The 55399-nt window shown below is 68.5% G+C and carries 54 protein-coding genes and 1 tRNA gene (2 of these 55 running past the window's edge); 22 read left to right on the top strand and 33 right to left on the bottom strand.

Features of this window, described 5'->3' with window-relative positions:
- Window positions 1–62 carry the 3' portion of a molybdopterin molybdotransferase MoeA gene (locus tag ACOMD9_RS00530; protein WP_421411464.1) on the top strand. The gene continues 1147 nt to the left of window position 1, outside the view, so 62 of the gene's 1209 nt are visible here — the last part of the coding sequence; the start codon falls outside the window, past its left edge; the stop codon is at window positions 60–62.
- Between the two features lie 3 nt (window positions 63–65).
- Here the strand turns inward: ACOMD9_RS00530 and ACOMD9_RS00525 are convergent, their stop codons facing one another.
- The 7 genes from ACOMD9_RS00525 to ACOMD9_RS00495 all read right to left on the bottom strand — a co-directional run bounded on the left by ACOMD9_RS00525 (window position 66) and on the right by ACOMD9_RS00495 (window position 3412).
- Complete coding sequence (locus ACOMD9_RS00525; protein ID WP_421411462.1) at window positions 66–635, bottom strand: acyl carrier protein phosphodiesterase; 570 nt, start codon at window positions 633–635, stop codon at window positions 66–68.
- A 6-nt stretch (window positions 636–641) separates the two neighbouring features.
- On the bottom strand, window positions 642–995 hold the full coding sequence (locus ACOMD9_RS00520; protein ID WP_421411460.1) for a TusE/DsrC/DsvC family sulfur relay protein: 354 nt from the start codon (window positions 993–995) through the stop codon (window positions 642–644).
- Entirely contained in the window at window positions 995–1285 is a 291-nt protein-coding gene (tusB, locus tag ACOMD9_RS00515; RefSeq protein ID WP_421411459.1) for a sulfurtransferase complex subunit TusB, read from the bottom strand. Before tusB ends, ACOMD9_RS00520 begins: the two co-directional genes overlap by 1 nt.
- 47 nt (window positions 1286–1332) lie before the next feature.
- The gene (gene tusC / locus ACOMD9_RS00510) at window positions 1333–1704 is read right to left on the bottom strand and encodes a sulfurtransferase complex subunit TusC (RefSeq protein WP_421411457.1); all 372 of its coding nucleotides are present in this window, start codon (window positions 1702–1704) and stop codon (window positions 1333–1335) included.
- A 26-nt stretch (window positions 1705–1730) separates the two neighbouring features.
- A complete protein-coding gene (gene tusD / locus ACOMD9_RS00505; protein WP_421411455.1) occupies window positions 1731–2123 on the bottom strand; it encodes a sulfurtransferase complex subunit TusD in 393 nt (130 codons plus the stop codon).
- Between the two features lie 67 nt (window positions 2124–2190).
- Window positions 2191–2859, bottom strand: coding sequence for a Bax inhibitor-1/YccA family protein (locus ACOMD9_RS00500; RefSeq protein ID WP_421411453.1), 669 nt, complete (start codon window positions 2857–2859; stop codon window positions 2191–2193).
- A 79-nt stretch (window positions 2860–2938) separates the two neighbouring features.
- Window positions 2939–3412, bottom strand: a complete 474-nt coding sequence (locus tag ACOMD9_RS00495) for an NUDIX hydrolase (protein WP_421411452.1) — start codon at window positions 3410–3412, stop codon at window positions 2939–2941.
- A gap of 120 nt (window positions 3413–3532) precedes the next feature.
- Between ACOMD9_RS00495 and ACOMD9_RS00490 the strand changes: the two genes are divergently transcribed.
- Together ACOMD9_RS00490 and ACOMD9_RS00485 are read left to right on the top strand one after the other, a co-directional pair.
- Window positions 3533–3622, top strand: a tRNA-Ser gene (locus ACOMD9_RS00490).
- Window positions 3623–3771: 149 nt separating this feature from the next.
- Complete coding sequence (locus ACOMD9_RS00485) at window positions 3772–4326, top strand: YaeQ family protein (RefSeq protein ID WP_421411450.1); 555 nt, start codon at window positions 3772–3774, stop codon at window positions 4324–4326.
- A gap of 10 nt (window positions 4327–4336) precedes the next feature.
- Here the strand turns inward: ACOMD9_RS00485 and ACOMD9_RS00480 are convergent, their stop codons facing one another.
- The gene (locus ACOMD9_RS00480) at window positions 4337–6043 is read right to left on the bottom strand and encodes a potassium/proton antiporter (protein ID WP_421411929.1); all 1707 of its coding nucleotides are present in this window, start codon (window positions 6041–6043) and stop codon (window positions 4337–4339) included.
- A gap of 158 nt (window positions 6044–6201) precedes the next feature.
- On the opposite strand from ACOMD9_RS00480, the gene ACOMD9_RS00475 reads away from it, so the two are divergent.
- On the top strand, window positions 6202–7467 hold the full coding sequence (locus tag ACOMD9_RS00475; RefSeq protein ID WP_421411449.1) for an ABC transporter substrate-binding protein: 1266 nt from the start codon (window positions 6202–6204) through the stop codon (window positions 7465–7467).
- A 7-nt stretch (window positions 7468–7474) separates the two neighbouring features.
- Here ACOMD9_RS00475 and ACOMD9_RS00470 read toward each other — a convergent pair whose 3' ends face one another.
- The 3 genes from ACOMD9_RS00470 to ACOMD9_RS00460 form a co-directional block, all read right to left on the bottom strand.
- Window positions 7475–8275, bottom strand: coding sequence for an alpha/beta fold hydrolase (locus tag ACOMD9_RS00470; RefSeq protein ID WP_421411448.1), 801 nt, complete (start codon window positions 8273–8275; stop codon window positions 7475–7477).
- Between the two features lie 25 nt (window positions 8276–8300).
- Window positions 8301–8984 carry a 7-cyano-7-deazaguanine/7-aminomethyl-7-deazaguanine transporter gene (locus ACOMD9_RS00465; protein ID WP_421411446.1) on the bottom strand — a complete coding sequence of 228 codons (684 nt, stop codon included), beginning with the start codon at window positions 8982–8984 and terminating at the stop codon, window positions 8301–8303.
- A gap of 176 nt (window positions 8985–9160) precedes the next feature.
- Entirely contained in the window at window positions 9161–11071 is a 1911-nt protein-coding gene (locus ACOMD9_RS00460; protein WP_421411444.1) for a propionyl-CoA synthetase, read from the bottom strand.
- Between the two features lie 359 nt (window positions 11072–11430).
- Between ACOMD9_RS00460 and ACOMD9_RS00455 the strand changes: the two genes are divergently transcribed.
- A complete protein-coding gene (locus ACOMD9_RS00455) occupies window positions 11431–11760 on the top strand; it encodes an ArsR/SmtB family transcription factor (RefSeq protein ID WP_421411442.1) in 330 nt (109 codons plus the stop codon).
- Between the two features lie 7 nt (window positions 11761–11767).
- On the opposite strand, the gene sohB is transcribed toward ACOMD9_RS00455, so the two are convergent.
- Window positions 11768–12799: a protease SohB gene (gene sohB / locus ACOMD9_RS00450; protein ID WP_421411440.1), complete on the bottom strand. Its 1032-nt coding sequence runs from the start codon at window positions 12797–12799 to the stop codon at window positions 11768–11770.
- A 166-nt stretch (window positions 12800–12965) separates the two neighbouring features.
- Here sohB and ACOMD9_RS00445 point away from each other — a divergent pair, with 166 nt between their 5' ends.
- Window positions 12966–13277 carry an SCP2 sterol-binding domain-containing protein gene (locus tag ACOMD9_RS00445; RefSeq protein WP_421411438.1) on the top strand — a complete coding sequence of 104 codons (312 nt, stop codon included), beginning with the start codon at window positions 12966–12968 and terminating at the stop codon, window positions 13275–13277.
- A 46-nt stretch (window positions 13278–13323) separates the two neighbouring features.
- Here the strand turns inward: ACOMD9_RS00445 and nudC are convergent, their stop codons facing one another.
- The 4 genes from nudC to ACOMD9_RS00425 are packed head-to-tail and all read right to left on the bottom strand — an operon-like array spanning window position 13324 to window position 16145.
- Window positions 13324–14097, bottom strand: a complete 774-nt coding sequence (nudC, locus tag ACOMD9_RS00440; RefSeq protein WP_421411436.1) for an NAD(+) diphosphatase — start codon at window positions 14095–14097, stop codon at window positions 13324–13326.
- Entirely contained in the window at window positions 14097–14849 is a 753-nt protein-coding gene (gene dnaQ / locus ACOMD9_RS00435; RefSeq protein WP_421411434.1) for a DNA polymerase III subunit epsilon, read from the bottom strand. The genes nudC and dnaQ overlap by 1 nt, the downstream gene beginning before the upstream one ends.
- A gap of 44 nt (window positions 14850–14893) precedes the next feature.
- Window positions 14894–15364, bottom strand: coding sequence for a ribonuclease HI (gene rnhA / locus ACOMD9_RS00430; RefSeq protein ID WP_421411432.1), 471 nt, complete (start codon window positions 15362–15364; stop codon window positions 14894–14896).
- Complete coding sequence (locus tag ACOMD9_RS00425; protein WP_421411431.1) at window positions 15357–16145, bottom strand: class I SAM-dependent methyltransferase; 789 nt, start codon at window positions 16143–16145, stop codon at window positions 15357–15359. The genes rnhA and ACOMD9_RS00425 overlap by 8 nt, the downstream gene beginning before the upstream one ends.
- Window positions 16146–16323: 178 nt before the next feature.
- On the opposite strand from ACOMD9_RS00425, the gene gloB reads away from it, so the two are divergent.
- The 7 genes from gloB to ACOMD9_RS00390 all read left to right on the top strand — a co-directional run bounded on the left by gloB (window position 16324) and on the right by ACOMD9_RS00390 (window position 26001).
- Entirely contained in the window at window positions 16324–17091 is a 768-nt protein-coding gene (gene gloB, locus ACOMD9_RS00420) for a hydroxyacylglutathione hydrolase (RefSeq protein WP_421411429.1), read from the top strand.
- 75 nt (window positions 17092–17166) lie between these two features.
- The gene (locus tag ACOMD9_RS00415) at window positions 17167–18342 is read left to right on the top strand and encodes a transglycosylase SLT domain-containing protein (protein ID WP_421411427.1); all 1176 of its coding nucleotides are present in this window, start codon (window positions 17167–17169) and stop codon (window positions 18340–18342) included.
- Window positions 18343–18451: 109 nt separating this feature from the next.
- Entirely contained in the window at window positions 18452–20290 is a 1839-nt protein-coding gene (locus ACOMD9_RS00410) for an extracellular solute-binding protein (protein WP_421411425.1), read from the top strand.
- A 27-nt stretch (window positions 20291–20317) separates the two neighbouring features.
- A complete protein-coding gene (locus ACOMD9_RS00405; RefSeq protein WP_421411423.1) occupies window positions 20318–21391 on the top strand; it encodes a microcin C ABC transporter permease YejB in 1074 nt (357 codons plus the stop codon).
- Between the two features lie 4 nt (window positions 21392–21395).
- Complete coding sequence (locus ACOMD9_RS00400; protein ID WP_421411422.1) at window positions 21396–22475, top strand: ABC transporter permease; 1080 nt, start codon at window positions 21396–21398, stop codon at window positions 22473–22475.
- A complete protein-coding gene (locus ACOMD9_RS00395; protein ID WP_421411420.1) occupies window positions 22468–24072 on the top strand; it encodes an ABC transporter ATP-binding protein in 1605 nt (534 codons plus the stop codon). Before ACOMD9_RS00400 ends, ACOMD9_RS00395 begins: the two co-directional genes overlap by 8 nt.
- A gap of 189 nt (window positions 24073–24261) precedes the next feature.
- Window positions 24262–26001, top strand: a complete 1740-nt coding sequence (locus ACOMD9_RS00390) for a GGDEF domain-containing protein (protein WP_421411418.1) — start codon at window positions 24262–24264, stop codon at window positions 25999–26001.
- Between the two features lie 6 nt (window positions 26002–26007).
- On the opposite strand, the gene ACOMD9_RS00385 is transcribed toward ACOMD9_RS00390, so the two are convergent.
- On the bottom strand, window positions 26008–26706 hold the full coding sequence (locus ACOMD9_RS00385; RefSeq protein ID WP_421411417.1) for a pseudouridine synthase: 699 nt from the start codon (window positions 26704–26706) through the stop codon (window positions 26008–26010).
- A complete protein-coding gene (locus ACOMD9_RS00380) occupies window positions 26706–27521 on the bottom strand; it encodes an amidohydrolase (protein ID WP_421411415.1) in 816 nt (271 codons plus the stop codon). Before ACOMD9_RS00380 ends, ACOMD9_RS00385 begins: the two co-directional genes overlap by 1 nt.
- A 137-nt stretch (window positions 27522–27658) precedes the next feature.
- Between ACOMD9_RS00380 and rarD the strand changes: the two genes are divergently transcribed.
- The gene (gene rarD, locus ACOMD9_RS00375) at window positions 27659–28570 is read left to right on the top strand and encodes an EamA family transporter RarD (RefSeq protein WP_421411414.1); all 912 of its coding nucleotides are present in this window, start codon (window positions 27659–27661) and stop codon (window positions 28568–28570) included.
- A gap of 12 nt (window positions 28571–28582) precedes the next feature.
- Here rarD and ACOMD9_RS00370 read toward each other — a convergent pair whose 3' ends face one another.
- A complete protein-coding gene (locus tag ACOMD9_RS00370) occupies window positions 28583–30967 on the bottom strand; it encodes an EAL domain-containing protein (protein ID WP_421411412.1) in 2385 nt (794 codons plus the stop codon).
- A 222-nt stretch (window positions 30968–31189) separates the two neighbouring features.
- Here ACOMD9_RS00370 and ACOMD9_RS00365 point away from each other — a divergent pair, with 222 nt between their 5' ends.
- Window positions 31190–32347: an NAD(P)/FAD-dependent oxidoreductase gene (locus tag ACOMD9_RS00365; RefSeq protein ID WP_421411410.1), complete on the top strand. Its 1158-nt coding sequence runs from the start codon at window positions 31190–31192 to the stop codon at window positions 32345–32347.
- A 1-nt stretch (window position 32348) separates the two neighbouring features.
- Here the strand turns inward: ACOMD9_RS00365 and ACOMD9_RS00360 are convergent, their stop codons facing one another.
- On the bottom strand, window positions 32349–33947 hold the full coding sequence (locus ACOMD9_RS00360) for a methyl-accepting chemotaxis protein (protein ID WP_421411408.1): 1599 nt from the start codon (window positions 33945–33947) through the stop codon (window positions 32349–32351).
- Window positions 33948–34157: 210 nt separating this feature from the next.
- Window positions 34158–35432 carry an O-acetylhomoserine aminocarboxypropyltransferase/cysteine synthase family protein gene (locus ACOMD9_RS00355; protein ID WP_421411406.1) on the bottom strand — a complete coding sequence of 425 codons (1275 nt, stop codon included), beginning with the start codon at window positions 35430–35432 and terminating at the stop codon, window positions 34158–34160.
- Between the two features lie 168 nt (window positions 35433–35600).
- On the opposite strand from ACOMD9_RS00355, the gene ACOMD9_RS00350 reads away from it, so the two are divergent.
- Window positions 35601–37313 carry a SulP family inorganic anion transporter gene (locus ACOMD9_RS00350; protein WP_421411404.1) on the top strand — a complete coding sequence of 571 codons (1713 nt, stop codon included), beginning with the start codon at window positions 35601–35603 and terminating at the stop codon, window positions 37311–37313.
- 10 nt (window positions 37314–37323) lie between these two features.
- Here the strand turns inward: ACOMD9_RS00350 and lhgO are convergent, their stop codons facing one another.
- Window positions 37324–38520 (bottom strand): L-2-hydroxyglutarate oxidase, encoded by a 1197-nt coding sequence (gene lhgO, locus ACOMD9_RS00345; protein ID WP_421411402.1) that lies wholly within the window; start codon window positions 38518–38520, stop codon window positions 37324–37326.
- A gap of 153 nt (window positions 38521–38673) precedes the next feature.
- Here lhgO and csiR point away from each other — a divergent pair, with 153 nt between their 5' ends.
- Window positions 38674–39360 carry a DNA-binding transcriptional regulator CsiR gene (csiR, locus tag ACOMD9_RS00340; RefSeq protein WP_421411400.1) on the top strand — a complete coding sequence of 229 codons (687 nt, stop codon included), beginning with the start codon at window positions 38674–38676 and terminating at the stop codon, window positions 39358–39360.
- Window positions 39361–39537: 177 nt separating this feature from the next.
- A complete protein-coding gene (locus ACOMD9_RS00335; RefSeq protein ID WP_421411399.1) occupies window positions 39538–39750 on the top strand; it encodes a hypothetical protein in 213 nt (70 codons plus the stop codon).
- Window positions 39751–39784: 34 nt separating this feature from the next.
- On the opposite strand, the gene ACOMD9_RS00330 is transcribed toward ACOMD9_RS00335, so the two are convergent.
- Genes ACOMD9_RS00330 through ACOMD9_RS00320 form a run of 3 tightly spaced genes read right to left on the bottom strand, consistent with a single transcriptional unit; the run spans window position 39785 to window position 42212 of the window.
- A complete protein-coding gene (locus ACOMD9_RS00330) occupies window positions 39785–40729 on the bottom strand; it encodes a 5-oxoprolinase subunit C family protein (protein WP_421411397.1) in 945 nt (314 codons plus the stop codon).
- Window positions 40726–41460, bottom strand: coding sequence for a 5-oxoprolinase subunit PxpB (gene pxpB / locus ACOMD9_RS00325; protein WP_421411396.1), 735 nt, complete (start codon window positions 41458–41460; stop codon window positions 40726–40728). Before pxpB ends, ACOMD9_RS00330 begins: the two co-directional genes overlap by 4 nt.
- The gene (locus tag ACOMD9_RS00320; protein ID WP_421411394.1) at window positions 41457–42212 is read right to left on the bottom strand and encodes a 5-oxoprolinase subunit PxpA; all 756 of its coding nucleotides are present in this window, start codon (window positions 42210–42212) and stop codon (window positions 41457–41459) included. The genes pxpB and ACOMD9_RS00320 overlap by 4 nt, the downstream gene beginning before the upstream one ends.
- A 223-nt stretch (window positions 42213–42435) precedes the next feature.
- Between ACOMD9_RS00320 and ACOMD9_RS00315 the strand changes: the two genes are divergently transcribed.
- The 4 genes from ACOMD9_RS00315 to ACOMD9_RS00300 all read left to right on the top strand — a co-directional run bounded on the left by ACOMD9_RS00315 (window position 42436) and on the right by ACOMD9_RS00300 (window position 45920).
- Window positions 42436–43440 (top strand): TRAP transporter substrate-binding protein, encoded by a 1005-nt coding sequence (locus ACOMD9_RS00315; RefSeq protein WP_421411392.1) that lies wholly within the window; start codon window positions 42436–42438, stop codon window positions 43438–43440.
- Between the two features lie 66 nt (window positions 43441–43506).
- Window positions 43507–44058 (top strand): TRAP transporter small permease, encoded by a 552-nt coding sequence (locus ACOMD9_RS00310; RefSeq protein ID WP_421411390.1) that lies wholly within the window; start codon window positions 43507–43509, stop codon window positions 44056–44058.
- A gap of 16 nt (window positions 44059–44074) precedes the next feature.
- Window positions 44075–45376 (top strand): TRAP transporter large permease, encoded by a 1302-nt coding sequence (locus ACOMD9_RS00305; RefSeq protein ID WP_421411389.1) that lies wholly within the window; start codon window positions 44075–44077, stop codon window positions 45374–45376.
- Window positions 45377–45401: 25 nt separating this feature from the next.
- On the top strand, window positions 45402–45920 hold the full coding sequence (locus tag ACOMD9_RS00300) for a winged helix DNA-binding protein (RefSeq protein WP_421411387.1): 519 nt from the start codon (window positions 45402–45404) through the stop codon (window positions 45918–45920).
- A gap of 1 nt (window position 45921) precedes the next feature.
- Here ACOMD9_RS00300 and ACOMD9_RS00295 read toward each other — a convergent pair whose 3' ends face one another.
- The 8 genes from ACOMD9_RS00295 to osmF all read right to left on the bottom strand — a co-directional run.
- Window positions 45922–47766 carry a protein kinase domain-containing protein gene (locus tag ACOMD9_RS00295; RefSeq protein ID WP_421411385.1) on the bottom strand — a complete coding sequence of 615 codons (1845 nt, stop codon included), beginning with the start codon at window positions 47764–47766 and terminating at the stop codon, window positions 45922–45924.
- A 6-nt stretch (window positions 47767–47772) separates the two neighbouring features.
- A complete protein-coding gene (locus ACOMD9_RS00290; RefSeq protein ID WP_421411384.1) occupies window positions 47773–49389 on the bottom strand; it encodes a dihydrolipoyllysine-residue acetyltransferase in 1617 nt (538 codons plus the stop codon).
- Between the two features lie 45 nt (window positions 49390–49434).
- Window positions 49435–50412: an alpha-ketoacid dehydrogenase subunit beta gene (locus tag ACOMD9_RS00285; protein WP_421411382.1), complete on the bottom strand. Its 978-nt coding sequence runs from the start codon at window positions 50410–50412 to the stop codon at window positions 49435–49437.
- Window position 50413: 1 nt separating this feature from the next.
- On the bottom strand, window positions 50414–51628 hold the full coding sequence (locus tag ACOMD9_RS00280) for a thiamine pyrophosphate-dependent dehydrogenase E1 component subunit alpha (RefSeq protein WP_421411381.1): 1215 nt from the start codon (window positions 51626–51628) through the stop codon (window positions 50414–50416).
- A 189-nt stretch (window positions 51629–51817) separates the two neighbouring features.
- Window positions 51818–52588, bottom strand: a complete 771-nt coding sequence (locus ACOMD9_RS00275) for an ABC transporter permease (RefSeq protein ID WP_421411379.1) — start codon at window positions 52586–52588, stop codon at window positions 51818–51820.
- Window positions 52581–53525, bottom strand: a complete 945-nt coding sequence (locus ACOMD9_RS00270; RefSeq protein ID WP_421411377.1) for an ABC transporter ATP-binding protein — start codon at window positions 53523–53525, stop codon at window positions 52581–52583. The genes ACOMD9_RS00275 and ACOMD9_RS00270 overlap by 8 nt, the downstream gene beginning before the upstream one ends.
- Window positions 53522–54688 carry an ABC transporter permease gene (locus tag ACOMD9_RS00265; protein ID WP_421411375.1) on the bottom strand — a complete coding sequence of 389 codons (1167 nt, stop codon included), beginning with the start codon at window positions 54686–54688 and terminating at the stop codon, window positions 53522–53524. Before ACOMD9_RS00265 ends, ACOMD9_RS00270 begins: the two co-directional genes overlap by 4 nt.
- An 8-nt stretch (window positions 54689–54696) precedes the next feature.
- On the bottom strand, window positions 54697–55399 hold the 3' portion of the coding sequence (gene osmF / locus ACOMD9_RS00260) for a glycine betaine ABC transporter substrate-binding protein OsmF (RefSeq protein ID WP_421411373.1). The gene runs 209 nt beyond the window's last position; 703 of the gene's 912 nt are visible here — the last part of the coding sequence; its start codon lies off the right edge, out of view; its stop codon occupies window positions 54697–54699.

The following is a 55399-nucleotide window of genomic DNA, read 5'->3' as shown; positions in this document are numbered from 1 at the left end:
CGGCCGAGCGTCGCGTCACGCCGGGCGACCCCATCGACTGCCTGTGGCTGCGGGTCGACTGAGCGTCACGCCTCGGGGATCTCCAGCGCCGCCCTGACCTCGGGCCAGAGGCGCTGGAAGTCCCCCTCCAGCCGGAGATAGTCCGTCGCCAGCCAGGGCACCAGCTCGGCCAGGCGATTGGGGCCCGACAGTCGCTGGCCGATCCCGCGGATGGCCCGGCAGGTGAAGGCGAAGTCGGCATAGCGATGGAGCCAGTCCTGCTCCACCAGTACCGGCATCATGGCGGCCAGGCGATCCGGCGCGGGCCGACTGGCCAGCAGCCGGTAGCAGCGCACCACCAGCCGGGATTCCTGCTGGGCGAGCCCCAGTTCGCGGGCCACGAAGTGGTCCCACACCAGATCCAGGGCGATGCCCGCATAGCGTCGCTGGCGCCCCGGCGCCCTCTCCCGTATGGAACGCACGACCGGGTGGCCATCCACGAAGGCATCCACGCGGCGGTGATGGCGAATGCCGGCCGCGACCTCCGCTTCCCAGGCCGTGAGGTCCGCCCCCTTCACCCCGTCGGCGATCAGGTTGCCGTAGAGGAAGTCATCGCTGCCGCCTCGAGCCAGCCAGGCGTGGGCCAGGAAGTTCATGTGGGCCTAGATACAGTTGGCCGGCTTGGGCAGGCCCGCCAGCCGGGCCGCCACCTTGGCCGGGCTGCCGGGGAAGAGACGCATCAGGTGGATGGAACGCCCCTTGTCCGGGCCCAGGGCCTGGCCCACGGCCTTGACCAGGGGGCGCATGGCGGGGGCCTGCTCGAAGCGCGCATAGAAGTCGCGCAGGACCTCGAGCACCTCCCAGTGTTCGGCGCTCAGCGTCAGCCCCTCCTCGGCCGCCAGGCGCTCGGCCACGGCCGGAGACCAGTCGGCCAGCTCGACCAGGTAGCCCTCGGGATCGAGGGCGATGTCACGGCCATCCACCACCAGGTGGCGCGCGATCTCCGTGGTGGCCATCAGTACCAGCTCACCGTGCGGTCGGCTTCTTCGGTCAGGGCCACGAATCCATCCACGTCGACCACCTGCACGGAGGCGTCACAGCGGCCCTCGAGCCCGCGGGCGGCCAGGTCCTCGCGCAGGGCGAACAGCTGGCCCTGGAGCCCGTCGAAGTAGCGCACCAGCTGGGGCAGTGCCCCCTGGACCCCATCCTCGATCAGCAGGAGACGGTCCTCCGGCGCCATGGCCGCGAGGGTCTGCTGGTAGACCCGACTGGTGGCCGGGGAGCGGTTCAGAATATGCAGCAGCATGCAGGGGTCCTCGGTACGGCGGGTGCGGTGACCAGTCGTGCGGCGCCTCAGAACGTCAGCACCAGGCGATGATCTCCCGGCTGGGCGGAGATGGCCTCGGCAGATAGCGGGCGCACGGGGAGCATCAGGTCCGCCTCGGTGAGGCCGAAGCGCGTGAGGGCGGCCTCCTCGACCAGCAGCGTCTCGATATCATACATCGCCAGCATCTCCAGGGTCGCGCTGGAGCCCTTCTGGCCAAGCGGCCCGGCCTGCTGATCACGGAGCAGGGCGGTCACCCCCTCGCCCATGAACAGCAGCGTGACCTGGCGACCGAAGGCGGCCGCCACCAGAGCCGCATCGAGCCCCTCGCGCAGCCAGCTGCTGCCGTGGGGGCCGTGACGCAGGATCACCAGCAGGTCGGATACGGAGGGCTCGGTCATGGTCACTTCCTCGACGCGATGCGGGTTCAGGGCCCGAAGGTGACCAGCCGGTCGCAGCGTAGCCCGAGATCGACCAGCTGCCCCAGCCCGGTCAGCTCGAAGGGCGCCTCGACGCTGTGACCCTGCTTGCCGTGGCGCGCAGATTCACGCTCGTCGAGCAGCCCGCGGCGCAGTGCGGCGGCGATGCAGACCTGCAGCGAGGTCCCGTGCTCCTCGCTCAATGCCACCCAGGCATCGACCAGGTGCGGCTCATCCTGGGGCGGTGCCGCCAGTCGCGCCGCATTCTGCACGCCATCATGATAGAAGAAAACCGTTTCGAGTCGATGCCCCCTCTCGACCACGGCGCGCGCGAACTGCAGCGCCGAGTGAGAGGCCTGACAGCTGTAGGGGGCGCCCAGCAGCAGGATGGCGTAGCGCATGGAGGGTCTCCGGAAACGGGCTGGCCCCGCCGGGAGGCGGGGCCAGCAGGATCCAGCCGAGCGGGTATCAGTCGCTGCTCATGATGCCGAGCAGGGACAGCAGGCTGACGAACAGGTTGTAGATCGACACGTAGAGGGTGATGGTGGCGAGGATGTAGTTGGTCTCGCCGGCCCGGTGCACGATCTCGCTGGTCTGGTAGAGGATCGCCGCCGAGGCGAACAGCACGAAGCCGGCGGAGACCATCAGCATCAGGGTGGGAATCTGGAACACCAGCCCCGCCACCATGGCCAGGATCAGCACGATGGCGCCGGCCAGCAGGAAGTTGCCCAGGAAGCTGAAGTCCTTCTTCGTGACCAGTGCCACGGCCGAGAGGCCGATGAAGGTCAGGCCGGTCATGGCCAGGGCGTTCATGATCAGCGCCGCCCCGTTGGGCAGGGCCAGGTAGGCACTGAGGATCGGCCCCAGGGTGAACCCCATGAAACCGGTGAAGGCGAAGGTGGAAAGCAGCCCCATCGCCGAGTTGGCGGTCTTGTGCACCAGGAACATCAGGCCGTAGGCCCCGATGAAGAACACCAGGATGTTCATCCGCTCGATGCCCATCGCCATGGCGGCCCCGGCTGTCACAGCGGAGAACAGCAGTGTCATTGCCAGCAGGCCGTAGGTGTTGCGCAGCACCTTGTTGGTACTGACCGCCTGTGTCTGCTGCCGCGTCAGCTGAGTGTCTTGGTAAGCCATTGATCCAGAGCTCCCTGATTTGTTGATCTAGGCACTCGACCTAGAATGCCCACTCGGGGTTCCCGGCGCAAGCCCTTGCCTATCCGTCACTCAACGATGATTCTTCCCTGGCCGCCTGCAGCAGGATCCGGCGCGCCACATCGGCGGCCGTCTCGCAGACCCCGCTGCCGGCGGCGTCCAGCGCATCGAGGTCCATCCAGCGCAGTTCGGTGGCATCATCGGCCGCCGCCTCGATACCGCCCTGCCACTCCATGCGGATCACCACGATGACATAGTGGGCCAGCAGCGTGCTGTGGCGGTCATGATCCAGTACGTCGATGGCCGTCAGCACCTCGCGCGGGGTGGCGCGGATGCCCGTCTCCTCGAACAGCTCGCGAACCGCGGCGTCCTGGAGGTTCTCGCCGTGCTCGACCTTGCCGCCGGGCAGGGCAAGGCGTCCGGCATTGGGCGGGTTGCGCCGGCGAACCATCAGGATTCGTCCATCGCGCACCACGGCCGCGGATACCGCGGGTATCGGACGTGCTCCCGGCTGCGCGGTCTGCTGCTGTACCATCTCGTCCTCCTGGGCTGAATCCCCCCATTGTGCCCCAACCCCGTCGTCACGGCTAACGCCTTGATCCCAAGGGGCTCTTGACCCACGGTCGAAAACTGGTAATATGCCCTCCCGTGAGCCGGAGGGATGGCAGAGCGGTTGAATGCACCGGTCTTGAAAACCGGCGAAGGTGAGAGCCTTCCCAGGGTTCGAATCCCTGTCCCTCCGCCACTTCTCTTTCAGAATCAAGCGCCTGCGGGCGCTTTTTTCGTTCCATGGCACCCCGCTCGCCCTCCCGGGGTGATCCCCGCCCCTGCCCAAGTCTCGATTGTGGCATCATGGCAGGCCCCAACCTCCAGCCCAGCGGGTGACCAGCACAGATGGCATTGAAGGCGACGATTCATCGGGTCCAGCTGCAGATCGCCGACATGGACCGGCACTACTACGGCGAGCATGGCCTGACCGTGGCCCGCCACCCGTCGGAAACCGACGAGCGCATGATGGTGCGGCTGCTGGCATTTGCCCGCCACGCCAATGACGCGCTGGCCTTCGGCCGCGGCGTGAGCACCGAGGACGAACCGGATATCTGGCAGAAGGACCTGACCGGCGCCATCGAGCTCTGGATCCAGCTGGGGCAGCCCGACGAGAAGGCGGTTCGCCGTGCATGCAGTCGTGCGGCCCGGGTGGTGATCTACACCTACAGCGGTCATGGCGCCGCGACCTGGTGGGAGCAGATGGCCGGCAAGCTGTCCGCCTTCGACAACCTCGAGGTCGTCGATATCGCCCCGCAGTCGGTGGAGAAACTCGCCGGGTTGGCGGCGAAGACCATGATGCTGAACTGCAACTTCGAGGATGGCGAGGTCCTGGTGGCCAGCCCGGAACAGGCGGTCGAGGTGGCGCTTACGGTGAAGAAGCCCCCGGCAGGGACGCAGTGAGACCGTCGGATCAGTAGAGCCGTAGCCCCACCCGGGTGATCTTGTCTCCCTCGACCTCGCTCACCACCCAGTGGATGCCGTGCCAGTCGACGTCGTCACCCACCACCGGATGGCCACCGACCCTCAGCGAGATGAACTCGTCCAGGGTCATGTCCTGCTCGCCGGGACTGAGGGTCAGGCCGTAGACGTCGGCGATGTCCTGCATCCGGGCATCCCCGTCGAAGGTGAAGGTGCCGAAGAAGGCACGCTCCCGCTTGAGCTTGGCCTCGCCATTGAACAGCCGATTGAGGGCCGGCAGGTCATCGGTGCGACCGATCACGCAGATCACGTCGCCGAGCTGCAGACGGGTACCGCCCTTGGGGTGGAGCATGGCATGCTCGCGAAACAGTGCCGAGATCAGCGCCCCGGATGGGAAGCGCAGCAGGCGGATGGGGACATTCTCGAGGTCGGCGTTCTCCACCACGTAGACGAACATCTCGTAGTCGTTCTCCGGCAGCACGCCGAGGGGGCCTCTGAGGTTCGGGGTCACGCTGCGCGGCACCTCCACCCTCATCCAGCGGGCCATCCAGGGCAGCGTCCCGCCCTGGATCAGCAGCGACATCAGCACCACCGCGAAGGCGACATTGAAGTAGAGAGAGGCATTCTCCACCCCCCCGATCACCGGGAAGATCGCCAGCACGATGGGTACCGCCCCGCGGAGCCCGACCCAGGAGATGAACCCCACCTCACGCCAGCGGAACTTGAAGAACGGCTTGATGGTGATCAGCACGGCCAGCGGACGCGCCACGAAGATCAGTGCCAGGGCCACCAGCGAGGCCGGCAGGGCGTATTCGAGCATCTCGCTCGGCGTGACCAGCAGCCCCAGCACCAGGAACAGGCCGATCTGGCTGAGCCAGGCCAGTCCATCGTGCACCGGCAGGATGAAGTTGAGGTGACGCCCGGGCTGGTTGCCGATCATCAGGCCGGTGAGGTAGATGGCCAGGAAGCCACTCCCGCCCAACACGCTGGTCAGGCCGAAGACGCAGAACCCCAGGGCCAGGGCCAGCAGGGAGTAGAGCCCGGGGGCCAGGTCGACCCAGCGCAGCAGCTTGGCGATCAGCCAGCCTCCGCCCAGCCCGATCGCCAGGCCGAAACCGAACTGCTCGATCAGGAACAGCGTGGTGCTCATCACGCTGCCGATCTCCCCGACCAGCAGCTCGACCAGCAAGATGGTCAGGAAGATCGCCATGGGATCGTTGGTGCCGGACTCGATCTCCAGGGTGGCACCGACGCGCTCGTTGAGGTTGATGCCGCGGCCGCTGAGCATCGAGAACACGGCGGCGGCATCGGTGGAGCCGACGATGGCACCCACCAGCAGCCCCTGCACCAGGCTCAGGTCGAAGATCCAGATGGCCAGCGCGCCCACCAGGGCACTGGTGATGAACACCCCGAAGGTGGCCAGCGAAAGAGCCGGACGGAAGCCGACCCGGAAGGTCTTCAAGCGGGTGCGCAGGCCGCCGTCGAGCAGGATCATGGCCAGCGCCAGGTGGCCGATGAGGAAGGCCAGCGAGTAGTCGTCGAACTGGATGCCGAGCAGGCCCTCCTCCCCGGCCAGCATGCCCAGCCCCAGGAAGATCAACAGCAGCGGCAGCCCCACCAGGGTGGAAAGCCGGCTGGCGAGCACGCTCAGGGCGATCAGGAAGCCGCTGAGCAGGAAGAGGGTATTGATGACATCCATGGCGTCCTGCCTCTGCTGCGTCAAGCGTGATTATCGCATGGCGGGGAGGCCGTCGCGACGCTGCGGCCCCGGCGAACTGGCCACGGTGAAGTGCCAGGGGCTAAACTGGCGCCGCGCCCCGGGCGCACCTCCCGTTTCCAGCCGTTGGAGCAACCTCCATGACCACTCGCGCTCGCCGTCTGCCGAGCCTGGGCGCTGTCCTGGCGCCTTGCGTGGCGCTGGCTCTGCTGTCCGCGCCCCCCGCCGGGGCGGACGACGAGCCGTTGCCCGCCCCGCCGCTGGGCTACCCTCCCCTGGGCACCGAGGTGATGGTGCCTCTGCTCGGCGATGCGCCAGCGGCACAGGCGCCGTCTCCCGAAGCGATCAGCGGCGATGACGGAGCGGAGCGCCCCCCTGCCGCGCCACCGCCGGCGGCACGCCAGCGCCGACCGGGCGAGGCGCCCATGGCGACACGCCCCGAGGCGCAGGACGAGGAGCCGGCCAGCCCGGTGCCCACCGTCGCCCTGACACCGGCCGAACCCATCACGCCACCGCCGATGACCGAACTCGAGGTGGTGCTCGACTGGTACCCCAGCCCCCGGCATGCCGCCCTGATCCTTGCCAGGGACCTGGGGATCTTCGCCCGGCGCGGTCTCGAGGTGCGGCTCACAACACCGGCCGATCCCAATGTGCCGACCAAGCTGCTCACCGCCTCGCGCGTGGACCTCGCCCTGAGCCGCCAGCCGTTGCTGCACCTGCAGGTCGATCGAGGCTTGCCGCTGGTACGCGTCGCCACCCTGGTCGACAGCTCGATGGCCGCCCTGGTCGTGCGCGAGGACCTGGGCATCGACTCCCCCGCCGGCCTGGCGGGACGTCGCATCGGCCACGCCGACGAGGACAGCCTGGAGCTCCTGCTCGACATCCTGCTGCCTCCCCATGGCATCAAGCGCGGCGAGGTGGAAACCCGAGACGTCAACTTCGGCCTGGCCCGGGCGGTGAGCGAGGGAGAGGTGGATGGCGTGATCGGCGCCATGCGCCACCTGCTGCCGCGCCAACTCGGCGACGAGGGCGTGGCCAGCCGCCTGATGCGCCTGGAGGACCACGGGGTGCCGTTGCATGACGGCCTGGTCCTGCTGGCGAACCGCGACCGGCTGAACGGCCGGCGCAATGCCATCCGGCAGCTGGTGGAAGGGCTGGAGGAGGCCACCGGCTGGATACTCGAGCACCCTGCCGAGGCCTGGGAGCGGCTGATGCTCCTGGAGCCGGGGATGGATACCGCGGCCAACCTGGCCGCCTGGCCGGACATCCTGCTGCGCTTCAGCGCAAGCCCCGCGGCCGTCGACCATGGACGCTATGCCCGCTTCGAGAAGTTCCTCTTCGATGCCGGCCTGGTCGAGACCCTGACCCCGGTGGAAAGTCTGGCCATCGATCCGGGCACCTTCTGAGCCGGCTTCAGGCCTGCTCGGCGAGGAAATCGTCGACCGCTCGTCGAAACGCCTCGGGCTGCTCGGCATGCAGCCAGTGCCCGGCCTCGAGGGTCACCACACGGGCCCGGGGCAGCACCTCGCGCAGTTCCGGAAGCATCTCGTCGGTGACGTAGCGCGAGTTCGCGCCTCGCAGCACCAGGGTCGGCCCGTCGTAGGCGCCCTCGCCTGCCGGCTCGCCCATGACCGCCTCGTAATCGTCCTGGATCTCGTCGAGGCCCAGGCGCAGGTGCAGCCGGCCCTCCTCCGCTCGCTCCAGGTTGGTGGCCAGGAACAGCCGTACGGCGCGCTCCTGGACATGCTCGGCGAGCAGCTCGTCCGCCTCGCGGCGGTTGGCGGGCCTGCCCTCCACGACCCGGCGCAGGCCGGCGAAGACGGTGTCGTGGTCATGGCCATAGGCCCGCGGTGCGATGTCGGCGACGATCAGCGACACCACGCGCGCCGGGGCCAGTCGGGCCAGGCTGATGGCCACCTTGCCCCCCATGGAGTGGCCCAGCAGGTGGATGCGCTCGATGCCCAGCCGGTCGAGCAGCGCCATCACGTCCGCGGCCATCTCGTCGTAGCTCATGCCCGCCGCATGGGGGGAACGGCCGTGATTGCGCAGGTCGACCGCGATCACCCGGTGGTGCTCCTGCCATGCCTTGATGTGGGAGCGCCAGTTGTCGGCGCTGCCGAACAGGCCGTGGATCACCACCAGCGGGATCCCTCCTCCGGCGACGGGGCCTCCGGTGTCCTGCTGGGTATCGAGATGGTTCAGTTCGACGGGCATGGCAGACTCCTCGACTCGAGTGGATTCAGTGACGTGCTCGCGCCGCTTCCGGCAGCAGGTCATCGCTTCCGGTCACGGCGACCAGGCGCCGGCTCAGCGAGGCCAGCAGTATGCCGTAGAGGGGCAGGAAGAACAGCAGGCTGATGCCGAGCTTGATGACGTAATCGACCCAGGCGATCTCCGCCCAGTTGGCCGCCATGAAGGCATCCGGGCTGTTGTGGAAGGCGATGGAGAAGAAGGCGAAAGTGTCGGCGAGGTTGCCGAGCACCGTGGAGATCGCCGGCGCCACCCACCAGGCTCTCAGGCGCCGCAGCCGATCGAAGACATGCACGTCCAGCAGCTGCCCCAGCACATAGGCCATGAAACTCGCCACGGCGATCCGTGCAACGAAGAGGTTCCAGTCCCCCAGTGCCCCGAACCCCGCGAAACCGCCGCGGGGAAAGACCACCGAGACCACGTAGGAGATCACCAGTGCCGGCAGCATGACGCGCATGACGATGGCCCGGGCCGGCTCCTTGCCGAACAGCCGTACGGTGAGGTCGGTGGCGAGGAAGATGAAGGGGAAGCTGAACGCCCCCCAGGTGGTATGGAAACCGAACAGGGTGAACGGCAGCTGGACCAGGTAATTGCTGGCGGCGATCACCAGGATGTGGAAGCCGACGAGCAGTGTCAGGCAGCGGCGGTACTGGGCCTCGGGAAGCACGAACATCGCGGGGTCCTTTTTTTGCGGGAGGGGTGAGGGAACCCTCGTGAGACGGCACCGGCCATGGCCGGCGTTGACTGGCCGCGCAGTATACGGCCTCCGCGCCCGCATGGCCATGCGCCCCGCAAGACGACCGCGCCGCCCGGGAGGGGCGGCGCGGATCCTGCGGGCCCTGCCCGCCGTCAGACCTGGCGTGCCTCGTGAGCCGAGCCCACCGACTTGCCCTTCATTGCGTCGTGGACGTCCTGCAGACTGGCCGGATCGTCGATGGTGGAGGGGACGCCATACTCCTTGCCGTCGGCGATGTTGCGCAGCAGCTTGCGCAGGATCTTGCCGGAGCGGGTCTTGGGCAGGCGGTCGACCACCAGGACCTGCTTGAAGCAGGCGATGGGGCCGATCTTCTCCCGCACCAGGGCGATCAACTCCTCCTCCAGGGCCACCTCGTCACCCTCGAAGCCATCCTTGGGAATCACCAGGCCCACCGGAAGCTGGCCCTTGAGGGCATCGTGGATACCGATCACCGCGCACTCGGCCACCGCCGGATGGGCACCGACGACCTCCTCCATCTCGCCGGTGGAGAGGCGATGGCCGGCGATGTTGATGACGTCATCGGTGCGCCCCATGATGAAGAGATAGCCATCCTCGTCGAAGTAGCCGCCATCGCCGGTCAGGTAGTAGCCGGGGAAGGCCGCCATGTAGGCGGCGTGGAAGCGCTGCGGGTCGCCCCAGACCCCCACCAGGCAACCCGGGGGCATGGGCTGCTTGATCACCACGCTCCCCTGCTCCATGGCCGCGGCCTGCTCGCCTTCCCGGTCGAGGATCTGCACGTCGAAACCGGGCACCGGCACCGTGGCCGAGCCGGCCTTGGTCGGCATCGGCTCGAGGCCCTGGAGGTTGGCGGCGATGGGCCAGCCGGTCTCGGTCTGCCACCAATGGTCGATCACCGGCACGTCCAGCAGGTCGTCGAGCCAGTGGAAGGTCGGCGGATCGAGGCGCTCGCCGGCAAGGAACAGTGCCTTGAGGCTGGAGATGTCGTACTGCTCCAGCAGCTTGCCGTCCGGGTCCTCCTTCTTGATCGCACGGAAGGCGGTCGGCGCGGTGAAGAAGCTCTTCACCCGGTACTCCTCGATCAGACGCCAGAAGGCGCCGGCATCCGGCGTCCGCACCGGCTTGCCCTCGTAGACCACGGTGGTGCAGCCGCGCAGCAGCGGCGCATAGACGATATAGGAGTGGCCCACCACCCAGCCGACGTCGGAGGCCGAGAAGAACACCTCGCCCGGGGCCACGTCGTAGATGGTTTCCATGGAATAGTGCAGGGCCACGGCGTACCCGCCGGTGTCGCGCACCACCCCCTTGGGCTTGCCGGTGGTGCCCGAGGTGTAGAGCACATAGAGCGGGTCGCTGCCCTTCACCGGCACGCAGTCGGCAGGCTCGGCCGCCGCGACGAGCGCCGCCCAGTCATGGTCGATCGCGCCCAGTTCTGCGATCCCTTGCTCGCGCTGGAGCACCACGCAGGCATCCGGCTTGTGGCTGCTCTGTTCGATGGCGGTGTCGATGATCGGCTTGTAGGGGATGACCCGGTCGACCTCGACACCGCAGGACGCCGCCACCACCACCTTCGGCTCGGCATCCTCGATGCGTACCGCCAGCTCGTGGGGGGCGAAGCCGCCGAACACGACCGAGTGCACGGCCCCCAGGCGGGCGCAGGCATACATCGCCACCAGGGCCTCGGGCACCATGGGCATGTAGATCACCACCCGGTCGCCCTTGCGGACGCCGAGCCCCCTGAGGGCCCCGGCGAAGCGGGCCACCTGGTCACGCATCTCGGCATAGCTGATGACGCGCTTGCTGTCGGTGACCGGCGAGTCCCAGAAGATGGCAGGCTGGTCGCCGCGTCCCTGTTCCACATGGTGATCCAGCGCCGCGTGACAGATATTGAGCTCGCCGTCGACGAACCAGCGGGCGTGCCCGGCCTCGTCGTACTCGAGAATGGTGGTGGGCGGCGTGTACCACGGCAAGCGACGAGCCTGCTCGGCCCAGAAGGTTTCGGGTTGGTCGATGGAGCGGCGGAATTCGTTGTGATAGGTACTCATGGGCGTCCTGTCTGCTATGCCGGGTGAGGTCTTTGATTGTTGACACTCTAGAGCAGTTCCGCGCCCGCGCACTCATACCATCGGCTAATTTGCGACAAAAGGTGAAGGCCGACGAACCCTATTGTCGACAACAAGGACCGTCAGGGCGCCAGTTGGCCGGTTGTCGGCATTGAACTATCGTGAAATCCTGGCTTGGCGCGGGCACGGGGTGGGCTATGCTTGAGAAATGATTAAAACAGGAATCACGTAGTTGCCAGGAAGGGCCGGGGAAACGTCAGCAACACCTCAGCCGCCGACGGTCGTCGGGTTGCAGGGTACCGTGTCGAGGCCGCATGGCCCGTCAGCGCAGGGGGATCATCATGAACACCTCTAACAGCGTCGCTTCTCGCCTGCTGGATGGCGGGGATCCGATCATCGATCAGGCCACGACGCTTCTCAAGGCCATGGCCAACGACAATCGCCTGCGGGTACTGTGCCTGCTCGACGGCCGGGAGCTGTCGGTGACGGAGCTCAATCAGGAACTGAGCCTGAGCCAGTCGGCGCTCTCGCAGCACCTGGCGATCCTGCGCCGCGAGGGGCTGGTCACTACCCGCCGTGCCTCCCAGACCATCTACTATTCCCTGCAGGGCGACAATGCCCGCACCGTGATCGAGGCACTCGGGCGCCTGGCCTTCGACCCCGCGCCATGAGGGACCCTCAGCGCTTCTGCCAGCGGCTCGCCTCGAGCACTTCGAGGCCGCGTTCCACGGCCCGCTCGACGCCGCGGGAGATCGCCAGGCCAAGGCGATCCCCGAGCTTGCGTTTCGGCTCCAGCTTCACGCTGATCACCCGTGCCTCCTTCATGCGTTCGGCCAGGTAGGCCTCGCTGGTGCCCAGAGCATCGACCAGCCCCTGATTCAGGGCCTCACTGCCGTACCACACCTCTCCGGTGGCTACCGCCTCGATGTCGAGAGCCGGGCGGCGTTCGGCCACATGCCGCTTGAACAGGGCGTGGATGCCCTCCAGGTCCTCGAGGAACTTCTCGCGCCCCTCCTCGGTATTCTCGCCGAAGACCGTCAGGGTCCGCTTGTAGCGACCGGCGGTGAGCAGTTCCACGTCGATATCGTGGCGCTTCAACAGCCGATGGACATTGGGCAGCTGGGCCACCACACCGATCGAGCCGAGTACCGCAAAGGGGGAAGCCCGAAGCTGGTCGGCGGCACAGGCCATCAGGTAGCCGCCGCTGGCAGCCACCTTGTCGACACACACGGTGGTGCGCAATCCGGCCACGCGCAGGCGATCGAGTTCGGCGGCGGCCAGCCCGTAGGCGTGCACCAGTCCGCCGGCGGATTCCAGCCTCACCACCACCTCGTCACCTTCCGCCGCGGCATCCAGCAGCGCCGAGACCTCCTCGCCCAGGCGGCCGGTCGCACTGGCCCGGATATCGCCATGGAAGTCGAGCACCCACACCGTCGGCCGACGCTCTCCCTTCCCCTTGCGGCCACGGGACTTGTCATCCCGTCGGAACCTCTTGAGCAACCGCTTGCGCTCGCCGGGCTCACTGGCCGCCATGGTCAGGCGCCGACGTCGGTACTCGCGGTTCGCATTGAGCTCCTCGAGGCGCAGTCGCGTCCGCTCGCCGACCTCGCCCCTGGCCTTCACCACCACGGCCACCACCAGGCCGCCGATCACCACCAGGCTGAGCACCTGGGCCAGGAACATGCCGAAATCCGTCAACCACTCGTTCACCGGGCTCTCCTCGCATCACGATCCTCTTCGCCTCACAGCCAAGCATGAAGCCGGATCGGGAGCAATACTTGATTGAAACGATCGTTTGAAATATGCTCGAGCATATCGAGGAAGGTGCTCGACCTTCTCCCCGAACCCAGGCCCTACCAGACCAAGGACCCCCGACATGACCCTCTCCACCTTCGACAAGCTGCAGACTCGATTCGATGCCCAGGCCGCCAATGGCATGGACGAGGTCTTCCAGTTCCATTTCAGCGATGCCGGCAGCCACTACCTGGTGGTCAGGGATGGCAACCTCGCCGTCGAGGAAGGCGAGCACGACGACCCCTCGGTGACCCTGACCATGAGCACCGATACCCTCAAGGGGGTGATGAACGGCGAGATCAACGGCATGACCGCCTTCATGACCGGCAAGCTGAAGGCCACCGGCAACGTCATGCTGGCGACCCGGCTGGGCAGCCTGTTCCCCGTCGATTGAGAGACTCCACGGCGCGCCGGACGGGTCGCCCTCGGGCGGCCCGTCGTCATTGGGACGCCCTCACCTCGCCCAGGTGCGTCTCGATCAATGCGCGCGAGATGGAGTAGAGCGGCGGCAGCTGGGGCAGCTTGCGCGGGCTGAACCAGGCCGCATCGGTGATCTCGACCCCGTCGATCCGGATGCGCCGGGTCGCCGCCTCGGCGAAGTAGCCCAGCATCAGCGCATGGGGGAAGGGCCAGGCCTGGCTCTTGAAATAGCGTACCCGCCCCACCGTCAGCCCCACTTCCTCGAAGATCTCGCGACGCACGGCCTCCTCGGCGGACTCCCCGGGTTCGATGAAGCCAGCCAGGGTCGAGTAGCGCCCCGGCGGGAAGCGCGGGCTGCGGGCCAGCAGCAGCGCGTCACCGTGTGTGACCAGGGTGATGATGCAGGGGGAGATTCGCGGGTAGTTGCGGTGGCCGCATCGCTCGCACTGCATGGCGAACTCGCTGTCCAGCCGGCTGGCCGCCGTGCCGCAACGGCCGCAGTAGCGGTGGTCGCGCAGCCAGGCCCCCACCTGCAGGGCCGTGGAGAGCAGGGCGAACCAGGATTCCGGCAACCGGCCGAGCCAGCCTCGCCCATCGGGCCAGGTCTCGCCCGCCGCCTCCTCGAGACTGAGCGCCACCGGCTCGTCATCCCAGTAGCAGAGCGGCTGCATGCCGGGAGTCCACGGCATCGACGGCTGGAGGATCCCGCCGTCGGGTGCCGGGGCGACACGCCCCTCGGCCAGCCGGATGACACGACCGCCGCCGGCGTCGACGGGGAGATCACGACGCAGCATCAGGTCGTTTCCCCGCCCTCGGCGAGCCCGTCCCACCGGCACTCACCGGCGGCCTCCCGAATACGAGCCAGCTTGGCCCGATGGGCCTCCCGCTCGGCGTCGTCGGGCCGCAACACCTGCAGTCGACCCGGCTCCAGGGCGATCCGCCGAATCGCCAGGCCGGTGGTGCCACCGACCGTGCCCTCGCCACCGGTGGAGGCGTCGAGCGACAGTGCCGTCTGCCCGCCGGTCATCGCCAGGTAGACATCGGCAAGGATCTCGGCATCCAGCAGGGCCCCGTGGAGCACCCGGTGGCCGTTGTCGATCTCGTAGCGCTTGCACAGGGCATCGAGGTTGTTGCGCTGCCCCGGGTGCTTGTCCCGGGCCATCTGCAGGGTATCGAGAATCCGGCAGTGATCGGCGACCGGCCCCAGGCGCGGCTCGCCGCGCTGGTCGTTGAGCATCCGGAACTCGTGGTCCATGAAGCCCACGTCGAAGGGAGCGTTGTGGATTACCAGCTCCGCCCCCTCGATAAAGGCCCAGAAGTCGTCGGCGATGTCGGCAAACAGCGGCTCATCGGCGACACGCTCGTTGGTGATGCCGTGGACCGCCACGGCCTCGGGGTCGATCTCGCGCTCGGGATTGATGAACTGATGGTAGGTGTTGCCGGTGAGGCGACGGTTGACCATCTCGACCGCCCCTATCTCGACCAGTCGGTGGCCATCACGCGGGTCGATGCCGGTGGTCTCGGTATCAAGGATGATCTGGCGCATGGTGGGGTCTCGTCAGCTCGGCTCGGTATGGTACGGGACGTGGCTCAGGCGCGTGCCCGGTGCTCGTCGATGGCCTGGTTGGCCAGGGCATCGGCACGCTCGTTGCCGGGGTGACCGCTGTGGCCCTTGACCCAGTGCCACTCGATGCGGTGGCGGTGGGTCTCCTCGTGCAGCTCTCGCCACAGTTCGGCATTCTTCACCGGCGTGCGGCTGGCGGTCTTCCAGCCGCGCTTGATCCAGCCGTGGATCCACTCGGTGATCCCCTTGCGGAGGTACTCCGAGTCGGTCCACAGCGCCACCTCGCAGGGGCGCTTCAGCTCGCGCAGCGCCATGATCGCCGCCATCAGTTCCATGCGGTTGTTGGTGGTGGTGGCCTCGAAGCCGTTGAGGGCCCGCTCGTGACTGCCGCTGACCAGCAACGCGCCCCAGCCACCGGGTCCCGGGTTGCCGCGACAGGCGCCATCGGTGTAGATGGTGACCCGTGGTAGTGCATCGGCCTGGCGTGTCTCAGTCACCCTCGGTCATCCTTTCCTGTTCCCGCTCGATCCGCGGCGACCCGAGGCGCGTGGCTCCCCCCAGCGCCGAACCGCCAAGCGAACGGGCGAAGGTCAGGCGGGAGCGCTGCGTCTGTACCAGGTGCGGCTTGCGGCGGGCATGAATCATGTAGCTGTCGCCCAGGGGAAGGTTGTGACGCCGCCCCAGGGTCTCCAGCATGGCATTGCGCGGCAGGCTGCCGGGCAGATGAAAGCCACAGTAGTCTACCCGCTCGATCTCGAAATCGACAAATGCCAGCCAGTCCCTGAGTCGGCCCGGGGTGCGCCAATGGCCGCGCCAGGGCAGGCGTCGCAGCCGGCCCGGCCAGGCCCGCGACAACCCGGCCGGCCCCAGCGGCGCCCAGCCGAAGATGATGAGCCGGCCGGCGTCGGAGGTGACCCTGGCCGCCTCCTGGAGCATGTGGTGGGGGTCCGGCAACACCTCCAGCAGGTGATGGATGATCACCAGGCTCAGGCTGTCGTCGTGCAGCGGCAGGGCATCGGGCGGACACACCAGGGTGGCGTCCTGCTCGGCCATTTCCCGGGTAGGTGCCCAGCGCATGGCATGCCGGACGGGACACATGTCGGCCAGGGCGCTGGTCATGCCCAACTCCAGGCTATGCGCTCCGAACAGCCGCTCGCACACCGGCCCCAGGCAGGCACGCTCGGCCTGCCAGACGGCCTGCCCGGCCGGGGTCGCCCAGTAGCGTCGGCCATCCCGCACCAGGCGGGCCAGGTCGGTAGCGGTTGACGAAGTTGACATGGCGTGCGCTTCCCTCCAAGATTCGGGGTTTTGCAACCCGTTTCGATTCGCGGCAGCGTCTGACCATGACTCGAGGAGCCGGCAAGGTGCCTCGAGGTCGACATCGAGAGCAGCGCAAGGTCAGCCGCGGTGATTCGTGCCCAGATCAGGACTCCATGCCCACCAGGACGCCTTACCCATGTTGAGCGTGACACCGATCCCCGCGTTTGGCGACAACTATATCTGGCTGTTGCGCCAGGATTCGACCCCTGATGTCTGCGTGGTCGACCCGGGCGATGCGGCCCCTGTCATCGAACTGCTCGAGCGCGAGGGACTGACGCTCTCCACCGTGCTGATCACTCACCACCACCCGGATCACACGGGTGGGCTGCCCGAGCTGATCCAGCGCCATGCTCCCCGGGTGATCGGTCCGGACAACCCGAACATTGCCGGCATCGACGAGGTGGTGGGTGACGGCGACGAGGTCAGGGTCATGGGCCGCCTGCTCGAGGTCCATGCCGTTCCGGGCCACACCCTGGACCATATCGCCTACTTCACCGCCGGGATCCCCCCGCTGCTGTTCTGCGGCGACACCCTGTTCAGCGCCGGCTGCGGTCGGCTGTTCGAGGGCACCCCCGAGCAGATGCACGCCTCCCTCGAGCGGCTGGCGACCCTGCCCGACGATACCCTGGTGTTCGCCGCCCACGAGTATACCCTCGCCAACCTGCGCTTCGCCCAGGCTGCCGACCCGCAGAACCCGGACGTGGAGCAGGCCATGGAGGAGTGCCGGCGAGCGCGAGAGCTCGACCGCCCCACCCTGCCCAGCACCCTGGCGCGGGAAAAGCGCATCAATCCTTTCCTGCGCTGTGACGACTCCAGCGTTCGTCAGGCCGCCTCGGCCCATGGCGACACCGACACCAGCGAGGCGACCTTCGCCACCCTGCGTGCCTGGAAAGACCATTTCTGAACGACACGCGACGGTTGCATACCGACGGGCCCGGCCAATCGCCGGGCCCTCCTGTGACCAGGAGGCCACGGCAAGATGACCTACCACACGACACGTCGACGGATTCTCGGACTGACCAGCACCCTGGCGCTGCTCGGCTCCCTGATGGCCGCTGGCGCCTACACCCAGGCCTCGCCGCTGTCGGCGACCGGCAGTGAGGCACGCAGCCACGGCTTCGCTGCCGGCGGTCACTTCTGGGACGCCCTGGCGATCCAGCCGAGGGACGCGTGGAGTCGCCTTCGCGACAGCTTCCAGTGGCAGGATGTGCCCCACAACGCGCGGGTTCGGCAGTGGATCGACCACTACCGTGCCAATCCCGCGAATATCGTCGAGATCACCGAGCGGGCCCGCCCCTGGCTGACCTGGATCACCGAGCAGATCGAATCCCGCGACCTGCCCGGCGAGATCGCCCTGATCCCCTTCGTCGAGAGCTCCTTCGACCCCCGGGCTCGCAGCCACCGTGGCGCCGCCGGGCTCTGGCAGTTCATGCCGGGCACCGCCGATGCCCTGGGCCTGCGCCGCAATGGTGCCTACGACGGCCGGCTCGACGTGGTCAGCTCGACCAAGGCGGCACTGGACTACATCGAACTCCAGGCCGAGCAGTGGTACGAGGGGGACATCGAGCTCTCCCTGGCGGCCTACAATGCCGGCGCCGGCACCGTGAACCGGGCCAGGAATGCGGCCGTCTCTCGTGGCGAGCAAGGCGACTACTGGAGCCTCAGGCTGCCCAACGAGACGATGAACTACGTGCCCAAGCTCAAGGCCATCGCCGCGATCATCAACGATCCTGACGCGTACCAGGTCGCCCTTCCCGAGATCGAGGACGCCCCGGCCTTCGCCAAGATCCCCCTCACCCACCCCCTCGACCTGTCCGAGGCCGCCCGCCTCGCCGGGGTCTCCCGGGAGACACTGGCCGAGCTCAACCCGGGGCTGATCAACGGCAACGCCAACCCCGTCCACGCTCGGGTGCTGCTGGTTCCCGCAGAGCGCGAGGAAGCACTGATCGCCCAGCTTGAGGCGCCTGTCGCGCCCGGTGGCGCCCCCACGGGTGACGACCGCTACGTGGTGCGCAGCGGCGACAACCTGTCGGCCATCGCCTCGCGGCATGGCTTGAGCGTCAACGAGATCCGCCAGCACAACGGCCTTAGCGGTGACGTGATTCACGCCGGACAGGTGCTGGAGATACCGCAACGCAGCCTGGCCTCCCGCTGAGCGTACCTCGTCGATCCTGGAGGTTTACAAGGTGGCAGCAGCCTGACACCTTATGCCGGTAACCCGCCCCGGTCGACCCGGGGAGTGGACCTGATCAAGGATGTCATCGATGTCGATCGCCATACGCTGTCTCCTGCTCAGCGCCCTGACCACCGGCTGGCTGTGTTCGGCGGCATTCGCTGCCGATGCCGATGAAGTCCCCACCGTCCACGGCCTGGCCCTCTACGACGAGCCGGCCCTCCCCCCGGACTTCGAACACTTTCCCCATGTGGTGCCGGATGCCCCCAAGGGCGGCACCATGACCCGTGCCGCCGTCGGCTCGAGCTTCGACTCCACCAATCCCTTCATCATCCGCGGCACGCCGGCCATCGGCATCTCGCAGATCTACGACACCCTGCTCGAAGGCAATCCCGACGAGCCCTTCAGTGTCTACGGCCTGCTCGCCGAGGGCATCCGGCTCGACCCGGATCGCCACTGGATCGAGTTCGACCTGCGTCCCGAGGCCCGCTTCCACGATGGCGAAGCGGTGAGTGCCGCCGACGTGGTGTTCAGCTTCGAACTGCTCACCGAACAGGGCAATCCCTTCTACGGCGCCTACTACGCCGATGTCGAGCGGGTCGAAGCGCTCGATGAGCGGACCGTACGCTTCGAGTTCGCCACCAATCACTCCCGCGAACTGCCGCTGATCGTCGGCCAGCTGCCGATCCTGCCCAGGCACTACTGGCAGGAGCGTGACTTCAGCGCGCCCACCCTGGCCCGGCATCCCGGCTCGGGGCCCTACCGCATCGCCGAGGTGGAGCCGGGCCGCCGCATCGTCTATCAACGGGTCGAGGACTACTGGGGGCGCGACCTGCCGGTGAATCGCGGGCGACACAACATCGACCGCCTGATCCACGACTACTACCGCGACCGCGACATCGCCTGGGAGGCCTTCAAGGCCGGTGTCATGGACTACCGCACCGATGCCCGCGCCGCCACCTGGGCCATCGGCTATGACTTCCCCGCCTACCGCGACGGCCTGGTCAAGCGCATCACCGTGCCCGACGGCCAGCCCGCCACCATGCAGGCCTTCGTCTTCAACCTGCGGCGCGACAAGTTCGATGACCCGAGGGTGCGCGAGGCGCTCTCCTTGACCTTCGACTTCCCCTGGCTGAACGCCAATCTCTTCTACGACACCTACCGGCGTACCGAGAGCTTCTTCCAGAACTCCGAGATGGCCGCCCGCGGGCTGCCCAGCGAAGCCGAGCTCGAACTGCTGGCGCCCTACCGCGAGGTCCTTCCCGAACGGGTCTTCGAGGCCGAGGTGCCCATCGACCACCCCCGGGACCTGCGTGAACGGCTGCGCCTGGCGCTGGACCTGCTGCACGCCGCCGGCTATGAGGTCGAGGATGGCGTGCTGGTCCACGGCGAGACCGGCCGGCCACTGAGCCTGGAGGTGCTGATGTTCGATACCGGGATGGAGAGAGTCGTGCAGCCGATGCTGCGCAACATGGCGCGCCTCGGCGTGCAGGGCAGCATTCGTATCGTCGACATCAACCAGTACCTCAATCGCCTGCGCAGCTTCGACTTCGACATGGTGATCGGCCAGTTCCCGCAATCCAACAACCCCGGCAACGAGCAGCGGGAATTCTGGACCAGCGACTTCGCCGAGACGCCCCAGAGCCGCAACCTCATGGGGCTGGCCAACCCGGTGGTGGATGCGCTGGTGGAACGGTTGATCCGCGCCGACAGCCGCGAGGAGCTCAACACCATCACCCGCGCCCTGGATCGCGTGCTGCTGTGGGGCTTCTACCTGATTCCCCAGTATCATTCCGGGGAGACCCGTATCGCGGTCTGGGACAAGTTCGGCTGGCCCGAGCCCTTTCCCGAGTACGGCATGGACCTCGCCGCCTGGTGGGTCGATGCCGACCGCGAGGCCGAGCTCAATCGCCGCCTGCGCGGTCGCTGACGCCACCCTTGCCGACAAGGACCCACCGTGACCCGCTACATCCTGCGCCGCCTGCTGTTGATGATCCCGACCCTGCTGGGGATCATGCTGCTCAACTTCATCATCGTGCAGGCCGCCCCCGGCGGCCCCATCGACCAGATGCTGGCCCGCTTCGAGGGCATCGACAGCATGGCCAGCACCCGTCTCGATGCCGGCGGCGGCGATGTGGTCGTGCGCGACGAGTCCCGCGGTGCCCGCGGCATCGACCCGCGCTTCATCGAGCAGCTCGAGGCCCAGTTCGGCTTCGACCAGCCGGCCCACCTGCGCTTCCTCGGCATGATCGGCGACTATGCCACCTTCGACTTCGGCAACAGCTTCTTCCGCGATCGCCCCGTGGTCGAACTGATGATCGAGCGCCTGCCGGTGTCGATCTCGCTGGGCCTCTGGACCACCCTGCTGGTCTACCTGATCTCGATTCCACTCGGCATCCGCAAGGCACTGCACCATGGCTCGCGCTTCGACGTCTGGTCCTCGGGCCTGGTGATCGTCGGCTATGCCATTCCCGGCTTCCTGTTCGCGATCCTGCTGATCGTGCTGTTCGCCGGCGGCAGCTACTGGGACCTCTTCCCGCTGCGCGGCTTGACCTCGCCGGACTTCGCCGAGCTGTCGACCTGGGGCAAGGTCAAGGACTACTTCTGGCACATCACCCTGCCGGTGGTGGCCATGACCATCGGCAGCTTCGCCACCCTGACCATGCTGACCAAGAACAGCTTCCTCGACGAGATCCACAAGCAGTACGTGCTCACCGCCCGGGCCAAGGGGGCGAGCGACCGCCGGACCCTCTACGGCCACGTGTTCCGCAACGCCATGCTGATCATCATCGCCGGCCTGCCCGGGGCGCTGGTGACCATCTTCTTCACCGGCTCGCTGCTCATCGAGGTCATCTTCTCGCTGGAGGGGCTGGGGCTGCTCGGCTTCGAGGCGGTGATGCAGCGCGACTACCCGGTGATCTTCGGCACCCTCTACCTCTACACCCTGATCGGCCTGATCCTGAAGCTGATCTCCGACCTCACCTACGTGTGGGTCGACCCGCGCATCGATTTCGAGACCCGGGAGTCCTGAGCCCATGGACCTGACCTCAAGGCTGTCCCCCATTGGCCGTCGGCGACTGGCGGTGTTCCGCCACAACCGGCGGGCCTGGGTGTCACTGTGGATATTCCTGGCACTGTTCGGCCTGAGCCTGGCCGCTGAGCTGATCGCCAACGACAAGCCGATCGTCATGCAGCTCGACGGCCAGTGGTATGTGCCGTTGCTGGTCGACTACCCGGAAACCGAGTTCGGCGGCTTCCTGCCCACCCGGACGGACTACCACGACCCCTTCGTCCTGGCGCAGATCGACGCGCGGGGCTGGGCGCTCTGGCCCCCCATCCCGTTCTCCTACCAGACCCTGGACATGCAGATGATGCAGCCGTCGCCGGCCCCGCCGGATGGCCGTCACTGGCTGGGCACCGACGACCAGGGCCGCGACGTCCTGGCCCGTGTCATCTACGGCTTCCGCCTCTCGGTGGCCTTCGCCCTGGTGCTCACCGCCGGCTCCCTGGTGATGGGCGTGTTCATCGGCGGCATCCAGGGCTACTTCGGCGGCAAGACCGACCTGATCGGCCAGCGCCTCACCGAGATCTGGTCGGGACTCCCGGTGCTCTTCCTGCTGATCATCCTGGCCAGCTTCGTGCAGCCCGGCTTCTGGTGGCTGCTGGGCATCATGCTGCTGTTCTCGTGGCTGGGCCTGGTCGACGTGGTGCGCGCCGAGTTCCTGCGCGCGCGTAACCTGGAGTACGTGCGTGCCGCCAAGGCCATGGGGCTGACGCCGCGGCTGATCATGTGGCGCCACGTGCTGCCCAACGCCATGGTCGCCACCCTCACCTTCATCCCCTTCCTGTTCACCGGGGCGATCACCACCCTGACCGCCCTGGACTTCCTCGGCTTCGGCCTGCCGCCGGGCTCGCCGTCGCTGGGCGAACTCGTCGCCCAGGGCAAGAACAACCTCCACGCCCCCTGGCTGGGCATGACCGCCTTCATCAGCCTGTCGTTGATGCTCTCGCTGCTGGTGTTCATCGGCGAGGGGCTGCGCGATGCCTTCGACCCGCGCCATATCCAGTACGCCGCCCCCAGCACCCCGACGCCGAGGACTCCGCCCCATGCCTGACACCCTGCTGCGCCTCGAGGAACTGAGCATCGCCTTCGACGATGCGGTGGTGGTCGACCGCCTCTCGCTGGAGGTCCGCCGCGGCGAGACCCTCGCCCTGGTGGGAGAATCCGGCTCCGGCAAGTCGGTCAGTGCGCTCGGGGCCATGAACCTGCTGCCCGACAATGCCCGGGTCGCGGGGGGACGCTGGCTGGGTGACACCGACCTGGCAGGCCTCAGGCGGCGGGACTGGCAGGGGCTTCGCGGTGGCCGCGTGGGATTCGTCTTCCAGGAACCGATGACCTCGCTCAACCCCTTGCATACGGTGGCCAAGCAGATCGGCGAGACGCTGCGACTGCATCAGGGGCTGACGGGCAGGTCCGCCAGGGCGCGGGCCCGGGCCCTGCTCGAGCAGGTCAGGCTGCCGCGCCCCGACGAACTGCTCGATGCCTGGCCCCACCAGCTCTCCGGCGGGCAGCGCCAGCGGGTCATGATCGCCATGGCCATCGCCAACGACCCTGAACTGCTGATCGCCGACGAGCCGACCACCGCGCTGGACGTGACCGTGCAGAAGGAGATCCTCGCCCTGCTCGCCGAGCTGCGCGATCGCCACGGCATGGGCATGCTGTTCATCACCCACGACCTCAACCTGGTGCGCCATCATGCCGATCGGGTCTGCGTCCTCTACCAGGGCCGTGAGCAGGAGACCGGGCCGGTGGGCGAGGTCTTCCGCACGCCGGGCAGCGCATACACCCGCACCCTGCTCGATGCCGAACCGCGAGGGCGTCCGGTGACACCGGCTTCCCGACAGCCGCTGCTGGATGCCACCCGGTTGCGCGTGGCCTTCCAGCGCCCGAAACGACTCTTCGCCCGCCGACCCGAGCCCTTCGTCGCCGTGCATCCCCTGTCCCTCAGCCTGGCCCGCGGCGAGACACTGGGGATCGTCGGCGAATCCGGCTCCGGCAAGACCACCCTGGCCCTGGCCCTGCTGCGCCTGACCGCCAGCGAGGGCGAGATCCGCTTCGACGAGGCCCGCCTCGATCGGCTCACCGGCAATGACCTGCGGCGACAGCGACGACGCTTCCAGGTGGTCTTCCAGGACCCCTACGGCTCGCTGTCGCCCCGCCTGCCGGTCTCCGAGATCATCAGCGAGGGACTGCGCTTCCACTACCCGGAACTCGCCGAGGACGAGGTGGCTCGCCGCGTCCAGGCCGCGCTCGCGGAGGTCGACCTGCCGCTGGACTGCGCCTCGCGCTATCCCCACGAGTTCTCCGGCGGCCAGCGCCAGCGCATCGCGGTGGCGCGCGCCATCATCCTCGAACCCGAGGTGGTGGTGCTCGATGAACCCACCTCGGCCCTCGATCGCACGGTGCAGAAGCAGCTGGTCGAGTTGCTTCGCGACCTGCAGGAGCGGCGCGGGCTCAGTTACCTGTTCATCAGCCACGACCTGGCGGTGATCCGCGCGATGGCCCATCGCGTGATGGTGCTCAAGGATGGCGAGGTCGTGGAACAGGGGGAGTGCCTGGAGGTGCTGGAGCAGCCGCGCAGCGAGTACACCCGTGCCCTGGTTGCCGCGGCGGGACTATCGGCCGCGCCGGGTCCGGCCGAGGGCGCCTGAGCGCCCTCCTGCCGCGTCTGCCGAACGCTCGCACCGATTTTTGCCTGGGTTTGGGAGGAATGAAAGATAACGGTATAAGACGCGCGGATACCTCCGCCTGGGCCCGCAGGGGCGATCGTCAACGAAACGTGACATCCGGAAAGTGCGGTCTGGCTTATACTCGCCTGGTTTCTCGCCCGGTGAACCTCGATGCGCTGCCTACTCGCCCTGCTGTGGTCTCTCCAGCTGTCGCTGCTCGCCGGTTCCGGCGCCCTGGCCTCCCCGCCGCCCATGGCAGTGGACGCGGGCTGGGAATATCGCTGGGGAGACTCCCCGTCGGCACCGGACGGCAGCCCTGCCTGGCTGGAGGGCATCGAAGGCGGCTGGCAGGCCATCGACTTCCCCTCCAACCCGCCGGGTCGCGAGGGTCGCCGCCATGCCTGGTTCCGCACCACCCTGCCGTCCGGCGAGTGGCGCGACCCGGTGCTCTACATCACCAGCATCGACCTGATCGGCCAGGTCTACCTGGACGGGGAACTGCTCTACCAGTACGGCGAGTTCGACGAGCGGGGCCAGGGGGAGTTCGCCGGCTGGCCCTGGCACATGATCGAGCTGCCCGAGGACTTTGCCGGGAAGCCCCTGCATGTCCGGGTCTACTCCTACTACACCGACATCGGGCTGTGGGGCGAGGTCCAGGTCATGGATCGCATCGACCTGCTGACACGGGTGATCCAGCGCTCGATCAAGGACCTCGCGGTCGGCGCCTTCGTGCTGCTGCTGGCCGTGCTGGCGGGAATTTTCGCCCTGCTGGGACCGGACCGCCGCGCCTTCGGCGGCCTGACCCTGTTCGCCTTCGCCTCGGGCGCCATGCTGCTGGCCGAGACGCCGGTACGCCAGCTGCTGTACCCGTATGCCCTCACCTGGGATACCCTGCGTGCGGCCAGCTACTACACCCTGCCGGTGGCCATGGGGATCCTGCTGGCCTGCTGGCTCGATGGAGGCCCCCAACGCTGGATCGGGCGCCTCTGGCAGCTGCACCTGGCCTACCTCGTCGGCGCCATCGGCCTGGTCCAGGCCGGCGTGATCAGCCTTTCGCTGACCTTTCCGGCCTTCGATGCACTGCTCGCGTTCACGCTGCCGCTGATGCTCCTGCTGGCCCTGTGTCGCTTCCCGCGGCTGAGTCATGAACAGCGCCTGGTGGTAGTCAGCTTCGTGCTGTTCGCGCCCCTGCTGATCGCCGACATGCTGGTCGCCCACGGCATCGTGGAGTGGCGCGCGATCCCCCTGAGCCTGGGCATCCTGGGATTCTCCCTGGCGCTCGTCAGCATCTCGCTGTGGCACTACCGTCGCACCCGACGGGAGCTCGACCGCCTCAACGCCTCGCTCGAGCAGCAGGTGGCCGATCGCACCGACGAACTGGGCCGGCTGGTGCAGAAGCTCGAGGGGCTCTCCTACGAGGATTCCCTGACGGGCCTGAAGAACCGGCGCCACTTCGATGAGATGCTGCAACATGAGGCCGCCCGGGCGAGGCGCAACCGTTCGCCCATGGCCCTGGCCATGATCGATATCGACCACTTCAAGCACTTCAACGACCAGCATGGCCACGAGGCGGGAGATGCGGTGCTCGCCGCGGTGGGCGGACTGCTGCGCGAACACTTTCGTGATGCCGATGTGGTCTGCCGGCTGGGGGGAGAGGAGTTCGTGGTGATCGTGCCCGGCGCCACCGCCGCCGAGGCCGAGGCGCGGGTCCAGCGGCTGCTTCGGGGAATCCGTGGCTATCGGTTCCGCCATCGCGACCGCGAGCTCGATGCCATCACCCTCTCCTGCGGCGTCGCGGCCTTTCCGGAGCACGGCGATGATCCCCTGGCGCTGACCCGGCTCGCCGACAGGGCACTCTACCGGGCCAAGCACCGGGGACGCGATCGCAGCGAGACCTGGACGCTGGAGTGAGCGGCCTCAGAAGGCGGCGATCTCGTCCGCGGACAGTTCCCGCCAGTCCCCTTCGGCGAGCTCCCCCAGCGCCAGCGGTCCGATCGACTCGCGATGCAACGCCGTGACATGGTTGCCGATGGCCGCGAACATCCGTTTCACCTGATGGTACTTCCCCTCGTGGAGGGTCAGCTCCGCCTCGGTGGCCGAGCGCATGACCAGCTCGGCAGGACGGGTCGGCTTCTCCTCGCCCTCGAGCAGGAGTCCCTCGGCGAAGCCCTCGATGGCGCGCTCGAGCGCCTGCCCCTCGAGGGGCTCGGCCAGTGTCACCCGATAGACCTTGCCGCAGCGCCGCTTCGGCGAGGTAACGCGATGAGACCATTGGCCGTCGTCGGTGAGCAGCACCAGGCCGGTGGTATCGACGTCCAGGCGGCCCACCGTCTGCAGACGCTCGGGATGCGGCAGGTCGATCAGTTCCCTGACCAGGGGATAGAGGCCACGCCGGGCACTGCACTCCACCCCTGCCGGCTTGTTCAGCATCACGTAGCGCAACCCCACCAGGGCGAGGGGCTCGCCGTGCCAGGTCACCACATGGCGCTCGTCGACCTGGGTGGCGGGGTTGGTGATGACCTCGCCGTCGACGCTCACCTCGCCGCGGTGCATGGCCTTCTTGGCCAGGCTGCGGGTCAGGTCCGTGGTTTCACAGAGGAATCGATCCAGCCGCATCAGAAGCCGACCCCGTCGGCGAGGCCGAAGTGGTCGGCATCGCGCCAGGCGGGGAATTTCTCGCGAAAGGCATGCAGCTCCTCCAGCGAGAGCGTGCCGGTCTTCATGAAGGGGACGTCCCTCGGCTCGTCGATCACTGCCTCGCCCTTGGCATCGACCAGCATGGAGTCGCCGGCATAGGCCAGCCCCTTGGCATCCTCGCCGACCCGATTCACGCCGATCACCGGGCAGAGGTTCTCGATGGCTCGGGCCTGCAGGAGGATCCGCCAGGGGTGACGCCGGGGGGCCGGCCAGTTGGCCACGCAGAGCAGCGCATCGTATTCGAAATGCTCGTCCGGGGCCGGCTGCTGGCGCAGCCAGACGGGAAACCGCAGGTCATAGCAGACGCTGAGCAGGATGCGGAATCCCTTCAGCTCGACGATCACCCGCTCGTGGCCCATGGCATAGCGCTCGTGCTCGCCGGCCATGCGAAACAGGTGACGCTTGTCGTAGTGCACCAGGCTGCCGTCGGGACGCGCCCAGACCAGCCGGTTGAAATAGTCGCCGTTCTCCACCACCGCGACGCTGCCGGTGATGACACAGCCCCGTCGACGCGCCTGATCCCTCAGCCAGGCCACGGTGGCACTCTCCTCCATGGGCTCGGCCATCTCCCGGGAGTTCATGGTGAAGCCGGTGGCGAACATCTCGGGCAGCACGATCAGGTCGGTGTCGTCGCCCCCCGAGTCGCCAAGGGTCTCTTCCAGCATCCGGCAGTTGGCGTGGGGGTCTTCCCAGCGCAGGTCGCACTGCACCAGGGTCGTTCTCAATTCGCTCATGCGGGGACTCCCGTCCAGGTGAAGTGGCATGGCGTCAGCGTAACCCAGAGGTGGCCCGACGTCAGCCGGCAGGCGTCCGGCATGGCGGTCATGCCAATAGCCTGCTAAGTTGATGCTTTTTTCCCGACGAGGCCTGCATGTCCGCCATCTCCCATCCCGCCCACGAAACCGGCAAGGGCGTGACCTTCGGGCTGACCGCCTACATCCTGTGGGGCTGCTTTCCCCTGTTCTTCGCGCTGTTCGAGGGCGTGCCGGCGTTCGAGGTATTGATCCACCGGGTGATCTGGTCCTGCGTCTTCCTGGTGGGCCTGGTCACCCTGCTCGGCCGCTGGGCCCCCATCCACCAGGCCCTGCGCCAGCCTCGCCGACTCGGCCGGGTACTCGGCTGTGCCCTGCTGATCGCGCTGAACTGGGGGCTCTACATCTATGCCGTGGAGACCCGACACGTGCTCCAGGCGAGCCTGGGCTACTTCATGACCCCGCTGGTCAACGTGGCACTGGGCATGCTGGTGCTGCGCGAGGCGATGCACCGTCTCCAGGCGGTCGCCGTGGGGCTGGCCGCCCTGGCCATCGTCATCCAGCTGGGGCTCCTCGGGGAGCTGCCCTGGATCAGCCTGGCCCTGGCGTTCTCCTTCGGCACCTATGGCCTGCTGCGCAAGCAGGTGCCCCTGGACGGCCTCTCGGGACTGTTCGTCGAGACCCTGCTGCTGCTGCCGCTGGGGCTCCTGGCCCTGTCCTGGCTGGGCCAGGCGGGACTCTCCCACTTCCCAGGAGACATCGAGATCAGCCTGCTGCTGGTCGCCAGCGGCGTCATCACCGCGCTGCCGCTGCTCGCCTTTGCCGGGGCGGCACGTCGCCTGCGCCTGGCTACCCTGGGGTTCCTGATGTACATCAACCCCACCATCCAGTTCTTCATCGCCCTGCTGGTCTTCCGCGAACCGCTCTCGACGGTGCAGCTCGGCACCTTCCTGCTGATCTGGACGGGGCTGGCGCTCTACTCATGGTCGGCCTGGCAATCGCGCCCGCGGTCCCCCGCCGTCGCGGAGTGAGCAGCGCCGGCCTCACTCGCCGCCGCCGCGCCCATAGCGGACCAGGAAGTCGTCGAGCTCCATCGGCCGGGCATAGAGGAAGCCCTGGACCTCCTGGATGCCCAGCGACATCAGCCAGTGGGCCTCATCGCGGGTCTCCACCCCCTCGGCCACCACGGCCAGCCCGAGCTGGTCGCAGAATCGCACCATGGCGGCGTAGGCATCCAGGGCCCGGCCATGGCGACCGGCGGCCTGGAGCAGCGAGCGATCCAGCTTGACGCTGGTCAGCGGCAGGCGCTGCAGCAGCTGGAAGGCGGTGCGGCCGGTACCGAAGTCATCCAGTGCCAGGCGGACGCCGAGGCGCCGCAGCTTGCCGAGCACCACCTCGACGCTCTCCAGGTCACTGAAGTCGGCATGCTCGGTGATCTCGAGTTCCAGCGCTCCGGGGGCGAGTGCCAGGTCGGCGATGCGTTCGGCGAGGGCGCCATGGAAGTCACTGCCGGCCAGGGTGGCCAGGTTGACGTTGAAGGCCAGGTGAGGGAGCGACGACAGCTGCCGACGATGCCGGGCATACCACTCCAGGCTTCGGCACATCACCCAGCTGTCGAGCCGCGCCGAGATCCCCAGGATCTCGGTGATGGGCAGAAACTCGCCCGGCGAGATGGCACCGAGTTCGGGGTGCTCCCAGCGGATCAGCATCTCGGCGCCGGCCAGTCGGCCATCGAAGGGCGAGACCTTGGGTTGCACCATCAGCCGCCACTCCGCCCCGGGGGCATCGATGAGGCGCTCGAGGTCGCGAGAGAGGCGCTGGAAGCGGGTGGCCGTGTCGCGGTCGAGGGGCTCGACCCGGATCACGGGCTGGCGCCACCCCTGGCGCTCGAGGCGCAGCAGGCCGTCGTCCAGCGCCGCACAGCACTGGGCGAGGTCGGCATCGTGACCGCCCAGGCGCAGCAGGCTGGCATGCCAGGAGAGCTTGCGTGTGGACTGAGCGGCCAGGGCCATGTCGAGCCTGGCCATGAAGGTGTTGAAATCCCCCTCGCCGCTGCCTCCCTGCGCCTCGGGAATCACCCCGATCAGCCCGAAGTCGGATCCGGCATGCAGCCGCCAGCCCCGGGGCAGGTAGTCGCGCATCATGCGCAACTGCTCGCGAAACAGTGCCTGGGCATCGACCAGCCCGATCCGCTGTCGATACTCGCGCAGCCCCGGTGACAGCAGTTCGAAGAGCCAGCCGTCCCGGCCCACCTCGTGGTTGGTGAAGCCGGCCTCCAGGGCCTGGCGCGTGGGCAGGCCGGTGACACTGTCCATCATCAGCCGTTGCTGCTGCTGGCGACCCCGGCGACGCGACCAGGCCAGCAGCAGGATGATCGCCACCAGCGCGACACCCAGCCAGCCCGCGCCCCACCACAGCCGTCGGAATCGACTGTCGGCACCGGCAATGGCGCCATCCAGCTCGAGCCATTCGACGTCCTCCCTGAGCCCCGACGGGAGCCGGCGGTGGAAGGCGGCATTCAGGACCTGCCGGCCCGAGCCGACCTCCTGGACCCTCGGCAGCCGTTCGAAGGCGGGACTGAGCAGGCTCTCGACGGCGAGGCGCCCCAGGCGCCGGGTATCGAGGAGGGCCCCGCCCGCGCAGCCGAGGGAGACCTGGTACGGCAGGTGGCAGAACACCGGGATGCCGTCATCGGCGAGTTCGGGCAGCCACTGGCGGGCCTCGGCGTCGAGATCGGCGGCACCCGTGGTCTGGCCCTCGACCAGGTAGACCCGGGTCCCCGCGGGGGCTGCGGCCAGGGCCGTTCGGACCCCGGCGGGATCCCAGTCCCACAGCACGTCCACCAAGCTTGCCCGATCGAACCGGGCAAGGGTCGACAGGAAGTCGTTGGTGAGGTTCTCGCCGACCGGCGTGCGGTCGCCCAGCACGAGAAGCGGCAGGGGCGCACCGAAGATCTCGGCGAGAAAGGCGAGCGACTGCCGCTCGACAGGACGGCTCACGATCAGGCGCACGTCACGCTCGATGGCCCGGCTGCGCAGCTCGGGGTCGTTGATCCCGAGCGCCACCACCATGGGCGGGTCGCCGAGCGCCACCCGATGGTCCAGGTAGAAGCGCAGGGCCGCATCGTCGAGCAGCAGCAGGCGATCCGCCGGGGTGACCGCGCGGCGACCGGCGAGTCGGCTGAGCTGCAGCTCGAAGGCCTCGTGCTCCTGCAGTCGCCGCGCATCCAGGTAGTCGACGGCGAGACCGCCGGGGATGTCGAGCCGCGCCACCGCCTCGCCGACGCGGCCGACCAGCTCATCGGTCCAGGGGTTGCCCTGGTGATAGGAGGCCAGCACCTGGATGGTCGCCTCCCGGAGGGGCTCGGGTGCCTGGACCGGCGCGTCCGCCGACGCCATCGACGGCAACAGCAGCAGGCCGAACAGCACTCCCCGCACCGGGGCCGCATGGCCAAGCCATCCCCGGAGCCCGGCGGCACACCACCGCCGACACGCGTCATTGACCACTCTATGCATTGTTTGTTGTTCCCGGCGCCTGGCATCCCTGCGACCCACATCTCATCCCAGCACCGGTGTCCCGTCAACCCTGCGGAGCTGCCGGCATGTCAGCCGGGACTCGCCCCGCTCCCGCCATTCGGCTACCATCCGGCCATGCCCCACGCCCACGACTCGCCCGCGGTTCCGCCGTCTCGTCAGCTGCTGCTGGTGGGTGCGGGCCATGCCCACCTCCACGTGATGAGCCAGCGCCACCGCCTCGGCGACATCGCGGTGACCCTCGTCGACCCCGGGGGGTTCTGGTACTCGGGCATGGCCAATGGCGTGCTGGGAGGGCGACTCTCGCCGGTCGAGGATCGTCTCGACCCGGCACGGCTGGCCAGGCGCCACGGCGTCCGGGCACTGCGCGGGCGCCTGGCCGACCTCGACCTCGCGGGTCGGCGGGCGATACTCGCCGATGGCCGCACCCTTCCCTTCGACCTGCTCTCGCTCAATCTCGGCTCGCGTACCCCGATCCCCCCGGTCCGTCATCCCGGCCCACGGGTCTGGGGCATCAAGCCGATCCCCTGCCTGGTGGCGCTGCGCCGGCACCTCGAAGCCGAGTTCCAGCGCGGTGCCGACCCACGGCTGGTCGTGGTGGGCGGTGGTGCCAGCGGCGTGGAGGTGGCCTGCAACCTCCACGCCCTCGCGCGACGCCACGGCGGCCGCTGCTCGATCACCCTGGTGACCCGCGGCGAGCGGCTGCTCGAGGATGCCCCTCGCGGTGCCAGCCGCTGGCTGGCGCGCCTGCTGGCCAGCCGGGGCATCCGGGTGATCACGGCGACCCGTGTCACCGGTCACGCCACCGGCGGCGCCCTGGTCCGCAGCGACGAGACGCTGTTCGGGGAGGACAGCCTGGGCCTGGTCGAGGCCGATCACGTGATCCATGCCGGTGGCCTGGTCGCCCCGGAGGTGATCGAGCGCCTGGGCCTGCCGACGCTTCCCGGACGCGGACTGGCGGTGGAGGCGACCCTGCAGAGCAGCGGCGACCGGGACATCTTCGCTGCCGGCGATTGCGCCGCCATGGTCGACCACCGGTTGCCGAGGCTCGGGGTCTACGGCGTACGCCAGGCCCCGGTGCTGCTCGGCAACCTGGCGGCGCGACTCGCGGGGCAGCCGCTCGCGGCGTACGAGCCCCAGCCGCGGGCCCTGGCGATCCTGGACCTCGGCGGGGGCCTGGGCCTGGCGATCCGGGGGCAGCACTGGTGGGGCGGGCGCCTGGCACTGCACTGGAAGCGCTGGCTGGATCGCCGCTTCATGGCGGGCTACCGCTGATTCAGGCGGCACCCGCTTCCGGCTGGTAGCCGATGCGAAAGCCTCCCCAGTGGCGGCCATTGACGAACACCGGTACCGACAGGTCGTGCATGATCTCGCCGGTGTCGCGCTTGTAGGTCTGCAGCAGCAGCGTGTCCTGATGGGCGCCGCAGCGTCGCCCGGTGGGATCGTCGAAGATCCGCTTGCTGCGACTGTACGCGAGGTCGTGCTCGGGGTCGCCGCTGGGCGGCTGACTGACCTTCAGGTTGTGGGTCGGCACATAGCCGTTGCGATCGCAGCCGATGGCGTAGGCGAGCCCGAGGCGTTCCAGCAGGGGCTCCTGGATGGCCGGCAGGTGCTGGTCGGTGAAGTCGTCGAAGCCGGTACGGTACTTCGGGGGCCGAGTGTCCGGCATGGGCTCGTAGCGAGGCTCGAAGAGGGCCGCCGGGGACAGTTCGCCGCGCTGGACGGCCTTCTCGAACAGGCTCCCGAGCCGGTCGGCCGCTTCCCGGGCCGCCCGGAACACCTGCTGGTGGCGCCCCTCCAGGCGCTGCTGGGCCAGGGAGGCATCCACGGCCTCCGCCGCGGCCATCAGCGCCCGGGCCTGGGCGGCCAGGTCATGCATGTCCCGGTTCCCCTCGTCCACCTCGTGCTCGAGGGATGACAGGGTCTCGGCGACGCGATGGCTATGGTGACGGGTATCCTCCATCGCCTCGGCGATGCCGGCGATCTCCCCCTCCACCTTGTCGAAGTCACCGGTCATCGCCGTCAGCTGCTCGCCCACCTGCTGCATCTCGGCGGCGCGATCGCCCACCCGCGCCATCAGGTGACCGATGGTGTCCACGACCTGATGACTGCTGCCGCCGATATCCCCGACCAGCGATTCCACGCTGCGTGTCGCCTCCGAGGTGCGCCGCGCAAGTTCACGCACCTCCCCGGCGACCACGGCGAAGCCTCGGCCGTGTTCACCGGCACGCGCCGCCTCGATGGAGGCATTCAACGACAGCAGGTTGGTCTGCTCGGCGATCTCCTCGATCAACGAGGTGACGCTGCGCACGCTGTCGGCCTTCTGCTCCAGCGCCGCGAGCAGGCCCAGCGCCTCGCGCGAGCGCTCGGCCAGAGCCTGCATGTCCTCCACCACCCGGGAGAGCGCAGCGTGACTCTCGTGACTGGAGGTGCGGGAGCGGCTGGCCAGCGACGCCAGCTCGGCGCTGCCACCGGCCACCTGCTCGATGGCAGCGGTGATGGCATTCATGCTCGAGGAGGCCTCGCGCACCACGCCCTCCTGGCGCCCCAGGCGCTGGTCCATGCTGTCGGCATGGTGCGACACCTCGGCCGAGGCGATGGCCGTGCTGCCGGCTCGCGCCACCAGGTCATGGGCCATGCGGCGCAGCGACAGGTAGTCGCGCACCGGGGGCAGCCAGCCGCGCAGCCTGCCCTCCCTGAGGGCCACGGCATCGGCGCCGTGTACGGCGGCCATTCCATGGATGAAGCACAGCGCCCCGGAGAGCCAGGCGAGGCCCAGGGCAAGGTAGAGCGGCCAATCGGCGCGCAGCAGGAAAAGCGACAGGAGGGCCGCCGTGGCCGACACCAGGGCGGCCGGAAGCATGAGGATACGCATGGCAGGCAAGACTCGGTCGTGGTTGATGTATTGTTGTTGGCAACGCTCTTCAGGATCGGAGCATAACGCCTTGCCGCACCGGGGCGTGCTGCACTTTGGGCTGACACACCAAGGTCGCACTCAAGGTATCGCCGAGCCGGCCGATACTCGCCGGCCTCGGGTACCCGAAGCGACAGCGCCGCCGGCGTCGGCGCTGTCGAGCGGGAGGTCTCAGGCCTGGCTGGCCGCCAGGGCCTGCTCCAGGTCCTCGAGGATGTCGTCGACGTGCTCGATGCCGATGGAGAGTCGCACCATGTCCGCCGTCACCCCGGCGGCCTCGAGCTCCTCGTCGTTGAGCTGGCGGTGGGTGGTGGATGCCGGGATCGACGAGCAGGTCTTGGCATCGCCGATATTGACCAGTCGCAGGATCATGCCCAGCGCATCGTAGAAGCGGGCGCCCGCCTCCCGTCCACCCTGGATGCCGAAGCTGAGGATGCCCGAGGCACGCCCGCCCATGTACTCGCGAGCCAGGCCGTGGTCCTTGTGGCTCGGCAGGCCGGCATACTTGACCCAGGTCACCGCGGGGTGCCCTTCCAGGTACTCCGCCACCCGGAGGGCGTTGTCGCAGACGCGTTCGATGCGCAGCGACAGGGTCTCCAGGCCCTGCAGCAGGTTCCATGCCGCCTGCGCCGAGAGCGCGGCCCCCATGTTGCGCAGCGGCACCACCCGGGCGCGGCCGATGAAGGCGGCCTCGCCCAGGTCCCGCGTGTAGCAGACGCCATGGTAGGAGACGTCCGGCTCGTTGAGCAGCGGGAAGCGCTCGGCATGCTCGGCCCAGGGAAACTTGCCCGAGTCGACGATCACCCCGCCCACGGTGGTGCCGTGGCCGCCGATGTACTTGGTGGCGGAGTGGATCACGATGTCGGCGCCGTGCTCGATCGGCCGCCACAGGAACGGGGTGGGCACGGTGTTGTCGACGATCACCGGCACCCCGTGGCGATGGGCCACCTCGGCGAGCCTCGCCATGTCCACCACGCTGCCGGACGGGTTGCCCACGCTCTCGCAGAACACCGCCTTGGTGCGTGCATCGATGAGCGACTCGATGCCGGCCAGGTCGTCCTTGTCGGCGAAGCGCACCTCGATCCCCTGCCGCGGCAGGGTGTGGGCGAAGAGGTTGTAGGTGCCGCCATAGAGTTCGCTGATCGAGACGATGTTGTCGCCCGCCTCGGCGATGGTCTGGATGGCATAGGTGATCGCCGCCATCCCGGAGGCCACCGCCAGGCCGGCAATACCCCCCTCCAGGGCCGCGACACGCTGCTCGAGCACCGCACAGGTGGGGTTCATGATGCGTGAATAGATGTTCCCCTCGACCTTGAGGTCGAACAGGTCGGCGGCGTGCTGGGCACTGTCGAAGGAGAACGAGGTGGTCTGGTGGATCGGCACCGCCACGGCATGCTGGTCATCGGGGGCATAGCCGTGGTGCAGGGCAATGGTTGCGGGCTTCATGGCGCGTCCTTATCGAGATGTGATGGCGGGGAGGATCGTTTCGGGTGGATCCGGATGTTTCACCGGAAGATGCTAACCAAGTCTCAACCCGCCCACCAATATCGTTTAGTCTGGTGACCATTCGCCGGTCCTCGCGGCCGGACGCCCCATCGACGATGACGAGACCGGATGCTCAAGCGCTACCTGCCGATCCTCACCTGGCTGCCCCACTACAACCGGCGATTGTGCGGTGCCGACCTGCTGGCCGGGGCGATCGTCACCATCATGGTGATCCCCCAGTCGCTGGCCTATGCCATCCTCGCCGGCCTGCCCGCGGTGGTCGGCCTCTATGCCAGCATCCTGCCGCTGCTCGCCTACACCCTGCTCGGCACCAGCAGCACCCTGGCGGTGGGACCGGTGGCGATCGTCGCCCTGATGACCGGCGCCGCCCTCGCCGGCGTCGCCACCCCGGGCACGCCGGAGTACCTCCAGGCCGCCCTGGTGCTCTCGCTGCTCTCGGGCGGCATGCTCACCCTCATGGGGCTGATGCGGATGGGCTTCTTCACCAACTTCCTGAGCCACCCGGTGATCGCCGGCTTCCTCTCCGCCTCGGGCATCCTGATCGCCGCCAGCCAGGCGGCCCACCTGCTCGGCATCGAGGCCAGCGGCTATACCGTGGCCGAGCTCGGGCTGAGCCTGGCCGGCAACCTCGCCGACACCCACTGGCCGACGCTGGCCATCGGCAGTGGCAGCCTGCTTTTCCTGATATGGGCGCGCCGGCAGGGCAAGGCGACCCTGGTCGCCCTGAAGCTGCCGGAGACCTTCGCTGCCCTGCTGGCCAGGGCCGGCCCGGTGCTCGCCGTGGTGGTCACCACCCTGATCACCTGGCGTCTCGACCTGGCCGGCCACGGCGTGGCGGTGGTGGGCGACATCCCCCGCGGGCTGCCCCCGCTGACCCTCCCGGGCTTCGATGCCTCGCTGTGGCGCGCCCTGCTGGTGCCGGCGCTGCTGATCAGCCTGGTGGGCTTCGTGGAGTCGGTCTCCATGGCGCAGATGCTCGCCGCCAAGCGCCGCCAGCGCATCTCGCCCAACCAGGAGCTGATCGGCCTGGGGGGCGCCAACCTGGCAGCGGCCTTCTCCGCCGGCATGCCGGTGACCGGGGGCCTCTCGCGGACCGTGATCAACTTCGAGGCCGGTGCCCAGACGCCCATGGCAGGCTTCTTCGCGGCCCTGGGGATCGCCCTGGTGACCCTGTCGCTGACGCCCCTGCTGCACCAGCTGCCGATCGCCACCCTGGCCGCCACCATCACGGTGGCGGTCCTGACGCTGGTCGACATCCCCATGATCCGCCAGACCTGGCGCTACTCGAGGAGCGACTTCTCGGCCATGGCGGCGACCATCCTGCTGACCCTGGTGGAGGGCGTGGAGGCCGGTATCGTCGCCGGCGTGCTGCTCTCCATCGCGCTCTTCCTCTACCGCACCAGCCGGCCCCACAGCGCCCTGGTCGGCCGCATCCCCGGCACCGAGCACTTTCGCAACGTGGAACGACACGACACCGAAACGGCCAGTCACGTGGCCCTGCTGCGCATCGACGAGAGCCTCTACTTCGCCAATGCCCGCTACCTCGAGGACACCGTCTACGCCCTGGTGGCGAGCCGGCCGGAGCTCGAGCACGTGGTGCTGATCTGCTCGGCGGTCAACCTCATCGACGCCTCGGCGCTGGAGAGCCTGGATGCCATCAACGCCCGCCTCAAGGACTCCGGCGTCACCCTGCACCTGGCCGAGGTCAAGGGCCCGGTGATGGACCAGCTGAAGCACAGCGACTTCCTCGACGACATCACGGGGCGGGTCTTTCTCAGCACCTATGCCGCCTGGAGCGAGCTGAAGCAACGCGACGGGTGAGCCCGGCCCCTCAGAACCGGGCCTGCTCCTTCACCTTGCCGACGATATGGGCGCCGATGGGGATCGCCGAGGTGGCCGCCGGCGATGGCGCGTTGCAGACATTGACGGTCCGGCGGGTGTTGACGAACAGGAAGTCGTCGATGAGCTTGCCGTCGCGGGATACCGCCTGGGCCCGTACCCCGGCCGGCCAGGGGCCAAGATCCTCGAGGGTCAGGCTCGGGCAGTACTTGCGGACCTGCTCGAGATAGCCGCGCCGGAACAGCGAGTTCTTCATCTCCGCAAGCCCCGGCCTCAGGCTCCGTCCGAGGGCCCTGAGGATGCCCGGGTTGCTGAACATCCGCGCCATGTCGGTCAGCGAGACGTCGCGCTTGCGGTAGCCCTCGCGCTTCAGCGCCAGCACGGCATTGGGGCCGACGGTGACGCCGCCATCGATCATCCGGGTCAGGTGCACGCCGAGGAAGGGCATCGCCGGGTCGGGAATCGGGTAGATCAGGTGGTTGACGATACGATCGTGCTTCTCGGGCAACCGATAGTACTCGCCGCGGAAGGGGCAGATGGTGAAACCGGGATTGCGCCCCAGCATGCGGACCACCCGATCGGACATCAGGCCGGAGCAGGTGACCAGGTAGCGGGTGCTGAACTCCCCCCGGGAGGTGCTCACCACCACTTCACCGGGGCGCTCGTCCAGCCCGGTGACCCGGTGGCCGAAGCGCAGCTGCCCGCCGCGGCGTTCGAACTCGCCCGCCATCGCCTCGGTGACCCGGGCATAATCCACGATGCCGCTCGACGGCACGAAGATGGCGCCCAGCCCGGTGATATTGGGCTCCCGCTCGCGCAACGCGCCGGCATCGAGCCACTCGCGCTCCAGCCCGTTGGCCGCGGTGCGCTCCCAGAGTGCCTCCATGCGCTGCATCTCGAGGTCGCTGGTCGCCACCAGAAGCTTCCCGCACTCGTCGTAGGCGATGCCATGGGTGTCGCAGAAGGCCTTGGTGGCGCGGTTGCCCTCCAGGCAGAAGCGGGCCTTGAGGCTGCCCGGCGTGTAGTAGACGCCGGCGTGGATCACGCCGCTGTTGTGGCCGGACTGGTGGCGCGCCGGCCCCTCCTCCTTCTCCAGCAGCAGCATGCGGCGCTCAGGGAAGGCCTCGGCCAGCTGCATGGCGGTGGACATGCCCAGAATGCCGCCACCGATGATGATGAAGTCGAACACGGCACACCTCGAGAGTCGGGAATCGCAGACGAATCATCCCGGGAGAATATCCATCATCCGGCCAAGTTTCCATTATCCTGATGGAGTGACCACGATTACCCCGACTACAGACAATCGGGTACCATGGCAGGCGAATCAAGGAATGGCGGCATCATGGAGAGCACCCCCCGACAGAACCTGGGCATCAGTGCCTACCACTGGCTCAAGCGCGACATCATCCGCGGGGCCTTCCAGCCCGGCGAGAAGCTGCTGATGAGCCGGCTCAAGGAGCGTTACGACCTGGGCATCGGCCCCCTGCGCGAGGCCCTCTCCCAACTGGTGGCCGAGCGCCTGGTGGTAGCCATCAGCCAGCGCGGCTATCGGGTGGCCCCCATGTCGCTGGCCGAGCTGATGGATCTCTACGACGCCCGTGCGCAGGTCGAGGCGATGATGCTGCGCCTGGCCATCGAGCGCGGGGACGATGCCTGGGAGGCCGCCATCCTCGGCCGCGCCCATACCCTCTCCAAGGTGATGGAGGTGAACAGCCCCGAGGAGCTGCTGGACGTCTGGGATGCCCGCCACAAGGACTTCCATACCGCCATCGTCGGGGGCTGCAACTCGCCCCACCTGATGCAGGTCCGCCAGACCCTGTTCGACCAGGTCGAGCGCTATCGGCACCTGTGGCTGCGCGAGACGGTGTTCTCCGACGAGGCCCTCGAGCGCAAGCGCCAGGAGCATGCCGCGCTGGTCGAGGTCATCCTGGCCCGCGACGCCGACCGCGCCGCGGACATGATGCACGAGCACCTGATGACCCCGGTGCCCATCATCACCGAGGTGATGCGCAAACGCGGCATGGCCTGAGCCGACGACTGAGCTCCCTCGTCCGCAAACGACGCCGAGTGTCACACCCGCGTCATCCCCGGGGGTGAAACTTCTCCTCGAGCATCGCCGCCCCGCCGGGCGATGTTAGACTCGAAAAGAGACGGTGCACCTTCGGGACGGGGCACCGGCCCAAGGCCAGACCGCGGAGATACCCCCATGCCACACCTGCTGCGACTTCCCCGTGACCTCGAAAGCCGCCTCGAACGACTCAGCCGGCAGACCGGGTTGAGCAAGGGCGACCTGATCGAGCGCTGTGTCAGCGACGGCGTGGCGGAACTCGAGGCCCACCTCCTGCTCGAGTCTGCCGGGACGGCTCGCCCGGAGCGCTCCATCGACCAGTTGCTGCGCGAGAGCGGCCTGGGCGCCTGATCCGCCCCCTCCTTTCGGAACGGGCGCTCCGCGGTCAGGCCCTGCCGACGCTCGCCAGGAAATGGCGATGCGCCTCCAGGCAGCGCTCACCCGAGGCCGCCACCAGGTGGACCTCCTGTCCGGGCAGGCACTGGGCCAGGCGCGACGCGGCGAGCGGCGTCAGCGCCCCGAGCCGGGGATAGCCACCGATGGTCTGGCGATCATTGAGCAACGCGATGGGCTGCCCGTCCGGCGGTACCTGCACCGCTCCCAGGCCGATGCCCTCGGAGATCATCGAGGCGAGGCGACACCGCAGCCTCGGGCCGGTCAGCCGTACGCCCATGCGATCGGCACGGTCATCCACCCGCCAGGCAGCATTGAACGCCAGGTAGAGGCTCTGTCCGGTGAACTCCCCCACCTGGGCACCCGGCAGCAGCGCCAGCCGGGCCGGTTGCCGATAGTCGATCATCGACGTTTCCGGCACGCCGCGTTCGGCCACCGACCCACCGGTCCCCTCCCCGACGGCCAGCCGGTCGCCCTCGGCCAGCTTGCCGCCCCGGGTATCGAACCCGCCGAGCCCCTCGCGTACCACGCAGCTGACGCTGCCCAGCACCGGTTCGGCGCGAAAGCCCCCGGCAACCGCCAGGTAGGCCCTCAAGCCGTTCACCGGCGTGGCGAAGGCGAGGGCCTGGCCCTCGCGAACCCGCACCGGCCGCCACAGCGCCAGCGGCTCGCCCTCGAGGGTCGCGCCGAGGTCCGCGCCAGCCACCGCCACGGTCAGGTCGCGCTCGGCCACCAGCTCGAGCCCCCCGAAGGTGATCTCCAGTGCGGCCGCGCCCCAGGCGTTGCCGGCCAGCCGGTTGGACCAGGCCCAGCCGTGCAGGTCGGCCGGCCCTCCCTGGGTCACCCCCAGCTGACGCACCCCGAATCGGCCGGCATCCTGCAGCAGGGCCAGGGGACCGGCACGCCGCACGCGGAAGCCGGAAACGCTCTGCTTCATCGCCCCGCCTCCCCGTCCATCGGGGTCGTGTCCCCGCCCCGGGCCTCGAAGCTCGACCGGTCGACGGGGACGAAACGCACGCGGTCCCCGACGCGCAGCAGGCTGAAGCCCTCGCGCTCGCGATCGAAGAGGCGCACCGAGGTGCGCCCGAGCAGGTTCCAGCCCCCGGGAGTGACCGCGGGATAGGCCGCCGTCTGGCGCCCGGCCACCGCCACGCTGCCCATGGGCACCCGCTGGCGAGGCGTCTCGAGGCGCGGCACCTCCAGGCGGGCGTCGAGCAGCCCCATGAAGGCGAAGCCGGGGGCGAAGCCCAGGGCGAAGACGCGGTAGTCGGTTCCGGCGTGGCAGTCGATCACCGCCTCGACGGAGAGCCCGGTGTGCTCCGCCACCCGGGCCAGGTCCGGCCCGACGCTGGCGTCATACCAGGTCGGCAGTTCCCGCAGCTCGCCGTCCCCGGCGCCCTCGTCGGGTTCCAGGTCCTGGAGCAGCTGCGCCAGCCGGTGTCGCGCCACTTCCGGGGCCAGGCGCAGCGGATCGAAGACCACCAGCAGCGTGGTGTAGGACGGCACCAGGTCCACCAGCGCCTCGGCGAACGTCGCCTCGCAGCGCCGGGTCAGGGCGGTGAGCCAGGGCAGGTTGGCCTCGTCGATGGCATCGAACAACCGCACCAGCCAGGCATCCAGGCCGGCGGACTCGATGCGCGGCAGGGCCATGGCGGCGTTACGGCTCATGAGCTCGACTCGAGGTCGTTCAGGGCCTGGCGGATCGCCTTCACGGCGGCGATGGACTCCGGGTTGTCGCCATGCACGCAGAGGGTATCCGCGGCCAGCATCAGCTCGCTGCCATCGCTTGCCGTCAGCGGCTCGCCGGAGGCGATGCGCCGGGCCTGGTCGACGATGACCTCCGGGTCGTGATGGACCGCCCCCACCTCCCGGCGTGATACCAGGCGTCCCTCGCCGTCGTAGGCGCGGTCGGCGAAGGCCTCGAACCACAGGGTGACGCCGTGCTCGGCCGCCAGTTCGCTCACCGCCGTGGTGTCACGGGTCGCCATGGTCATCAGCGGCAGCTGCGGGTCGTAGGCCAGGATCGCGCGCATCACCGCCGACAGGATCTCCGGGTCGCGGGCCATGTCATTGTAGAGCGCCCCGTGGGGCTTCACGTAACGCACCTCGAGGTTCTCGGCGCGACACAGCCCGGCCAGGGCACCGATCTGGTAGAGCACCAGGTTCTCGACCTCCTCGGCGGAGCAGGCCAGGGAGCGGCGACCGAAGCCGACCATGTCCGGGTAGGCGGGATGGGCGCCCACGGTGACCCCGTGGCGCCTGGCCAGCCGCAATGTCATGCGGATGACGTCGGGATCCGACGCGTGGAAGCCGCAGGCGACGTTGGCCAGGTCGACGTGGGGCATCACCTCGTGATCCAGCCCCATCACCCAGGGGCCGAAGCTTTCGCCCATGTCGGCGTTGAGCAGCAGTCGTGACATGGAGACCTCCCGATTGCGTCACTGGCATTGGATAAAAACAATTTATCAATAAATTGACAATACAACATAATTAATTAGGCTAAAAAACGTTGACGTGACGTGATCTCGGCATGGCGTACCCGAGCGAAAAGGTCGCTATGCTCAGGATGGACCCATGCGGACGTCGCCGCGAGGGCGCGTCGCGCTCATCACCGACAACAAGACTTCAGAAGGAGATTCGACCATGACTGCCAGGACACCGCTGCTGGCCGGCCTGACATCGGCCGCTGCCCTGGGCCTCGGCCTGACCAGCCTGAGCCTCTCGGCCCAGGCCGCCACCGAGTGGGACATGCCCACGCCCTACGGCGACCGGACCTTCCATACCGTCAACATTCGCGAGTTCGCCGACGACGTGCGCGAGCGTACCGGCGGCGAACTCGACATCACCGTGCACTCCAACGGCTCGCTGATCGGGCATGCCGAGATCAAGAACTCCGTTCGACGCGGCATCGTGCCCATCGGCGAGCTGATCATGTCGCGGCTGGCCAACGAGAACCCGATCTACGAGGTCGATTCGGTGCCCTACCTGGCCGCCAGCTACGAGGACGCCTGGACGCTGTGGGAGGCCTCGCGGGAGATCATCGCCGAGGAGCTGGCCCAGCAGCAGCTGCGCATCCTCTTCACCGTGCCCTGGCCGCCGCAGGGGATCTATACCCAGAAGGCCGTGGAAGGCCCGGATGACCTGCGCAACCTCAACATGCGCGCCTACAACACCGCCAGCGAACGCCTGGCCCAGCTGGCCGGCGCCGTACCCACCCAGGTCGAGGTCCCCGACATCCCCACCGCCTTCAGCACCGGGCGGGTCGACGCCATGGTCACCTCGCCGGCCACCGGCGCGGACACCAAGGCCTGGGACTACCTGAGCCACTTCAACCATGCCCAGCTGTGGCTGCCCAAGAACATGGTGATCGTCAGCGAACAGGCCTTCTCGCGCCTCGACGAGGCCACCCGGGAGGCCGTGCTCGAGGCCGCTGCCGACGCCGAGGAGCGTGGCTGGGCCATGAGCCGCCAGGAGACCGACGACGCCATCGCGGTACTGCGCGAGAACGGCATCGACGTCAGCGAGCCGACCCCCGAGCTGGCCGAGATGCTCGCCGAGATCGGCGCCACCATGACCGAGGAGTGGGCCGAACGCGCCGGCGAGCAGGGCGCCATGATCCTCGAGGCCTACGAGGCCGCCCGCGACTGAACCGCACCCGACGTCCCCGGTGATCACTGCCGGGGACGTTCCGGCTCCCGCAAAGGTTGATACGCCATGCGTTACCGACTCCGCCCGCTCTACGACCTGGGCGGCTACCTGGCCGCCGCCTGCCTGTGCCTGATCTGCACCCTGATCACCGCCCAGATCCTGGGGCGCATCATCGACCGTGTCGCCACCCAGGTGGGGGGTGACCGCATCGGACTGGCGATCCCCGGGCTCGCCGAGATCTCCGGCTTCCTGCTGGTGGGCGCCAGCTTCCTGGGTCTGGCCTACACCTTCGTCAACGGCGGCCATATCCGCGTGACGCTGCTGATCGGCCGCCTGTCACCCGCTCCCCGCGCCTTCTTCGAGGTCTTCTGCCTGAGTATCGCCCTGGCCCTCTGCCTCTACCTGGCCTGGAACCTCTACTGGCTGCTGGAGGACAGCATTGCCTTCAACGAGACCTCCTACGGGCTGCTGCGCATCCCGCTATGGATCCCCCAGTCGGCGATGCTGGCCGGGGTGACCCTGTTCTGCCTGGCACTCATCGAGGCCTGGCTCACCACCCTGCGTACCGCCATGACCCGGCCATCCGCCTTCACCATCGACGACAGCGGCCACGAGTGAGCCCCGGAGACCGACCATGCTCCTGATGATGACGATCCTTTTCGTGGCCCTGCTGCTGCTGCTCGGCAGCGGCGTCTGGGTGGCCTTCTCGCTGCTCGGGCTGGGCTGGCTGGGACTCGCCCACTTCACCTCGATCCCCACCGGCGACGTCATGGCGTCGAACATCTGGGGCTCCAGCTACAGCTGGGAGCTCACCGCCCTGCCGATGTTCATCTGGATGGGCGAGATCCTGTTCCGCTCACGGCTGGCCGACGACATGTTCACCGGGCTCTCGCCCTGGATGCAGCGCATCCCCGGTCGCCTGCTGCACACCAACGTGGTGGGCTGCGGCCTGTTTGCCGCCGTCTCCGGCTCCTCGGCGGCCACCTGCGCCACCATGGGCAAGATGACCATCCCCGAGCTGACCCGCCGGGGCTACGACGAGCGCCTGGTGATCGGCACCCTCGCCGGCTCCGCCACCCTGGGGCTGCTGATCCCGCCCTCGATCATCCTGATCGTCTTCGCCGTGGCCACCGACCAGTCCATCGCCCGGCTGTTCATGGCCGGCGTCTTCCCGGGGCTGATGCTGATCTCGCTGTTCGCCATCTACCTGATGATCTGGGCCTGGCGCTATCCCGACCGGGTACCCGCCGCGGAGAGCCACCTGCCGCTCGCCGAGAAGATGCGCCGGGCGCGTCGATTGATTCCCATGCTGGCACTGATCGTCGGCGTGATCGGCTCCATCTATACCGGCCTGGCCTCGCCCACCGAGGCCGCCGCCGTGGGCGTGGTGCTCTCGCTGCTGCTGGCCCGCTTCCAGGGCAGCATGGATCGCCTGGTGTTCCGCGACGCCCTGCTCGGGGCGGTGCGCACCTCCTGCATGATCGCCTTCATCCTCGCCGGGGCCAGCTTCCTCACCGCCGCCATGGGCTTCACCGGCCTGCCCCGTGAACTCGCCGCCTGGATCGCCACCCTGGGGCTTTCGCCCTGGATGCTGCTGGCGGCGCTGACGCTGTTCTTCGTGCTGCTGGGCTGCTTCCTCGACGGTATCTCGGTGGTGGTGCTGACCACCTCGATCATGCTGCCCATGGTCGAGGCCGCCGGCATCGACCTGATCTGGTTCGGCATCTACCTGGTGATCGTGGTGGAGATGTCACAGATCACCCCGCCGGTGGGTTTCAATCTCTTCGTCCTCCAGGGCATGACCGGACGCAACATTCTCAGCATCGCCTGGGCGGCCATGCCGTTCTTCTTCCTGATGCTGCTGGGGGTGATCCTGATCACCCTGTTCCCCGAGATCGTCACCTACCTGCCAGAGGCCATGGGCAGTCGCCGATGATCGGTGGGCCCGGAAGGAGCACAGAATGACCCATCAGCAGAGCCCGCGCGGCCCCATCGTCTCCTCGGAGCACCTGTCGCGCAGCGCCCAGGAGCTCTCGGAACTCGAGTTCGGCCTGATCATTTCCGGCCACGCCTTCAACCGCTGGATGGTGCGCTGCATGACCGCCGCCGGCTTCCCGGAGCTGGGCTCCCTGGACGTGCTGGTACTGCACAGCGTCAATCATCGCGAGCGCGCCAAGCGCCAGGCGGACATCTGCCTGGTGCTCAACGTCGAGGACACCCACACGGTGACCTATGCGCTGAAGAAACTGGCGCGGCTCGGCCTGGTAGCCGGGGAGAAGCAGGGCAAGGAGACCTTCTTCCGCACCACCGAGCAGGGCCGCGAGGCGTGCGGCCGCTATGCCGAGATCCGCGAGGCCTGCCTGGTGGACTCGCTCTCTTCCATGGGGATCGAGCGCGAGGAGATGAGCCGCCTGGCCGGCATGCTGCGCGCCATGTCCGGGCTCTACGACCAGGCCGCCCGGGCCGCCGCCTCGCTCTGAGTCAGCCCCTCTCGCCCCTGGCATCGGCCAGTGCCGCCCGGGGGTCGCGGGGATAGAAGCGCTCGGGCTGATGCTCCACGTGGGCGAAGAAGCGGGTGTCCTTGTAGGGCATCTTCATGAAGCCGGAGACCCCCAGCCCCTCGATCAGCCCCACCGCCGCGAGGATCTCCTCCAGCCGGCGGCGGAACTCCTCCTCCCGGGAGGGATCGAGCAGCCGATAGTAGCTGTGGATCTTGAGGTGCTCGGGCAGCGCCTCGAAGATGATCATCCCGGTGTGGTGGATCTCGTTGAGCGCCTCCAGGGAGGCGATGATCGCCTCGGGAAGCACCAGGAACTCCTCGGGGTCGGGGCCGTCCTCGAAGTAGCTGTGCAGCCTGGTGCGATCCTCGAGCTCGGGCACCGCACTGACCTCGTAGGCCAGGCGCATGCCCGGCTCGATGACGAAGGGGCACTCCGGCCCCTCCCGGTCCAGATGCAGGGTGTCACGGGCGTTGAACAGGCAGCTCTTGAAGATCCCCTGGCGATAGATCGCCCGGGCCAGGTGCACCATGTTGTTCACGGCGGCGATGAAGGCGGGCTTGAGCGACGGGTCGTGCAGGTTGAGCGAGGTGTCGATGTAGACTCCGTCGACCTCCCAGCGCACCGCCAGGCCGCCCACCACGGGATAGCGCCCCAGCCGGCTCACCGCGGCGAGGAAGGCCTTCTCGGTCTCGCCCATGCCCTGCATGAAGTTCTTGTAGTAGCGGTCGAGCTGGACGTCGTTGACGTCATTGAGCGTCTCGCGCCCCCCCTCCTCGCGCAGGAACGCCTTGCGCGAGCTGTAGACCACGGTGTCGATCTCGCGGCTCGTCGGGCGAGCCCAGACCGGCACCAGTGCCGTCGCCGGCGGCTCGGGCAGGTCGAGCATCACCAGCCGCGCGAGCCTGGGCATCTCGCGGATGAAGTGGTCGCCGGCCCGCATGCGCACCCGGGGATCCGGATCGAGCATGCCGTCGAGCATGCGGGCGAACTCCATGGGCAGGCCCAGCGAGGTGGCGGGAATGGCGCGGTGCCCGAATCGGCATGACTGCGCCGAGGCCAGGGCGTAGAGGGTGCCGGCCGCCCCCTGCTCGTCGAAGCGGGGCGACGACAGGGCGCCGTTCAACTGCTCCTCGCCGATGAAGTAGACGTCGCCCAGGCGGGCATTGGTCTGCTGCAGGTTGTCGGACATCAGTTCCATGACGTTGGCGGCCACGAACTGCTGGCTGGCATCGAGCTGGGCGAACACCGAAGAGCCCCAGTCGATCAGGGCGATGTGCTCGGAGGCGGCATCGAACACCAGGTTGGAGGGCTTGATGTCGCCGTGCACCACCGGCCTGCCCGCCGGGCCCGACTCGCGCCGCAGCCCGCGCAGGATGTCCGCGAGCTGGTCCGCGATGCGCACCACCAGGCGCGGCGACAGCCGCCCCTCGTTCAGGGAGACCTCCTCGAGATTGAGCCCCGGGGCCCGCTGCATCACCAGGATCGACTGGTGACGCACGCGCTGGTAGGCGATCAGCTTGGGCACCCTGGGGTGGTCGACCTGCTCCAGCATGAACGCCTCCTCCTCGAGGCGATCCTGCAGGTGCTGGGGCAGGTTGACCCGCGTGAACTTGAAGACGTACTCGTCGCCCAGCGCCGTCACCCCGGCGAAGACGAAGCCGTAGGCCCCCTTGCCGATCAGCTCGATGTCCCGGTAGCCCAGCTGCTCGAGCTGGGCCTGGCACAGCGCCACCCACTCCTTGAGCTTGCGGGCGTCGTCGTGGCTGAGCAGGTAGATCGACTGCTCTTCCGGGATGTAGAACTGCTGCAGCGGAGCATGGGACATATCGCTTCATCCCAGATGCAGCAGCATCGTCTCCGGCGCTTCGAGGTAGCCCTTCCAGGCGTTGCAGAACCGCGCGATGGTGCCGCCGTCGATGATGCGGTGATCGCCCGCCCAGGTGACGGTCATGATCGCCCGGCTGACCACCTCGCCCCGGGCGTCGAAGCGCGGCAGCCACTGGCTCCTGCCGATGGCGACGATGGCCACCTCCGGGGCGTTGATGATCGGCGCGGCGTAGGTGCCGCCGAGCGCCCCGATGTTGGAGATGCTGATGGTGCCCCCCTTGAGGTCTTCCTGGGCCACCCGCCCCTCGCGGGCGTCCCCGGTCAGGCGCTGGATCTCGCTGGCCACCCCCAGCAGGCTACGCTGTTCGACCCCCTTGACGTTGGGCACGATCAGTCCCGAGCGGCTGTCCACCGCCATGCCGACGTTCACGGATGGCAGGTAGTGGATCTCGCTGACGTCGTCGTTCAACCGCGCATTGAGGAGCGGCTCCTCGCGCACCGCCAGCGCCATGGCCTTCATGAAGAAGGGCATCAGGGTGAGGCGCGTGCCGCGGGCCTCGGCGACGGGCTTCAACCGCTCGCGCAGCGCCAGCAGCTCGGTGACGTCGATCTCCTCGCCGTACTGGAAGTGGGGTATGGTCGTGGCCGCCTCGACCATGCGACGCGCCATCACCGCGCGCACGCCGCGCAGCGGCTCCACCCGGACATCGCCGCCGGGCGGTTCCTGGCGGCCGGCCGCACGGGTCACCGGGGGCTGTGCCGCCTCGGGACGGCCGGGCTCGGGAGCCCCCTCCTCCAGCACGCGCAGCACATCCTCCTTGAGGACACGACCGTCCTTGCCGGACCCCGGCACCGCCTCCAGCGCCAGGCCGTGCTCGCGCAGCAGCCGGCGCACGGCGGGACTGGCAGGGATGCGGCCATAGGGACCGCGCCCACCGGTGGCGACCGGGGCGGCCGCCGTGGGCGCGACACGCTCCGGCGGACGCTCGGGCGTCGCCGGTGGCCCGGCCTCGGCCTCCTCGGCCTGCGCCGGCACATAGGCGAACAGCGGCGCATGCACCCTGGCGATCTCGCCCCTGGGCACATGCAGCCGGCTGATCGTGCCCGCCTCGGGCGCGGTGATCTCCACCATGGCCTTGTCGGTCATGACATCGACCACCGGCTGGTCCTCCTCGATGGCGTCGCCCTCGGCCACGCGCCACTCGACCACCTCGCACTCGACGATCCCCTCGCCGACATCGGGCAGGATAAAGTCCTTCGAGGGCACGGCCGACGACGCGGCCTCGCGGGAGGTCGACGCCGCCGAGGGCGCCCTCGACTCGCCCCCCGCGGCATCGGCCCGGGCAGCCACGGGCTTCGCCGCCGGCGTCTCGGCAGGCGCTTGACCTTCGGCCTCGTAGGCGAACAGCGGCTCGTGCACCTTGGCGATCTCGCCCCTGGGCACGTAGAGCCGGGTCACGCGCCCCGCCTCGGGCGCGGTGATCTCCACCAGCGCCTTGTCGGTCATCACCTCGACCACCGGCTGGTCCTCCTCGATGACGTCGCCCTCGGCGACCCGCCACTCGACCACTTCGCATTCCACGATACCTTCGCCGATATCGGGCAGCATGAAGTCACTCATCTCGTCCTCTCCTGTCCTGGCTCTCGCCTGTCCGGATATCGGGTGTCAATAGGCCACGCTGGCCTTGATCGCCTCGAAGATCTTCAGGTGGTCCGGCATGTACTCCTTCTCCAGGGTCAGCGGGAAGGGCGTATCCAGGCCGGTCACCCGGGCAATGGGCGACTCCAGGTACAGGAAGCAGCGCTCCTGGACGGTAGCGGCGATCTCGCCGGCGAAGCCGCCGGTGAGCGGTGCCTCGTGGGTGATCACCAGGCGCCCGGTCTTGAGCACCGACTCGGCCACGGTGTCCTCGTCCCAGGGCAGGATCGCGCGCAGGTCGATCACCTCGCAGGAGATTCCCTCCTTCTCGGCGAGTTCGACGGCGCGGTCGATGACCTCCATCTGCGCTCCCCAGCCGAGCACGGTGACATCGGCGCCCTCCTTGGTCACCTCCGCCTCGCCGATGGGCAGCTGGTAGTCCTCCTCGGGCACCTCGCCGGTGGACGCGCGGTAGAGCCGCTTGGGCTCGAAGAACAGCACCGGGTCAGGGTCGCGGATCGCCGAGAGCAACAGGCCCTTGGCCTGGTAGGGGTTGCGCGGCACCACGATCTTGAGGCCCGGCGTGTGGGCGAAGTAGGCTTCGGGTGACTGGGAGTGGTAGTGTCCCCCCGAGATGCCGCCGCCGTAGGGGGCGCGGATGGTCAGGCCGCCGACGTTGAACAGGTCCCCGGAGCGGTAGCGGAACTTGGCGGTCTCGTTGACGATCTGGTCGAAGGCCGGAAAGATGTAGTCGGCGAACTGGATCTCGGCCACCGGTACCGAGCCCTGGGCGGCCAGCCCATTGGCAAAGCCGATGATGCCCTGCTCCACCAGCGGGGTATTGAAGCAGCGCGCCTTGCCGTACTTCTCCTGCAGATGACTGGTGGCGCGGAAGACGCCGCCGAAGAAACCCACGTCCTCGCCGAAGCAGATGACCTTCTCGTCCTCGGCCATGGCGATGTCCAGGGCGTTGTTGATCGCCTGCAGCATGTTCATCTTCGGCATCTCACTCCCCTCCCTTCACAGTGGCGTCATCACCGGCCACCACGTCGGGGTCGAGTGATCGAGCCCCCCTGGGATAGGCATCCGGGTACTTGCGTATATGGGTCTTGAGGCGGTCGAGCTGATGCTGCAGCGCCGGCGTGACATCCGCGTAGACATCGGTCACCAGGCTGTCCAGGGGCGGCGGCGGACGCTTCTCGGCACGCTTCATGATCTCCAGCACCTCCCGGCGCAGGCGCTCCTGCAGCGCCTTCTCCTCGTCGTCGCTCCACCAGCCGAGGTCGTTCAGCCAGCGCTGCATGCGCAGGATGGGATCCTTCTCCCGCCAGGCCTCCTCCTCCTTCCGGGAGCGGTAGCCCGAGGGGTCGTCCGACGAGGAGTGGGCCGCCAGGCGATAGGTCATGGCCTCGATCAGCACCGGCTGGTTGTGCTCGACGGCGATGCGGCGGGCTTCCCGGGTGGCCTGGTAGACCGCCAGGATGTCGTTGCCGTCGACACGGATCACGTGCATGCGGTAGCCGAAGGCCCGCGGTGCCACGCCATCGGCGGCGAACTGCTCGACGGCGGGGGTAGAGATGGCATAACCGTTGTTGCGGCAGAAGAAGATCACCGGGACCTTGTGCACCGCCGCCATGTTCAGGGCGGCGTGGAAGTCCCCTTCCGAGGCCGCCCCCTCGCCGAAGAACACCGTGGTGCAGTGGCCGTCGCCGGCCAGCTTCTGACCGTAGGCGTAGCCGGTGGCCTGGGGGATCTGGGTGGCAAGCGGCGAGGAGATGGTCATGTAGTGGAGCTTGCGCGACCCGTAGTGGATCGGCATCTGGCGCCCCTTGCCGTAGTCCAGCTCGTTGCCGAACAGCTGGTTCATGAACTCGTCGAAGGTGAAGCCACGGTAGGCCAGCGCACCCTGTTCGCGGTACTGGGCCATGATCATGTCGTCATCGTCCAGCGCCGCCGTGGCGCCGATCACCGCGGCCTCCTCCCCGGTGCACTGCATGTAGAAGCTCAGGCGCCCCTGACGCTGGGCGGCCATCATGCGCTCGTCGAGCACTCGGGTGAAGAGCATCGCCTGGTAGATGCGTCGCGCCTTGTCGCGATCGATCTCGGGCGCCTCGGCCCCGGCGTACAGGGTGCCGTCCTGCTGCAACAGGCGAAAGGTGGGGATCGTGAACTCGTCGCCGGCCAGGAAGTCCGGCGAATGGATGTCTTGTGTCGTTGTCATCGTCCTGGTCCTTGGGTGGTGGCAGGAGCGCTACTGCCCCTTTTGAGGGCAGTGTCGACTCTAATGTCGCCAGGCGCCAGAGGATTGCTCCGGCGCACCGCCAACGTCTGACAGTTGACGTTAACGTAAGATGCCATCAAACGCACCCATCTTGCCAGCCCCGAGGCGATATCCAAGCGAAAACACTGGCTACGACCCTTCTGACGACTCCCGTAGACGGCACAGCAGCTGCTCGAAGCCACTGTCGACGGTGAGCGCCAGGAGCCCGATCAGCAGCGCCCCCTGGACGATATAGGCGGTATTGCCGTTGACGATGCCGGAGATGATGGGATCGCCGAGGTTGCTCGCCCCCACGGTGGCGCCAAGCGCGGCGGTGGCGATGTTGACGGTCACGGAGGTGCGCACCCCGGCCAGCATCACCGGCGCGGCCAGCGGCAGCTCCACCTGGCGCAGCACCTGGCCTCGGCTCATCCCCATGCCACGCGCCGCCTCGTGTACCGAGGGGTCGATGCCCTGGAGCCCGGCCAGGCTGTTGCGCACGATGGGCAGCAGGCCATAGAGCACCAGGGCGACGATGATCGGCAGGGTGCCGAAGCCGAGCACCGGCACCGCCAGGGCGAGTACCGCCACCGGGGGGAAGGTCTGGCCCATGGAGGCGAACTGGGCCACCAGCGGCAGGAAGTCACGGCCGGCCGGCCGCGTGACCAGCACCGCCGCCCCCACGCCGGCCAGGATCGCCAGCAGCGAGGCCACGCCCACCACCAGCAGATGACGGCCGAGCAGCGTCAGGAAGTCGGTTCGCCGGTAGATCACCTCGCGTGCGTCGGGCTCGATCCAGCGGTACACCCCCTCCATCTCCGCCATGCCCAGGCTGGCCAGCAGCAACAGGGCGAGCCAGGCGGCAGGCCGCCACCAGCGTCGCACCCCGCTGGCACGCTCCCCGGGCGACACCTCACTCATGCTGCCGGCTCCCCACCAGGCGCCGCAACGAGAGCTCACCCACCGGCATGTCCTCGTCGTCGACCACCGTGAGTCGGTCGGCATGCTCACGGAACATCACCGCCAGCGCCTGACGCAGGGTCGCCCCCCGATGCACCCTCGCCCGGGAGATCAACCGCGGCGAGAGCGGCAGCATCCGATCCCCCACCCGGACCAGCGCTGCCTCCTTGAGGCCACGATCGTCGCCACCCAGCAGCGAGGCGACGAAGTCGTCGGCCGGTTCGCGCAGCAGCTCGAGCGGCGCCCCCTGCTGGACGATGCGGCCGGCGTCCATCACCACCAGCCGGTCGGCCAGGCGCAGCGCCTCGTCCATGTCATGGGTGACGAAGACGATGGTCTTGTGCAGCCGCGACTGCAGGTCGCGCAGCTCCTCCTGCAGCGTCTCCCGGGTGATGGGATCCAGCGCCCCGAAGGGCTCGTCCATCAGCAGGATCTCGGGATCGGCGGCCAGGGCGCGGGCGACACCGACGCGCTGGGCCTGGCCGCCGGAGAGCTGGTGGGGATACTTGCCGGCGAAGCTCTCCATGGGCAGCCCCAGCAGGGTCATCAGCTCCTCGACCCGCGCCTGGACCCTGGTTCGCGGCCACTTCAACAGCCGGGGCACCAGCCCGATGTTGCGGGCCACCGTCCAGTGCGGAAAGAGCCCGGTGCTCTGGATGACGTAGCCGATGCGTCGCCGCAGGGCCTGCTCGTCGAAGTTGCGCACCGGCTGACCATCGAGGTGGATCTCGCCCGCGCCGTGCTCGATGAGCCGGTTGATCATGCGCAGCGTCGTCGACTTGCCGCAGCCGGAGGTTCCCACCAGGGCACAGAGTTCACCCCGCTCGACGCGCAGCGAGATGCCATCCACGGCGATCTCGGTGCCGAAGCGCCGGGTCACGTCGAACAGCTCGATCATCGCCCCCCTCCCGGGTGCAGTCGTTCGGTCAGGGCGCCCAGCAGCGCATCCGCCACCAGTGCCATGACGAGGATCGGCAGGGCCCCCAGCAGCACCAGGTCCATGGCCGCCTGCCCCAGCCCCTGGAAGATGAAGCCGCCCAGCCCGCCGGCACCGATCAGGGCGGCGACCGCGGTGAGGCCGATGGCCTGCACCGTGGTGATACGAACCCCTTCCAGCATCACCGGCAGGGCCAGGGGCAGGCGTACCTGGAGGAACACCTGCCCGCGGCTCATGCCCATCCCCCGGGCCGACTCGACCACCCCGGGGTCCACGCCCTCCAGGGCCACGAAGGTGTTGCGCACCATGGGCAGCAGGCTGTAGCCCAACAGGGCGAGGAAGGCCGGCGCCCAGCCGATGCCGCGAACCCCCAGCGCCGCCAGCCAGTCGACGTTGGCCGACAGCCAGGCGAGTGGCGCCAGCAGCAGGCCGAACAGGGCCAGGCTGGGAATGGTCTGCAGGAAGTTGAGCACGCCGAAACCGGCCTTCTGTAGGCCGGCATGACGGCGCATCAGCAGTGCCAGGGAGACCCCGAGCAGCAGGCTGGCTGCCACGGCCGCGCCCACCAGGGCCAGGTGGTGCCACACCGCCGCGGCGAACTGATCACTGCGGCCGCGATACTCCCGCAGCAGGGCCAGGGGCTCCAGCCAGGTCACCAGGGCGAACCACCAGGCGGCCAGCACCGGCAGCAGCAGCCCCCAGCCCACCAGCCGCGGCAGGTCCAGCCGGGAGCGCAGCTCGACCAGCGCCAGCAGGAGCAGGAAGAGCAGCCCCCAGGAGGCAGCGCCGAGGCCCAGTCGCGCCTGGGGCAGGTCGGGATCGATGAGCCGCATGGCGGCGAGGCCCAGCCAGGCCGGCAGCAGCATCAGCAGCAGCACGACCAGGGCCAGGGCGAACCCCAGTCGCCCCGGCGTCGGACGCCAGGCCAGGGCCGTCACCGCCAGCAGGGGCAGACAGCCGGCCAGGGCCCCGGCCCAGCCGGTCACCTCATGGGCACGAAAGCCGGTGCCGGGCACGATGCGGTTGGGCGCCACGCTGACCACCTCGAGCCCCAGCCAGGCGGCCAGGGCAACCAGCATCAGCAGCGGCAATACCCGGTTGGGCCCCGGCGCCTCCCTGCGCATGCCGCGCCTCAAGCGTCCAGGTCGTCGAGGAAGTCCGCCGCCACCTGGCGGGGATCGAGGCCGTTGACCGCCACCTCGCCGTTGAGACGCTGCAGGGTCTCGAGGTCAAGAGCCTCGAAGAGCGGCGCCAGCAGCGACTCGATCTCCGGGTAGGCCTCCAGCACCTCCTCGCGCACCACCGGGGCGGGCTGGTAGACCGGCTGCACGCCCAGGGTGTCCTCGAGCACCACCAGGCCCAGGGCACCCAGGCCGCCGTCGGTGCCGTAGGTCATGGCCGCATTGACACCGCTGGTCTGCTGGGCGGCGGCACGCATGGTCGCCGCGGTGTTGCCCCCGGAGAGCACCAGCAGCTGATCCTCGGAGAGCTCGAAGCCGTAGGCCTGCTGGAAGGCGGGGAGCGCCTGCCGGGACTCGACGAACTCGGCGCTCGCCGCGAACTTGAATTCACCCCCCTCGGCGAGGTAGTCGGCCAGGTCCTCGAGGGTCGCCAGGCCATGCTCCCGGGCCAGCTCGCCGCGCACACTCATCGCCCAGGTATTGTTGGCGTTGGCCGGCGTCAGCCACACCAGGCCGTTGTCGGCATCGCGCTCGCGCACCGTCTCGAAGGCCCGCTCGGCATCGTGCCAGACGTCGCTGTCGGTCATGTCGAAGAAGAAGGCGCCGTTGCCGGTGTACTCGGGGTAGAGGTCGATCTCGCCGGCCAGCAGCGCC

This window comes from Halomonas terrestris (genome assembly GCF_049166755.1).
Classification (GTDB): Bacteria; Pseudomonadota; Gammaproteobacteria; order Pseudomonadales; family Halomonadaceae; genus Halomonas.
This window is presented reverse-complemented; position numbering and strand designations above follow the sequence as displayed.

Bases quoted from the DNA above. Each gene is read 5' to 3' on its own strand.
- ACOMD9_RS00355 (WP_421411406.1), bottom strand. From the start codon at position 35,432: ATGAAGCCCGCAACCATTGCCCTGCACCACGGCTATGCCCCCGATGAC.
- ACOMD9_RS00350 (WP_421411404.1), top strand. From the start codon at position 35,601: ATGCTCAAGCGCTACCTGCCGATCCTCACCTGGCTGCCCCACTACAAC.
- ACOMD9_RS00460 (WP_421411444.1), bottom strand. From the start codon at position 11,071: ATGAGTACCTATCACAACGAATTCCGCCGCTCCATCGACCAACCCGAA.
- ACOMD9_RS00295 (WP_421411385.1), bottom strand. From the start codon at position 47,766: ATGTCCCATGCTCCGCTGCAGCAGTTCTACATCCCGGAAGAGCAGTCG.
- ACOMD9_RS00270 (WP_421411377.1), bottom strand. From the start codon at position 53,525: ATGATCGAGCTGTTCGACGTGACCCGGCGCTTCGGCACCGAGATCGCC.
- ACOMD9_RS00330 (WP_421411397.1), bottom strand. From the start codon at position 40,729: ATGAAGCAGAGCGTTTCCGGCTTCCGCGTGCGGCGTGCCGGTCCCCTG.
- csiR (WP_421411400.1), top strand. From the start codon at position 38,674: ATGGAGAGCACCCCCCGACAGAACCTGGGCATCAGTGCCTACCACTGG.
- ACOMD9_RS00465 (WP_421411446.1), bottom strand. From the start codon at position 8,984: ATGTTCGTGCTTCCCGAGGCCCAGTACCGCCGCTGCCTGACACTGCTC.
- ACOMD9_RS00280 (WP_421411381.1), bottom strand. From the start codon at position 51,628: ATGACAACGACACAAGACATCCATTCGCCGGACTTCCTGGCCGGCGAC.
- ACOMD9_RS00400 (WP_421411422.1), top strand. From the start codon at position 21,396: ATGGACCTGACCTCAAGGCTGTCCCCCATTGGCCGTCGGCGACTGGCG.
- ACOMD9_RS00300 (WP_421411387.1), top strand. From the start codon at position 45,402: ATGACCCATCAGCAGAGCCCGCGCGGCCCCATCGTCTCCTCGGAGCAC.
- ACOMD9_RS00310 (WP_421411390.1), top strand. From the start codon at position 43,507: ATGCGTTACCGACTCCGCCCGCTCTACGACCTGGGCGGCTACCTGGCC.
- gloB (WP_421411429.1), top strand. From the start codon at position 16,324: ATGTTGAGCGTGACACCGATCCCCGCGTTTGGCGACAACTATATCTGG.
- ACOMD9_RS00500 (WP_421411453.1), bottom strand. From the start codon at position 2,859: ATGGCTTACCAAGACACTCAGCTGACGCGGCAGCAGACACAGGCGGTC.
- tusC (WP_421411457.1), bottom strand. From the start codon at position 1,704: ATGACCGAGCCCTCCGTATCCGACCTGCTGGTGATCCTGCGTCACGGC.
- ACOMD9_RS00305 (WP_421411389.1), top strand. From the start codon at position 44,075: ATGCTCCTGATGATGACGATCCTTTTCGTGGCCCTGCTGCTGCTGCTC.
- ACOMD9_RS00380 (WP_421411415.1), bottom strand. From the start codon at position 27,521: ATGAGCGAATTGAGAACGACCCTGGTGCAGTGCGACCTGCGCTGGGAA.
- ACOMD9_RS00265 (WP_421411375.1), bottom strand. From the start codon at position 54,688: ATGCGCAGGGAGGCGCCGGGGCCCAACCGGGTATTGCCGCTGCTGATG.
- ACOMD9_RS00495 (WP_421411452.1), bottom strand. From the start codon at position 3,412: ATGGTACAGCAGCAGACCGCGCAGCCGGGAGCACGTCCGATACCCGCG.
- ACOMD9_RS00470 (WP_421411448.1), bottom strand. From the start codon at position 8,275: ATGCCCGTCGAACTGAACCATCTCGATACCCAGCAGGACACCGGAGGC.
- ACOMD9_RS00360 (WP_421411408.1), bottom strand. From the start codon at position 33,947: ATGCGTATCCTCATGCTTCCGGCCGCCCTGGTGTCGGCCACGGCGGCC.
- ACOMD9_RS00455 (WP_421411442.1), top strand. From the start codon at position 11,431: ATGAACACCTCTAACAGCGTCGCTTCTCGCCTGCTGGATGGCGGGGAT.
- ACOMD9_RS00390 (WP_421411418.1), top strand. From the start codon at position 24,262: ATGCGCTGCCTACTCGCCCTGCTGTGGTCTCTCCAGCTGTCGCTGCTC.
- ACOMD9_RS00320 (WP_421411394.1), bottom strand. From the start codon at position 42,212: ATGTCACGACTGCTGCTCAACGCCGACATGGGCGAAAGCTTCGGCCCC.
- ACOMD9_RS00480 (WP_421411929.1), bottom strand. From the start codon at position 6,043: ATGGATGTCATCAATACCCTCTTCCTGCTCAGCGGCTTCCTGATCGCC.
- rarD (WP_421411414.1), top strand. From the start codon at position 27,659: ATGTCCGCCATCTCCCATCCCGCCCACGAAACCGGCAAGGGCGTGACC.
- ACOMD9_RS00410 (WP_421411425.1), top strand. From the start codon at position 18,452: ATGTCGATCGCCATACGCTGTCTCCTGCTCAGCGCCCTGACCACCGGC.
- ACOMD9_RS00425 (WP_421411431.1), bottom strand. From the start codon at position 16,145: ATGTCAACTTCGTCAACCGCTACCGACCTGGCCCGCCTGGTGCGGGAT.
- ACOMD9_RS00395 (WP_421411420.1), top strand. From the start codon at position 22,468: ATGCCTGACACCCTGCTGCGCCTCGAGGAACTGAGCATCGCCTTCGAC.
- ACOMD9_RS00415 (WP_421411427.1), top strand. From the start codon at position 17,167: ATGACCTACCACACGACACGTCGACGGATTCTCGGACTGACCAGCACC.
- ACOMD9_RS00385 (WP_421411417.1), bottom strand. From the start codon at position 26,706: ATGCGGCTGGATCGATTCCTCTGTGAAACCACGGACCTGACCCGCAGC.
- ACOMD9_RS00525 (WP_421411462.1), bottom strand. From the start codon at position 635: ATGAACTTCCTGGCCCACGCCTGGCTGGCTCGAGGCGGCAGCGATGAC.
- ACOMD9_RS00315 (WP_421411392.1), top strand. From the start codon at position 42,436: ATGACTGCCAGGACACCGCTGCTGGCCGGCCTGACATCGGCCGCTGCC.
- ACOMD9_RS00445 (WP_421411438.1), top strand. From the start codon at position 12,966: ATGACCCTCTCCACCTTCGACAAGCTGCAGACTCGATTCGATGCCCAG.
- pxpB (WP_421411396.1), bottom strand. From the start codon at position 41,460: ATGAGCCGTAACGCCGCCATGGCCCTGCCGCGCATCGAGTCCGCCGGC.
- ACOMD9_RS00285 (WP_421411382.1), bottom strand. From the start codon at position 50,412: ATGCCGAAGATGAACATGCTGCAGGCGATCAACAACGCCCTGGACATC.
- nudC (WP_421411436.1), bottom strand. From the start codon at position 14,097: ATGCTGCGTCGTGATCTCCCCGTCGACGCCGGCGGCGGTCGTGTCATC.
- ACOMD9_RS00290 (WP_421411384.1), bottom strand. From the start codon at position 49,389: ATGAGTGACTTCATGCTGCCCGATATCGGCGAAGGTATCGTGGAATGC.
- ACOMD9_RS00485 (WP_421411450.1), top strand. From the start codon at position 3,772: ATGGCATTGAAGGCGACGATTCATCGGGTCCAGCTGCAGATCGCCGAC.
- ACOMD9_RS00520 (WP_421411460.1), bottom strand. From the start codon at position 995: ATGGCCACCACGGAGATCGCGCGCCACCTGGTGGTGGATGGCCGTGAC.
- tusD (WP_421411455.1), bottom strand. From the start codon at position 2,123: ATGCGCTACGCCATCCTGCTGCTGGGCGCCCCCTACAGCTGTCAGGCC.
- ACOMD9_RS00475 (WP_421411449.1), top strand. From the start codon at position 6,202: ATGACCACTCGCGCTCGCCGTCTGCCGAGCCTGGGCGCTGTCCTGGCG.
- dnaQ (WP_421411434.1), bottom strand. From the start codon at position 14,849: ATGCGCCAGATCATCCTTGATACCGAGACCACCGGCATCGACCCGCGT.
- ACOMD9_RS00275 (WP_421411379.1), bottom strand. From the start codon at position 52,588: ATGAGTGAGGTGTCGCCCGGGGAGCGTGCCAGCGGGGTGCGACGCTGG.
- ACOMD9_RS00335 (WP_421411399.1), top strand. From the start codon at position 39,538: ATGCCACACCTGCTGCGACTTCCCCGTGACCTCGAAAGCCGCCTCGAA.
- tusB (WP_421411459.1), bottom strand. From the start codon at position 1,285: ATGCTGCTGCATATTCTGAACCGCTCCCCGGCCACCAGTCGGGTCTAC.
- ACOMD9_RS00365 (WP_421411410.1), top strand. From the start codon at position 31,190: ATGCCCCACGCCCACGACTCGCCCGCGGTTCCGCCGTCTCGTCAGCTG.